This window comes from Brevibacillus massiliensis (assembly GCF_000311785.1).
GTDB lineage: Bacteria > Bacillota > Bacilli > Brevibacillales > Brevibacillaceae > Brevibacillus_C > Brevibacillus_C massiliensis.
Genome location: NZ_HE978539.1, coordinates 211,939 through 269,039 on the forward strand (window position 1 = coordinate 211,939; position 57,101 = coordinate 269,039).

Consider the following 57,101-nt stretch of genomic DNA (forward strand, 5'->3'; position numbering starts at 1 on the left):
CAGCCGATGATGATGACACCGCCGGCAGTTGTCACGACGAAAGACTTGGCCTATCTCAAGGACGCCATGTCCTGGACACTGCTGGCAATGAAGAAGTGCGCCCACTTTGCCAAAGAGTGCACCGATCCCCAGGTCAGACAGGCGATCGACAGGGCCGGGCAAATGCATATGCGTCACTACAACATGCTGCTGAAACACTGCAAGAACAACAATCTGCAGGCGATGGCCCGCGTGCCGCAGCCTGCCGGTTCCCAATAAGGAGGCGGTTGAATCGTGTTGATGCAAAACAATCAGATTCAAAACCCGAAACCGCCGAACGAACCGCAGGTAAAAGGGCCGGAAATGAACGACCGGGATCGCTTGAACGATATTTTGGCCACGGAGAAATACCTGACAGACAGCTTTAACACTGCGGTGCGAGAGGCGAGCCACAACCAGCTGTACCAGGATATGATGACGATCCTCACCGAAACACATCAATGCCAGCGAAATATCTTTGACTTGATGTTTCAAAAGGGCTGGTACAAGTTGGAGGCGGAAAACCAGCAAAAACTGGATCAAGCTTACCAGCAGTTCAGCGGTTACGCCACGCAATTCCCCTACCAGGCAGCGATGCAATAAACAGCCCCTGGTCTGTGATCAAGGGTGAAAGGAGGGCAGACATGGAAAAACCGATTCCGGAAATTCCCCAGGTAGATGTCCCTGACGAGTTCACCCAGGTAGACCTGCCAGAAATCGGGGAGACGACACCCCATCCGCAAACGCCCGATAATCCGCAAGCACATACCCCGATTTTGTAACGGGACAGCGGAACAGGGCAGCCGGCCGGACGAACCGGGCGGCTGCCTTTTTGCTTTTCAAAAAAGCGTCCCCCGAAAAAAGGAATAGACAATTCCCCTTGTTTCTGTAAAAGTTAAAGGTAAAAACAGAGGATCGTCGAGGAGGGTCACGGTGGCTCGGGTGCTAATTGTTGACGATGCAGCTTTTATGCGACATTTGCTTGCCAAAATGTTAGAAGGCGTTCATGAAGTGTGCGGAGAAGCGGCTAACGGCATGGAGGGAGTTGACCTGTATAAACGGTTATTACCGGATATTGTGACGATGGACATCAGCATGCCGGACATGGAGGGGATCGAGGCCCTGAGACGGATTCTTTCTTTTGATCCAAATGCGAAAATTCTGATATGTTCAGCGATAGGATACCGCCAAATGGTGCTGGAAGCAATCAAATGCGGAGCCAAAGACTTTATCACCAAGCCTTTTCAAAAAGAACGGCTGCTTGATGCCATCGCCCGTTGGGTGTAGAAACGCGAGGCGTTATAATAGGAAACGACTCCTTTTTTGCAAGAGTCCAAGTGAAGCTACTTAAAGAGGGCGTGAATCTCGAATGACCTCACAACCTAATTACTTTTTGCAATTTCAACATGCTGATATAGACGAGCTGGCCGATGCGATCGGCGAATTGCTGCAAAATCCCATCACGATTGAAGATGTGGACCACAAGCTGATCGCTTACAGCTCGCACGGCGACAGCACGGATCTGGCGCGGTCATCTACGATCCTGGGACGCCGCGTTCCGGAAAAGGTGCTGACCAGGCTGTGGAAGGACGGGGTGTTCCAGCAGCTTTTCACTCAAGATGACCCGGTTCACATTCCCGCAAAGGATGAAGTGGGCCTGGGAAAGCGGGTGGCCATAGCGATTCGCAAAGGGCCGGATATCCTCGGCTACATCTGGGCGCAGGAAGTGAATCGGGCGATTACCGCAGAAGACGATGAAGTGCTGCGGCAAGCGGCAAAAGCGGCTGTACCCCGCCTGCTCCAGCGGCAGGGGAAAGGGAAGGCGGAAGAACAGCGGCGAAAGGAATTTTTCTGGGAGCTGCTGCTCGGCAATCACGCAAGCGAGGCCGCGATCAAGCAGAAGGCAGACACTCTGCAGCTGCGGCTTCCCACACCCTTTCTGGTGTGCATCGTCGAATCGACGGTTCCGCAGATGGAACAGCTTCTCTATCCGTGGCTTAAACGGCATCAACTGCTGTGGGTGACAGACGGACAGCAGATCATCATGCTGCTAGGCCTGTCTCCTGTCGCCGAAGCGGAGGGCGTACCCCTGATCCAGTACGCCGAACAGTTTTTGACGGAGCTGCTTTCCCAGATCCGCGAGCGGTTTGGCAAAGAACACAAAGTGACCGAAGTTTACGGCTGCGCCCACAAGACGTATCGCGAGATCGAACACGGTTATCAGGAAGCGCTGCAGGTCCTGCAGATCAAGCGGTTGTTTCCGGTTGAGACCAAACAGGTACACGGCTTTCGCGATCTGGGAATTTACCGCTTTTTGCCCCAGCTGAAAAAATGGGCCGATGCGGAAGGGTATGAAAACGAACGTCTTTCGCTATTGCGCCAGTACGACCGCGAAAACATGACCAACTTGACGGAAACGCTGGAAATTTTTCTCGATGCTGCCGGCAAGGCCAGCGTCACGGCACAAAAGCTGCACATCCACATCAATACGCTGAGCTATCGCCTGCGGAGGATTGAAGAGATTACCGGCGTGGACCTGGAAGATCAAAATCAGCGCACCAGCCTCTACCTCGATCTGAAACTGGAGAAATTAAGGGAGTAGTCAGGTGCGACAGCCATTTGTGAAAATCCACAAATGAACAACCATATAATCAAGGGAATCACCAATGAGAAATCAAAAAAGTCGCAGTACAATAAAGATATGCAAGAATTTAGCGGACTTAAAAGGAGGCTTTTCTCATGATTGTCGGTGTTCCCAAAGAGATAAAAAACAATGAAAATCGCGTCGCTCTCACTCCCGCGGGGGTAACGGCTCTCGTCCAGAACGGACATCAGGTGCTGGTTGAAACAAACGCTGGTCTCGGAAGCGGTTTCAATGACAGCGACTACGCCGCCGAAGGAGCAAAAATCGTCCCAACGGCAGCAGATGCCTGGGCAGCGGATATGGTGATGAAGGTAAAAGAACCGATCGCGTCCGAATATCAGTATTTCCGTGAAGGACTGATTCTCTTTACCTATCTGCACCTCGCGCCGGAGCCGGAGCTGACCAAAGCGCTGATGGACAAGAAGGTCATCGCGATCGCGTATGAAACCATTCAGCTGGACAACGGTGCTCTGCCGCTGCTCACGCCGATGAGTGAGGTTGCAGGACGCATGTCCGTGCAGATCGGCGCGCAGTTCCTGGAAAAAATCTACGGCGGAAAAGGCGTTCTGTTGAGCGGCGTTCCAGGCGTGCCGAAAGGCGAAGTCGTGATTGTCGGAGGCGGAATCGTCGGCACCAACGCCGCCAAAATGGCTGCGGGACTGGGCGCCAACGTCACCATCCTCGACATCAGTGCAGATCGCTTGCGCCAGTTGGACGACCTGTTCCAGGGCAGGGTGCAAACCCTGATGTCCAACAGCTACAACATTGCCAATGCCGTAAGGAAAGCCGACCTGCTGATCGGCGCCGTGCTCATCCCTGGTGCCCGCGCACCGCGCCTCGTCACGGAAGAGATGGTCAAAACGATGTCCCCAGGTTCCGTCATCGTCGACGTGGCAATCGACCAAGGCGGCTGCATCGCTACCAGCGACCGGATTACTACGCATGACAACCCGACCTTCGAAAAACACGGCGTCATCCACTACTCCGTGGCCAATATGCCTGGAGCAGTCGCCCGTACGTCCACGCTGGCCCTGACCAACGCGACGATGGCCTACGCTCTCCAGTTGGCCAACAAAGGGTACCGCGACGCCGTCATCCAAAACCCCGCGCTGGCGAAGGGCGTAAACGTCATCGATGGCAAAGTCGTCTATAAGTCGGTGGCCGAAGCGCATGGATTGCCATACCATTCCATTCAAGATGTCTTACTGGTAAAAAATTAAGAACAGCTGCTGTATGACAGGCAGGATCCGCCCGGCTGCTCGGGCGCGGTCCTGTTTTTGTTTTCTAATAAAGTGGAATGTGGTATGCTCTAAGGCAGATAAAAAGCAACAGGGAGTGGGCTAAACTTGTACCAACTAATAAAGAAGTATCTGTTTAAGCTTGACCCGGAGGAAGCTCATGAAAAGACCATCGAGGCGCTGCACCTTGCTCAGAAGAATCCGGCGGTGACGACCTTGATGCGGCTGCTGTACGGGTTTGGCGATAAACGTTTGGCGACTGAGTTATGGGGTTTGAAGTTTCCCAACCCTGTCGGTCTGGCAGCGGGATACGACAAAAATGCAGAGGTGTACCTCGCTTTGGCGGCGCTGGGATTTGGATTCATCGAGACAGGGACGATTACGCCGATCGCACAGCCGGGAAACAACCGCCCGCGCCTGTTTCGTCTGGTAGATGACAAAGCGGTGATCAACCGCATGGGATTTAACAACAAGGGGGCGTATATCGCCTCGCAAAGCTTGATTGATTACGCGTTTGCCGACATACCGATCGGCGTAAACATTGGAAAGAACAAGACGACGCCGAACGAACTGGCGGCTGATGATTACGAAAAGTGCCTGGACATGTTGTACCGCTACGGCCACTACTTCGTGATCAACGTCAGTTCCCCCAACACGCCGAATCTGCGCGACCTGCAGCAGACAGAAAGCCTGCGGGAGCTGCTGCGCCGGGTCCGCGGCAAAGCGACGGAGCTGGAGAAGCGAGGGGTCAAAGCCAAGCCGATTTTGCTGAAAATAGCCCCTGACATGTCGGATGAACAGATGCACGATGTCATCCGCGTCGCGGTGGAAGAAAAAATGTCGGGGATTATCGCGACCAACACGACTTTATCTCGCGACGGTCTGTCTGAACGTGTCCACGCTGATGAAGTCGGCGGTCTGAGCGGCAAGCCGCTGACTGAGCGCTCGACGGCATGGATCAGGGACATTTACCAGGAAGTAGGAGGCGAATTGCCGATTATCGGTGTCGGCGGGATTTTTACCGGGGATGATGCCTACGATAAAATTCGCGCCGGGGCCAGCCTGGTGCAGGTCTATACCGGGATGATCTACGAAGGGCCGGGCATCGTCAAGCGAATCAACAAGCGGCTGCTGCAGCTGATGGAGCGGGACGGCTTTTCCACGATCAGCGAAGCGGTGGGCGCCGATCATAAATAGGAGGGATTCTGATGAAGGTACTCGTGCTGGGAGCCGGAGCGGTAGGCGGCTATTTTGGCGGACGCCTGGCTGAAAAGGGAGCGGACGTGACTTTTTTGGTCCGGGAGAAACGGAAGCAGCAGTTGACAGAGCGGGGGTTGCGGATCGAAAGTGTCCACGGCGATGCCCGGTTGGAGCCGAACGTGATCACCAGCGGTGAGGCGGTTAGGCCGTACGATCTCGTCATTTTGTCGACCAAGGCGTACAGCAGCGAACAACTGCTGGCAGCCGTGGAAAGCGTCGCCCCCTACGTGGGAGAGCACAGCGTGATTCTGCCGCTTTTAAACGGCATCGCCCACATGGAGCTTCTGCAGCAAAGGTTTGGCGAGGAACGCGTACTGGGCGGTCTTTGCTTTATCGAATCAACGCTAAACGAGCACGGGGACGTCATTCAGACAAGCCCTGTCCACCGGTTGCTGTACGGAGAGTGGAAGGGCGGCCGCTCATCCAGGGTTGAGGCGCTGGAGAAGCTGTTCGCCGGTGCGGGCGCCAGCTTCGTCTTAAGTGAAGATATCGTGCGGGAGATGTGGCACAAGTACATGTTCATCGCGACGATGTCGGGGATGACCACGCTTATGCAGGCCGCTGTCGGACCGATCCGGGATTCGCAGTACGGACCGGAGCTGACCCGCCAGTTGTTTGAGGAGACAGCCGCAGTGATCCGGGCGACTGGCGCTGCGATTGACAGCCAAATCGTCGAGAAACAAATGGATATGTTTGGAAAACAGGGATATAATATGAAATCGTCAATGCTGCGCGACATGGAAAAGGGACTGCCTGTCGAAGCGGATTACCTGCAGGGCTACTTGCTCCGTTTGGCTGAGCGGCACAACGTGAGCACACCGCTCCTGCAGATTGTTTACAATAATCTAAAAGTCTACGAAATCAAGCGCGCCGCCCTGGAAAAGGTATAATAAAGGGGAAGGAGGGCTGCCTGATGGAAGTGATTCGAATCTCGCCGCGCGGCTACTGTTACGGCGTGGTCGACGCGATGGTTTTGGCGCTGACGACGGCGAAAAATATTGATCTTCCGCGTCCGATCTACATTCTTGGCATGATCGTACACAATGCCCATGTGGTCGAGGCATTTCGCAAAGAGGGCATCATTACGCTGGATGGCGAGGACCGTCTGTCCTTGCTGGAGCAAATCGACAAAGGGACAGTCATTTTCACGGCGCATGGCGTATCGCCTGAAGTTCGCAAGCGGGCGAAGGAAAAAGGCTTGACGATCGTCGACGCCACCTGCCCGGACGTTACGAAAACACATGATTTGATCAGAGAAAAAGTGGCGGATGGCTACCATGTCATCTACATCGGCAAAAAAGGGCACCCGGAACCGGAGGGGGCTGTTGGCATCGCGCCTGACCGCGTCCACTTGGTTCAGACAGTGGATGAGATCGAGAGACTGCAGCTCCCCACGGAAAAGCTGATCGTCACCAATCAGACGACGATGAGCCAATGGGACGTAAAGCACCTGATGGATGCGATTGTACAGCGCTTTCCCCAGGTGGAGATTCACAATGAGATCTGTCTGGCTACACAGGTAAGGCAGGAAGCCGTAGCCACGCAGGCAGGGGAAGCAGACCTGTGCATTGTCGTGGGGGATCCGCGGAGCAACAACTCCAACCGGCTGGCGCAGGTAGCGGAAGAGATCTCCGGCGTTCCTGCCTACCGAATCGGCGACTTGTCCGAACTGGATCTGGAGTGGCTGCGCGGCAAGAAAAAAGTGGCCGTCACTTCCGGTGCCTCTACGCCGACGCCGCTGACCAAAGAGGTCATCAACTTCCTCGAACAGTATGACGAGGCTGATCCAGCGACATGGGAGAAAAAGCGGACAGTCAATATGGATAAACTGCTTCCAACCGTTAAGGGATAAGGAACGAAAGAGAGAGACACCGATGGGAAATGGAGAGACGAGACTGGCGAAGGCGGCGGGCGAAAATCCGGCGCACACCTACCTCGCCATCAGCGGGCTTTACTTGTTTGTCTACTACGGGTTAGGGGCGTTTAACCCGCTCATCTCCCTGTATTACGAGTCGATTCATTTGACCGGAACCCAGATCGGGACCATCAGTGCGATCCCGCCGATCGTCTCCATCGTCGCCCAGCCGCTATGGGGCATGCTCTGCGATCACTACCGCACCCGCCGTCCGTTCCTGGCGCTCATGCTCATCGCCTCGGCGGCGGCTGCGCTGGTGTTTTGCCTGCTGACCTCGTACGCCTGGGTCGTGCTGCTGTTCATCCTGCTTTCCCTGTTTCAAAGCGCGATTACCCCTGTTTCTGACAGTCTTGCGCTCTCGTACGCCTACAAACAAAACATGCAGTTTGGCAACCTGCGCCTGTGGGGAGCGATCGGCTTTGCCATCTCCGTCTTCTTTACCGGAAAGGCAGTGGAAGCCTGGGGGGTCAATGCGATTTTTTTCTGTTACGGCGGCGCATTTGTGCTGTCGACCCTGTTTTTGCGCAGGATACCTGACCAAGGCACAGAATTTGGCACCAATGTCTTTCAAGGCATGCGCCAGTTGATCAGGCTGCCGCGCTTTTTGCTGTTTCTCGTCAGCGCGTTTTTCATTTTTGGCGCAATCAACGCCCACAATATCTACTTCGCCTTGTATTATCAGCATATCGGCGGTACGGTGGCCGGAATCGGATTCGCGTTTTTGCTCTTCGCCGGCAGTGAAGCGCCATTTATGAAAGCGGCCGGATTTTTTGTACGGCGCTGGGGGCTGGAGATGACGATCCTGACAGCCGGATTGGTCTGTGCCATCCGCTGGCTGTGGTACGGCACGGCACCAAGTGCCGCGGCGGTGATCGCCCTTTTCTTTCTGCAGGGCATTTCCGTCGGTTTTTACGCCGCTTCGGCCGCCCAGTTCGTCCGCGAAAATACGCCCGCTTCTCTGCAGGTAACAGCGCTTGCCATCTTCGCTTCCTTCGGCCAGGGACTGGGCTCGATGACCTGCAATCTGTTTGGGGGCATCATCATGGATTATGCCGGGATTCTGGCTACCTATTATTTTTTCGGGGTGATCACCGTGTTGGGGCTGATCCCGCTGCTCTTGATCCGCTTCGGTCCGTTCCGCCGGACTCCCGCTATTCAATGACGAGTGTTCCCCGATAACCGGCCTCCGGGTAGCCCGGCGCGTCAGAGTAGAACGAGTAAGCGCCTTTCTTGGCGGCCGTGAAGGACAGCGTGGTCGCTTCCCCTTGTTTCAAGGGTGGCGACTCGATTTGCAGTGACTTGATGACGAGGTTATGCGGACGCTGGTCTGTATTGACGACCACGAGGGAAATCTTTTCTCCTTCGTGGTATTTTAATGTTTGAGGCAAAAAACCGGAGCTGGTAATCGTTACCGACTGCAGCTTGACCCCGGTGGACGCAGTGGAGATTTTATACGAAGAAAAGCTGTGAAGGGCCAGCAGGGAGAGGATCATCCCTAAGGCAAACAGGGGGTACCCTACCAGGTATAATCGCGGAAACCGGTTAGACATGACAGTCATCTCCTTATTCGCAGATAATCCTAGTATGGGAAGGAAACCCAGTTTTGTATGAGTGGAAAAAATAGGGGGTGGGCAGTTCAGGGAAAAGGCTCTCCATATATGCTTACAACAGGTTATAACGATTTTTGCGTAAGACTTGTCTCAATCCGTACAGATTGAATCGTAACGTCGATTGAAGCCGGAGCGATATTCAGGCAGTAGTCGAGTTCGTCGTACAAGGCCTGCTGCAGTTGGCGGATGATCGGACGGATGGCTGTGCCGAAGGGAACGGACAGCGTCAGGTTGACCGCGAGGCGGGGCAGGTCGTGAAACGTATAGGTCGACTTGTGTACCTGCGCCACTTCGGGAAAGCGCAGACAGGCCGCCTGGACGATTTTTTTCAGCACGTGCTCGTACACCTGAATGCGCCCGCCGGAAAAAGCAGGCTGCACGATCGTCGTCTCGCCGATCACTTCTTTGCGGTGGGAGAAGATCTGCTGCGCTGACGCGATTATTCGCTGGAAGAAGTCCTTTTCCACCTCGACCCGCGGAACGGGAATGACGTGTTTTCCCTGTGTTTCCCGGATGTACCTGGCCGCTCTGATCTCTTGCGCCGGTTTGATCGACTCGATGGAGATGAACTTGGCGGGAGCAGGCAGCCCAAGCGCTGTAACGATTCGCTCAATCATCCGCTTGGAGGTGCCGATGACGAGCAGCCGTGAAATCGGGAGCCGACCCATGATCCGCTTTACTTCCTCCGCATGGTCAGGGTAAAAGAAGATCGCCCGTTTTACCGCCTGGATTTTCGTCTTTTCGTACTTGGCCGAAGTCCCGGCCACCTTCCGCCCCTGGTAAATGAGGATGCCGTCGTCGATGATCGCCTCAATTTCCAGCCGGTGGGCCAGCCCCAGCGCACTCGAGCTTTTGCCTGTTCCGCTGGAGCCGTATAATGCGTACACTTCCATATGCCCTCTCCTCGCAAACCTACTTCGGATTCGCTGTTGATGTCTCTAGGATAACACAGATGCCGCGGATGCCAAGTTTATTCGAATTGGGCGCCCAGCTCGCGGGCACGTTCTGCTGCCCGCAGGATCGCGGAGCTGACCGCTTTTTGGAAGTCGTATTGGTTCAATATTTCCAGGCCTGCCTGGGTAGTACCGCCGGGACTGGTGATCTTTTGCCGCAGCACGGACGGTTCCGTCTTCGTCTGGAGCAGCATCTGGGCGGCTCCATGCAGGGTTTGCACCGTCATTTCCCGGGCCATTTCCGGGGACAGGCCGGCGGCTACTCCAGCTCCTTCCATCGCTTCCACGAGATAGTAGATAAAAGCAGGGCCGCTGGCTGCCAGGCCCGTGATGATGTCTATCTCCTCCTCTGGGACGGTATGGACGTAGCCGATGGAGGAGAACAGCAGGCGGGCCAACTGAAGGTGGGTGTCGTCGGCGTAGCGGCCTGGCGCTATTCCTGTGGTCGACAGTCCGACTGCCGAGGAGGTGCTTGGCATCGCCCGGACGATCGGACAGTCTGCTCCCAACCAGGTGCCGATCAAATCAGTCGATACACCCGCGACAACGGAGATAACCAATTGGTCAGGGCGGACAAGACCGCGCAGCTCTTGGCAGGCTTTCGCCGCATCGGCGGGCTTTATCCCCAGGATCAAGAGGTCGACAGAGCGGATCAGCTGTTCTTTGTCATATACGGCACACACGTTGTACTGGTCGTGCAGGTAGGATAAACGCTCCGCATTGGACCGGTTGGTCACCGATATCTGCTCTGCGGGCAGGAGTCCTTCTTTTAACATGCCGTCCATCATCGCTTCGACTATCGATCCGGCACCGAGGAAGCCGATGCGGAGCGTTTGAAGTTTGGCTTCATATGAGATGGTTTGCATCTGTATTCCTCCTTTAGCGTATTTGTCCTGTGCCCAAGATCTGATACTTGATCGAGGTCAGCGCCTCAAGCCCCATCGGACCGCGGGCGTGAATCTTTTGCGTGCTGATCCCGATCTCCGCCCCGAAGCCGAATTCGCCGCCATCGGTAAAACGGGTAGAAGCGTTGTGGTAGACGGCGGCGGCGTCTACCGCAGCGAGAAAGCGTTTGGCAGCCTGGTCGTTTTCGGTGACGATCGCTTCCGAATGCCCGGTTCCGTGCTTGGCGATATGGGCAATGGCTTCTTCCAGGCTTTCAACCGTCCGGACAGCGATGATCATGGCAAGGTACTCGCAGCCCCAGTCCTCGTCCTGGGCGGGCTTCAGGATTTCTTGCAGTTCGGGGAAATCCTCTCTGGTTTTGGCGCAGGCGCGGATCTCCACCCCGGCATGCCAGAGGGAGCGAAGCAGCCCCTCCCGCTGTTCACGCGGCCACTTCCGATGCAGCAGCAGGCTCTCTGCGGCATTGCAGACAGAAGGCCGGCTCGTCTTGGCATTGATGACAATCGCTTCGGCCATTTGGCGGTTGGCGGACTCGTCTACGAAGATGTGGCAGTTGCCCACCCCGGTTTCCAGCACCGGCACGGTCGATGTCTTCACGACGCGGTTGATCAGTGCCGCACCGCCGCGCGGAATGATGACGTCGATCAAGCCGTTCAAGGTGCACATCGCATCGACTGACTCATGCTGCTCGATGGCGACGTATTGCACAGCTTCTTCGGGCAAATCGAGAGAGCGCAGGGCCGTGTGGATGCTGGCGACCAGCGCCACGTTTGTCCGGGCGGCAGAGCGGCTGCCGCGGAGCAGAATCGCATTCCCCGTCTTCAGTGCGATCGCGGCGGAGTCAACCGTGACGTTGGGTCGAGCTTCGTATACCATCCCGATTACGCCGAGCGGCACCCGCACCGACTGGATGACGAGACCGTTGGGCCGCTCCCACTTGGCCGTTGTGCTGCCGATCGGATCGGGGAGTAGGGCCAGCTCCTCCAGACTTTGCACCAGGCCAAGGATCCGGTCGTGACTGAGCCGCAGCCGGTCCAGATAGCTCGCAGGTTGGCCGCTTGCCTCTGCCGCCTGCAGATCCTGTTCATTCGCTGCCAGAATGGCCGCTTCATTCGTGCGCAGCTGCTCGCCAATGGCCCTAAGCGCGGCGTTCTTCTGCTCGCCAGACAGCAATGCCCAGACCCGGGCCGCCTGCTTGGCCGCTTGTGCCTGCAGCGCGACAGCTTCGCGAATTTGTGCTTTTTCCATGTAAAACACTCCTCTCCGGTTGTTTCCTCATTTTTTTAACTGGATACCGCCAGCAGCGTTACCCAGTAATCTCGATTGATCACTTCGCCTTCCAGCCGGTTTCCTTCAGCCGGCGGCAGTGCTTCACGCAGCTCATCTGCCCCGTAGCGGCTGATCCCTCTGCCGATCAGCGTACCGTCGCAGAGTACTTCGACTACTTCCCCTGCCGCGAACGAGCCGTCGACGCTTTGAATACCGGCTGCCAGCAGGCTTTTGTTCTTGTTGAGCAGGGCATCGGCGGCTCCCTTGTCAACGTGCAGCCTGCCGTGGACGGCGGAGTGCAGGGCGATCCACTGCTTTCGCGTAGAGACGTTCCACTTTTTCGTCTGTTCCCGGGTCATGCCCACATACGTCCCGACGCCTTCGCCGGCCAGGATGGACAGCAAGCCGTCATCGCCGTTTGCCCGGCCGATGAAGCAGGGGATGCCCAGGGAATGGGCGGTTTTCGCCGCTTTCAGCTTGGAGGCCATGCCGCCCGTTCCCAATGCTCCGGCACTTCCCGCCAACGCTTCCGCTTCTGCCGTGACGGTCCGCAAAAAGGGAATCCGCCGGGCGTCGGGGTGTTTGCGCGGGTCTTTGTCGTACAAGCCGTCCGTATCCGTCAAGATCACGTAGAGATCGGCGTGGACCAGGCCGGCGACCAGTGCGCCCAGCATGTCGTTGTCGCCAAACGTCAATTCGGCGACAGAAACCGTGTCATTCTCGTTGATGATTGGCAGGATTCTGCGGGACAGCAGCAGGGAGATGGTCTGGAAGGCGTGGCGATATCGTTCCTGATCGGAAAAGTCCCCCCGCGTCAGCAGAATTTGCGCTACCGTACAGTTGTTTTGCCCAAACAGGGCGGCGTACTGCTGCATTAACATGCCTTGGCCGATCGCAGCGGCCGCCTGCTTGGCAGCCAATGTGCGGGGCCGCTGTTTATAGCCGAGCTGCGCGTACCCGCTGGCTACCGCCCCGGAAGAAACCAGTACGGTTTCATGTCCGTTCGCATGCAGCCGGGATATGTTGGAAACGATGGCGGAAAGTTTTGCAGGATCACATCCTCCCTGAGGGGAGGCGAGGGAACTGCTGCCCACCTTGACCACGATTCGCTTTTTCATTTGACGCTTCACCTTTCTGTTCCGGGTATACAAAAAACCCTTTCATCCACATAAGGACGAAAGGGTCTGCTTTCGCGGTACCACCTTATTTGACAGCCTGATAAAAAACAAGAGCTGTCCGGCTTTTCGCCGGGCCCATGCCGCAGCGCTTTCCTTGATAACAGGGGAAAGGGTCCTGTTCTAGGTCATCCCTAGCCGCTCCGGGGCGGGTTCAAACCACTTCTGGGCGAATCCTTTCAGCCGCCGAGATTCGCTCTCTATGCCAGACGCATCGGTTTTACTATTCCCCATCATCGCGTTCAATGATATCCATGTTATATAGACATCATTATGCCCCCAGGTGAATTATTATGTCAAGTCCCCGATAGCATTCATTTAGCGGAACCTGCTTTGGCCGTATTCGCCCGTCCGCTTGTCAATTTCGAAGCTGCCGGTTTTTTGATCGCGAACCAGGTGGTAGGTAATCGTCTGGTTTCCCGCAAAGTTGGCCGGCGCGGCCCCTTGAACCACCGCTGTAATGCCGGACGGGTCAACCTTTGCCGTCGTATTGCGCAAGGAGATGAGGACGGGATAATCGACCTGCGGGGCGGCGATGTACAATTTTCCGTTTTCCATCCGCGTCGTCAGGTTGTCGTACATTTTTACGGCCAGCGGGTGGCTCCAAAACGTGGAAAAATGCGCAATAACCTTTTCCTTGCTGTCGTACTCCGGCGGAAGCTGACGGTAGCGCAGGCCGTCTTCTGTAATCGTCTTGCCGGTTGGCAGCGACGCTGCGGCGTAGAGAACATCCTCGACGACGTGTTCAGCTTTATTCAAGAACAAGACGAGCTCGGACTTGTCCTTGTCCAGATTGGTGATCGCGGTTGTCTTCAGTTTTTTGTCCTCTTTCGCTGCGGGCTTCTGCTTGCCGGCGGTCTTCGTACCTTTGGTTTTGTTTTTTGTTTGCGTCGATTTCGTCTGATCTTTGGCCTTCTGTGTGCCTTGTTGTCCGCCGCAGCCTGACACGGCGACAGCCAAAGCGAGGATGAGCAGCCACTTTCTCATGTTTTCCACCTCACACCTGTCGGCTATTTTCTGTTTTTAGCATGTGAAGCGGCTGGCAAGATAACCATGTTAACTTTTTCCTGCGGCATGTGCCGGCCAAATAGGGAGGAGGGGCTTGTTTGTTTGGGGTTTTACCACTATGATGGATAAAGTGTGATCAATTTCGGCAATGAGGTGGTATTGATGTTCGGTATTGGCAAAAAAGCAAAAAAGCTGGATGGCATAGATATGTTGATCATCAAGACAGAGGAGTCGGCGAACCGCCATTTTTATCAGGTGGTATTTCCCAGCGCATACGCGAATGACATCGTCAGCATGCTGCGCAAACTGCAAAAATCGCCGATCAACAAGCGCGAGTACCTGGGGGAAATCGGCGGGTTTCACATCAGCACGCATCTGGAGGCGATGACCAGCTTTGAAGTGCTGGACGAAGCGGATCTGGAAGCGCATCCCGTGCAAATCCAGGATTTTGCCAACATCCTGCTGCGCCGTCTGGAGGCTCTTGAAGAAAGCGGAGAGGTGGGGGAGTCCGAAGAACTCGCCTTTATCATGGGAGAGCTGACCATGCTGCGGGATGGCACCTTTGTACCGCAGATGTAAATTCGCATTGCAACCGGATTTACATTGTTTTAGAATAAATCTGAACAGATGTTCATTTCCTCGCAACGCAGCGGAAACATTCCACGAATACGCAATCAGAGGGGCTTTTTCTCTAGACGGCAGTGGAGTGTTTTTTTTAGCCGAAAATGAATGAATATTCATTCAAAAAGCTGCGAGCACATGAGCTGCGGGAACAGAACATAGGCTTAGGGTGAGAGAAAGCAAACAAGGAGGGTACTTGATGGAACGCAAAATTCGCAAAGCCGCTGTGCTTGGTTCCGGGGTAATGGGAGCGGGAATTGCCGCCCACTTGGCAAATGCAGGGATTCCGACGTATTTATTGGATGTCGTCCCCGGCGAATTGACGGCGGAGGAAGCGAAAAAAGGGCTGACGCTGGAGCATCCTGCCGTGCGAAACCGCATTGCCCAATCGGGCAAAGACAGGCTGGTCAAGGCCAAGCCGGCCCCGCTTTACGACAGGGCCAATCTCGCCCTGATTACGGTTGGCAATATGGAAGATCACCTTTCTCTCCTGGCGGAGGCAGATTGGATCATCGAAGCAGTGGTAGAGAACCTGGAAGTGAAAAAGCAAGTTTTTGCCGCGGTCGAGGCATACCGCAAACCCGGCGCCATCGTCTCTTCCAATACTTCGGGCGTTTCCATCAACGAGATGTGCAAAGAGCGTTCCGCCGAGTTTCGCAAGCATTTTCTCGGCACCCACTTTTTTAATCCTCCCCGCTATCTGAAACTTCTGGAGATTATCCCCGGCAGCGAGACAGACCCGGACGTCGTCGGCTTCATGCAGCGGTTTGGCGAATTCGTCCTGGGAAAAGGGACGGTCCTCTGCAAAGATACGCCCAATTTTATCGCGAACCGCATCGGGACCTACGGCTTGCAAGTATCGATTCACGAAATGGTCCGGCTGGGACTTGCTGTAGATGAGGTAGACGCCTTGACCGGTCCTGTCATCGGGCGGCCGAAAAGCGCTACGTTTCGAACCCTGGATGTCGTCGGCCTGGACACGTATGTACACGTCGCCCGTAACGTACAGGAGAAAAGCGGCGATCCGGGAGAGCGAGCTGTTTTTGAAGTGCCCGAATTCGTCTTGCGGATGGTGGAAAAAGGCTGGATCGGGCAAAAAAGCGGGCAAGGCTTTTTTAAACAGGAACAGACAGCGGCAGGCAAAGAGATATGGGCCATCGACTACCAGACACTGGAATACCGTCCGCGAATCAAGGCGAGCTTCCCGTCGCTGGCAGCGGCCAAATCGTCCAAAGACTTGCCGCAGAAGCTTCGGACACTGGCCTGGGGCAGCGATAAAGGGAGCGAGTTTATTTGGAACCTGTTCAAAAAGGTACTGCTTTACTCAGCGGCCAAAGTGGGAGAGATCACGGACGACATCGTCGCCATCGACCGGGCGATGAAGTGGGGCTTCGGCTGGGAACTGGGGCCGTTTGAAACCTGGGATGCCCTCGGCGTCGAGAAGTCGGTCGCCCGGATGCGGGAGGAGGGGGAAGCGATCCCGCCTTTGGTCGAAGAACTGCTGGCAAGCGGGAAAACCAGCTTTTACGAGCGGACAGACGGCCGTATCGGAGCTTTTGCGATCGGCGGCAAATACGCCTTGATCGAGGAGAACAAGCAGAGAATCAACCTTGCAGCGTTAAAAGAGCAGGGGAAGCTGATCAGGAAGAACGCCGGGGCAGCGCTGATCGATTTGGGGGATGGCGTCGCCTGTCTGGAATTTACCTCCCCGCACAACGCTTTGGGCATGGACATCCTGCACATGGCGAATACGGCTGTCGAGGTCGTCAAGCAGGACTTCCTCGGGCTGGTCATCGGCAATCAAGGCAAGAACTTTTGCGTCGGCATGAACCTGGCGATGGCGCTGGTCGAGGCCCAGGACGAAAACTGGCCGGAGCTGGAGCTTTTGGTGAAAAAGTTTCATGCGGTAAAACAGGCATTCAGGCAAATGGGACGTCCTGTGGTCGCAGCCCCGTTCGGCATGACGCTCGGCGGAGGCGTGGAGGTATGCTATCTGGCGGATCGCGTCCAGGCATCTGCCGAGACTTATATGGGGCTGGTTGAGGCCGGGGTGGGACTAATCCCGGCTGGCGGCGGCACGTCGGAGATGCTGTTTCGCGCCATGGAGAACGTTCCGCAGGGAGGCACGTTTCCCGTTGATCCCTTCCCGTTCGTCGCCCGGGCCTTTGAAACGATTGCGCTGGCCAAAGTCTCGACGAGCGCCCACGAGGCCGTCCAGCTCGGCTACCTGCGTCCGACTGACGGCATCAGCATCCATCCCGATCACTTGCTCTACGACGCCAAGCAGGCTGTGCTGACCATGGACAAAGCGGGGTACAGGCCGCGCCAGCCGCGAAAAATTCGCGTGATCGGCGAGACCGGCTATGCCAACCTGCGGCAAAATCTCTATTCGATGCGGATCGGCGGGCTGATCAGCGAACATGACGAGCTGATCGCCGGCAAGCTGGCCTACGTCATGGCGGGGGGCAGTCTGCCAGCCGGGACGGAAGTGAGTGAAGCGTACATCCTGGAGCTGGAGAAACAGGCGTTCATGGAATTGATCAAGACGCAGAAGTCGCAGCAGCGGATGCAGCACATGCTGGCCAAGGGCAAGGCGCTGCGCAACTGATCCAGATTGCAAGGAGGAGAGAGCATGAGAGAAGCAGTCATCGTCGCCGGGGCGCGGACGGCGGTAGGCAAAGCAAAACGGGGCAGCCTGAAGGACGTGCACCCGGTCGATATGGGGGCGGCTGTAGTCGGCGACCTGCTGCGCCGGGTGCCCGCGCTTGATCCGGCCTTGATCGAAGATGTAATCATGGGGACAGCGGTTCCCGAGGCCGAGCAGGGCATGAATATGGCGCGCCTGATCGGGCTTCGCGCCGGATTGCCGACATCTGTGCCGGGCATCACGATTAACCGGTTTTGTTCTTCCGGATTGCAGACGATCGCCTACGCCGCACAGCAGATCGTCGCCGGCGGAGCGGACGTCATCGTCGCCGGCGGCGTGGAGAGCATGAGCCTGCTGCCGATGCTGGGCCATAAAGTCGCGCTCAATCCGACGCTGGTGGAGACGATGCCCGAAGCTTATATGGGCATGGGACATACGGCGGAAGAGGTGGCGCGGCGCTATCAGGTGAGCCGGGAAGACCAGGATGCCTTCGCGGCGGAAAGCCATCGCCGGGCAGCGGCGGCGATCAGGGAAGGAAAGTTTGCCGAGGAGATCGTGCCGCTGCAGGTCAAACAGCACCACGTTGACGACGACGGAGCGGTGCATGTAAAGGAATTTCAATTTGATACGGATGAAGGCGTTCGCTACGACACGACCGTCGAAGGATTAGCCAAGCTAAAGCCGGTATTTCATCCGCACGGCACGGTTACGGCGGGGAACGCCTCGCAGACGAGTGACGGAGCGGCAGCCGTCATGGTCATGTCCGCCGCCAAGGCAGCCGAGCTTGGGATTGCACCGCTTGCCCGCTTCCGCTCGTTTACGGTAGGGGGCGTCGATCCCGACGTCATGGGGATCGGTCCGGTCGTGGCGATTCCCAAAGCGCTCAAGCTGGCGGGATTGTCGGTTGCCGATGTCGACTTGTTTGAATTGAACGAGGCGTTCGCCTCGCAGTCGCTGGCGGTTATCCGCGAGCTGGATCTGGATCCGGCGAAGGTAAACGTAAACGGCGGAGCGATTGCCCTGGGTCATCCGCTCGGCTGTACAGGTGCCAAGCTGACCGTCTCTCTGCTCCAGGAGCTCCGGCGGCAGGGCGGGAGGTACGGGGTCGTGACCATGTGCATCGGCGGCGGCATGGGAGCCGCCGGCGTGTTTGAACTGCTGTGACAGTCTCTTGTAAAGGAGAGTGAGTGGAATGGCGGAAACGAATAACGTGATTCGAGGCGGCAGTTTTCTTATTGATACCGGGTCGTGTGATGAAGTGTTCACGCCGGAAGACATCCGTGAAGAGCATAAGATGATCGCCAGAACGACAGAGGATTTTATCACCCATGAGGTTCGCCCGCGTCTGGGCGAAATCGAAGCACAGCATTTTGATCTCTCGGTCCAATTGTTGAAGGACGCGGGAAAGCTGGGGCTGCTCGGCGCAGATGTGCCGGAGGCGTACGGGGGCCTGGGGCTGGACAAGGTAAGCTCGGCGTTGATCACGGAAAAGTTTGCACTCGCCCGCAGCTTTGCGATAAGCTACGGAGCACATGTGGGCATTGGTTCGCTGCCGATCGTCTACTTTGGCAGCGAGGAGCAAAAGCGCAGGTACCTGCCTGATCTGGCCTCCGGAGCCCGCTTGGCGGCCTACTGTCTGACCGAACCGGGCTCCGGGTCTGATGCGCTTGGCGCCAAGACGGTGGCCCGCCTCTCCGCAGACGGCAAACACTACATTCTCAACGGAGAAAAGCAGTGGATTACCAACGGCGGGTTCGCCGATGTGTTCATCGTCTACGCCAAGATCGACGGCGAACAGTTTACGGCGTTTATCGTCGAGCGGACGTATCCGGGCGTCTCCTTTGGGCAGGAAGAGAAAAAAATGGGGATCAAGGGCTCGTCGACGCGGACCGTCATCCTGCAGGACGTTCCCGTACCTGTGGAAAATCTGCTGGGCCAGCCGGGCAGGGGCCACGTGATCGCCTTTAACATCCTCAACATCGGCCGCTACAAGCTGGCATTGGGAACAGTCGGATCCGCCAAGCACGCCCTTCATCTGGCGGCGACATACGCAAAAGGACGGAGGCAATTCCAAACCGCGATCGCCAATTTTCCCCTGATCCAAAACAAGCTGGCCAACATGGCGATCAAGCTGTACGCAGCCGAAAGCTCCGTCTACCGAACTGTTGGCTTGTTTGACTCCGCGATGTCTGCGCTGGGGGAAAAGGCGGACATGGGCGGCGAAGCAGCAAAGGCGATTGCCGATTATGCGATTGAGTGCTCGATTAACAAGGTGTTCGGCTCGGAAATGCTGGATTACTGCGTAGACGAAGGCGTGCAGATTCACGGCAGCTACGGTTTCATGTCTGAGTATGAAATCGAGCATATGTATCGCGACTCCAGAATCAACCGCATTTTTGAAGGAACCAATGAAATCAATCGCCTGCTGATTCCCGACATGCTGGCCAAAAAGGCGATGAAGGGAGAGCTGCCGCTGCTCGCGGAGGCGGCCCGGCTGCAGGACGAACTGCTGCAGTACTATCCGGCGGAAGTGGAGGAGTCACCGCTGGCGGCAGAAAAACATCTGCTGTCGATGACCCGCAAAATCATTTTGATGGTGGCCGGATCGGCGATGATGAAATACCAGCAGGCCCTTGCCAAGGAACAGGAACTGCTGTCACTCATTGCCGATATGATTATCCAGCTTTATGCCATGGACAGCGTCGTGAAACGAACGGAGAAAGCCTTCTCGAAAAACGGCGTGGAAAAAGAACGGCACAAATGGGAGCTGACGACTGTCTTTGTACACGAAGCGTTTGACAAGGTGGAGGCGTGGGCGAAGGAAGCGCTGGCGGCGATGGAGGAAGGAGACGAACTGCGCCTGCGGCTGTCCATCTTGAGAAAGCTGACTCGCAGCAATCCGGTGAACGCGATTCACTTGAAGCGAGCGATTGCAGACCAGGTGATCAAAGCAGACGGATACGCGGTTTGACTGATGTATGTGAAGCTGGGGATTCATTCCCCAGCTTGTTCTTGTTCCTCGGCAAGTTGGGTAAATACGACCAACCGCAGTGAATGTTGCTGAGTCTTTTTGTTAAATTTGCCTGCGCATGTAATCAAATTCAGCCGGGGGGTGTCCGACTCTCCGAAAACTCGTTGCCGTGGAGCTTTGGCAGGTGGAAAAAACTCCACCGACTTTACGACAAAGTTCAATTTCCGACCGTTTTTATCCGAGACAATCACCTTGTCTTGCGGCTTCAGCTTCTTTAGGCCGTAAAACACGGCCGGCCCCGTATAGTGATCCAGATGGCCTGCAATAACCGCACTTCCGTTCTCTCCCGGTTTTGTCCAGGGCATGAGTATCCCGACGCGATCAAACGCTTTCGGTACGCCCATCTGCCCATTTTTCAATACTCCGACCGGCTCTACGGGAGCGTTTAGTTTGATGGAAGGTATTTGCAGACGGGCAGGGGTGATTCCGATCCGCTTCGGAGCCGGCTTTTGAGCAGGCGGTGTCGGAGCTGGCTGTGTTATTTCCATCGGGGGTGTTAGAGCCGGCTGTGCTGTATCCGGCGGTTCCGCTGCGCTGCCTGCTTCCGGCAGGCTCTGCTGATATTCAATCGGTGCCTGTTCAACCGCTGAAGGCGTAGGCGCTGAGGCGCAGCCCGGCAAAACCAAAAGGGCAAGCACCAGGATAAGACATATGTGTTTCAGCATTGTTCACGCTTCCCCCTAAAACGTAGGAAAAGAGGGAATATCCCTCTTTTAGTTGCTCGTTCCGCCCAAACCGGTGCTAGGCATCCCCGGAGCTTCTTTGATATGAAGCTTTTTGGTGGTTTTGGCTTTGGTATGAATTTTGTGGGTCTTGGTGTGAACCTTATGCTTGGCGGGATGGCCAGGGGGATGTGCGGCAAATGCCGAAGCCGAGGTGAACACGAAGCAAACAGCAAGGGCTATAGAAACAATCTTTTTCACTGTCGGTACCACCTTTCCATTGTTGATTTGTTGTCCTTGCAGCTATAGCTTTTCCCCGTTTTCGGCGTGTATGAAGGGACTTTTTGGCCATCCAGCAAGCGGAAAAAAACGCTGGAAGTGCACTGCTGCACGACTTCCAGCGTTGTTTCGGACTTATTGCACGGACGGTTCTTCGTAGATGGCCTGCCAGCCAGCCGGTGTGATGAACAGGCGGATTGCCTTGATCTTGCGGTCGTCCATCAGGGTAAAGTAATGGCGGTAGTAGGAAGGAACCGAGATCAAATCGCCGGCGGAGAGCTCGACGTCAAAATAGCGGCCATCTTTTCCTTTGATGGCGAAAATTCCGTGGCCGTCGACGCAAAAGCGAACCTCGTCGTCGGTGTGGTGGTGTTCAGCGATGAACACCTTCAACAACTCGTCTAAATTGGGCGTCTTGTCTGAAAGCATGATCAGGTCGGCGGTGGTGTATCCGCGACGGGCGCTGATGTCGTCAATCTCTTTGCGGAACGCTTCGACGATTTCGTTCTTTTCTTCATCGCTTAAATCGTAGTCATTGCGCTGGCGGTCATTCAGACGGTCAACGCCCCAGTATTCGTAGATGACCTCCTGCGAGGAGAGGAAGCTTTCGACAGCTTCTCTGCCCTCGATGTACTCATTGGTGTCGTGAAAACGGACTTTTGCCATTTTTACATCCTCCTTTAAAATTGGTTACACGCTTGCCTGTGCCGGGGCAACGGCGCTGCGCAGCTGGAGCAAACGCAGATGGTACTCAAACAAAAATTCAAACGACTCCAAATGGCGCTTTGCTTCAAAATCGTTTTTCCCCCAGGCGTAAATGCCGTGGTTGCGGATTAACACGCCGGGAACTTCCGGGGTAATCACTTTGTCAATCGCGGCCGCCAGCTTCGGGATATCAGCGTAATTTTCGACGATCGGCACCGTGATGGCCGCATTTTCTTCCCAGATGCCAAGGCCCTTGATCAACTCCTGGCCTTGAATCGAAAACGCCCGCTGGCCAAAGTACAGCTCGGAGATCAGGTTATTGCCGAGCGTATGGACGTGAAAGCAGGCTCCCGCTTCCGGGATCCGCTTGTAGACGACGGCGTGGATCAGGGTTTCCGCAGACGGCTTCAGGGAAGTGGGCTCGACGGGTACGGCGTCGCCGTCGACGATCAGGTAATCCTCTGCTGTCAGCTTGGTCTTGTCTTTGCCGCTCGCCGTGACTGCGAAGCGGAGCGGATCACCTGACAATCTGATGGAGAGATTGCCGCTGGTCCCGGGAAACCAGTCCCGTTTGGCAAAGTTCAGCTTCGCCTCGTCCAGACGCCGAAAAGCATCTGTACGCTGTTCAAGAGTAGTCGTGGTTGTCATGACAGTTTCACCTCCTCAGATACTTGCAAGTTTTGTAAAATGTGAATCACATCGTAAAACGTCGCGAACGGCTGATGAGCCAGGCCCAGCTCTTTGCATTTCTGTTCCAGGAGGGAGCGGGCGATGACGAAATCGGCGATTTTTGCACCCGCCAGGTCAGTAATGCTGTCTCCGATTACGATGCGGTGATAACGCTTGGGATCATAACCGCGGATGATCGTTGTTTTGCACATGCCGCAGTCGTTGGAACAGTGTTCCCCGCAGCGGTGCGGCCAGGTAATCGTGATCCGCTCCTGTGTAAAATCGCTGCCGTTGCAGTAAATTCGATTTTCCAGCTGAAATCCGGCGAGGATAGGGTAGACGAAAAAGTCGATGCCGCCGCTGGTGATCAAGAGTTCGATGCCCGCCTCGTCGCAAAAGCGGACGAACTGATCAAAACCTGGGCGAATCTTCGCGTCTCGGGCAATAAACCGAACGATCTCATCTTTTAACGCGGAAGGCAGCATGGCGAATAATTGGCCGACCCCTTCCCTGATGCTCATCTGTTGTGTCAGGATCTTTTGCATCAGGGGCTCTGCTTCCGGCGGGCCAAAACGGCGCATGATCGCGGCGATGTTGTCCTTTTCCGTTATCGTGCCGTCAAAGTCGCAGAACAAGACGATTTGCTTGCTCACTTGGCGCCACCCCATTTCGCGAGGGCGATCGCCAAAGGTTCGGAATGCTTGGCAGCTTCTTCAAGGGATATCCCGTTTGCAGCAGCATCGATGGCTGCGACGAACGCTCTTGCTCCGTCAGTGGCACCGCCGGGATGGCCGTGAATGCCGCCGCCTGCATTGACCACTTGATCGACGCCGAAATCGGCGTAGAGCTGGGGCACCAGACCGGGATGAATCCCTGCAGACGGCACAGGGAAGGGGCGCTTCAGCGTCTGATGCGGTTCCGTCAGGCTATCCGCCAGTTTGAGCGCGTCGGACTTATCCAGGGCGACATTGCCGTACGGCGACGGGAACAAGACCAGGTCAGCGCCGGCCAGCCGCATCAGTTTGCCCAGCAAAAGCGGCGTGGCGATACCGTAATCGGGTGACGGGTAATAGGCTCCCGCCAATGCCGGGTGGGACATGATCGGGATGGTTATGTCGGGATCTGCAGCCAGGCGGTGCAGCATGTCAAAGCCGTATGCCAACACGTTGAACAACAGGCAGGTGGCTCCCGCCTCGACCGCCCGCTTTGCCTTGTCCGGCAAAAGATGGCTCGGGCCGGTCAGATTGGCCGCATAGAGAACCGGTTTGCCGGTCTCCGCCTCGATTTCTTTGGCGATTTGCCCGAATGCGGCTATGCGTTCGAGGAACGGGGCGCGGTCGTCGGCAAAGAAGATTTCGTCGTCCTTGATCAGGTTGACGCCGCCTTGCGCCTGTGCGCGAAACTGTGTTTTCAAGTCGTCAAAAGGAAGGCCGAGGCACGATTTGAAAATGCTCATCAAGAGCGGCCGTCCGTGAACCTTGGTCAGCTCTCTCAGTCCATCAATCCCGAATTTGGGGCCAGGAAAGGCGGATGTAAAGGAAGGCGGAAGCTGGACGTCGATCAGCTTGATTTTTCCGTCCATCGACAGCTTTCCGAATATACCGGTCAAGAGCGAGGGAATGTCTTTGGTAAAGTTGCGAACCGGATAGCTTACGGTAATCAGGCCGCGGGTTTCGCTGTTTTCAAGCACGGACAGCGGCTCAGTGCCGGCCGGCTCGCCGAGATAAGGGCGAAGTTCCGCCTGTTTGGCCGCAGGCAGGTCGGTCCACGAGCCTACGGTCATCCCGACGGCAATGGCAGCAGCCTTTTTTTCCAGATCTTTTGCTTGCGTCAAGTAGGTGACCAGGATGCGTTCCTCGTTCACGTGTGCAGGCCTCCTTTCGGAATTCGGAAATGAGACATGAAAAAACCGCCTACGAGAGGAGGCGGCAGGGTTTCCAAGCGTTCTCCTCTCATCTCTCAGAAGCCGCACCACATGCGGTTCTGCAGGATTTAGCACCGTTTCGCACTTTATTGAAAGCAGCGCGCCGGTTGCCGGGCATCATCGGGCCAGTCCCTCAGCCATCTCGCGATAAGAGTTTATGGAAGTATGCGTTTGTCACTTTCGCTGTTGCTAAGTAAAATCATATGACGTTTAGCTGTGAGCGTCAAGCCTGAGTTTGAGTTTGCCGCTCTGACGCTTCCGGCTGAAATGAGTGCGGAAGAATCTTGACAGATGCTGCTCCACTGTGTAAGATTCAACTTACAATCACATACAACAAGGATGACCTTATCCAGAGACGGTGGAGGGACTGGCCCGATGAAACCCGGCAACCGACATTTCGACAGATGCTAACAGTCGCAATGCACGGTGCTAATTCCTGCAGAAACAAACCATTCTGGAAGATAAGGGGGAATAACGTTGACTATTGGACACAACGACCTCTTCTCTCCGGAGAAGAGGTCGTTTTTTGTTGAATTATGATTGATCATCAGCTGAAGGGAGCATGAAATGATATGGCTTATCGTCCGTTGTCTGAACAAGAAGCCGTTGAATACGTCAGGAAATTGCCTGACCTGTTTGATCGGGATGCCGCATTGACAAGCCGTGAGATTGGCGACGGCAACCTGAACCTGGTATTTCACATCCGCGATGAACGAGCGGATAAGAGTGTCATCGTCAAGCAAGCGCTGCCTTACGCACGGGTCGTCGGCGAATCCTGGCCGCTTACCCTCGATCGGTCCCGGATCGAGAGCGAAGCTTTGAGGATTCAGCAAAAGCTGGCACCCGGGCTGGTTCCGCTGGTCTATCACTACGACAGCGAGCTGGCGCTGACGGTGATGGAGGATTTGAGCGACCACGTGATCATGCGCCAGGGGCTGATCGCGGGCAACCGCTATCCGCTCTTTGCCAAGCACATCGGCCGCTTTATGGCCCATACGCTGTTTTTTACTTCCGATCTGGGCTGTGATCCGTTCGAGAAAAAAGCGCTGGTAGGGAAGTTTATCAATCCGGAATTGTGCAAAATCACAGAGGATTTGGTCTTCACCGATCCTTACGAAGACGCTCCGACCAACAACTTTAACCCGCTGATTCGCAGGGAAGTGGAAGCGATCTGGAACCATGCGGAACTAAAGCGGGAGATTGCCCATCTGAAGTACGGCTTTTTGACGAAGGCGGAGGCGCTGCTGCACGGCGATCTGCACACGGGCAGCATTTTCGTCACGGAAACGAGTACGAAGGTGATCGATCCGGAATTTGCCTACTACGGGCCGATCGGCTTTGACATCGGCGCCGTGATCGCCAATCTGCTGCTCAACTTCGCCGCCCAGTCCGGACTGCAAAGCGATCCGGACCAGCGCAAGGAGTACCGGAAATACCTCTTGGAGACAGTGGAAAACGTCTGGGAAGAATTCATCTCGCAATTTGTGCAGCTCTGGCATCGCCAGGCAAAAGAGCGCAGTGCCCATGTAGACGGATTCTGGCAGGAGTACGTGGTCAACCTCCTGGCTGACAGCGCAGGATACGCCGGCTGCAAGATGCTTCGCCGGGTGATCGGGTTGGCCGGGGTAGCCGACCTGAACAGCATTCAGGACGATGCGGCACGCGCCGATGCAGAGCGGTTGGCGCTGGCGATCGGGCAGGCTCTGATCCTGGAGCGCCGCTCGTTAAAAGGCAGCACTGACATCAGCGACCTCGCATGCCGGGTGACGGCAGAATTTGGACAGGAGGCAGTCTTATGAGCAGCGAAGCCAAACGTTTGGTGCCGTTGGAATGGGCGGGGGACCATCTCCGACTGCTTGATCAGACCCGTTTGCCGGTCGAAGAGGTCTATTTGCGGCAGACTACGGTACAGCAGGTTTGGGAGGCGATTCGCCACCTGCAGGTGCGCGGCGCGCCTGCCATTGGCATGGCTGCGGCTTACGGACTCTACCTTGGCGTCAGGGAGAGCACGGCCGGGAACTTTGCCGATTTTTGGCGGCATGTCGAAGAGCAAGCCGACTATCTGGCCTCCTCCCGGCCGACGGCGGTCAACCTGTTCTGGGCTTTAGACCGGGTAAAGGCACGGGTCAGGCAGGAGGAGGGCCAGCCGATCGAGGAGATAAAGCAGGCTGTCCTTGCGGAGGCGCTGGCGATTCAGGAAGAGGACGAGCGCGTCTGCCGCGCGATCGGTGAAAACTTGCTGACCTTGCTGCAGGACGGGACCGGGGTCCTGACCCACTGCAATGCCGGTTCGCTGGCGACAGCCGCCTACGGCACGGCGACGGCTCCGTTTTACCTGGCGAAGGAGCGGGGCTGGAATTTGCGGGTGTACGCGGACGAGACGCGTCCCGTCCTGCAGGGATCGCGCCTGACCGCCTACGAACTGCAGCGTGCGGGTATCGATGTGACGCTGATCTGCGACAACATGGCGGCAACCGTGATGGCCCAGGGAAGGGTGCAGGCGGTCGTCGTCGGAACGGACCGGGTGGCGGCCAACGGCGATGTCGCCAACAAGATCGGGACGTACGGCGTAGCGGTATTGGCCCATGCCCACGGCATTCCCTTTTACGTCGCGGCTCCGTTTTCTTCGATCGATCTGGATACGCCGACCGGTGCGGAAATCCCGATCGAGGAGCGGCCGGCCGAAGAGATTACCCACGGGCTTGGCAAGCAGGTGGCACCGGATGGGATCAAGGTGTACAATCCCTCCTTTGACGTCACCCCGGCCAGGCTGATCACGGCGATCGTGACCGAGACCGGGATCTACAAACCGGAAGAGTTGGCCGGCCTGCGAAAATAAAAAGCGAGCGCCCCATGTTCCGCGCTGCGGAGGACATGGGGCTTTTTCAAGTGAAACCGGCTTACTGTCCTCTCAGACTGGTTTTGAGGATCTTGCCGCTGACGGTTTTAGGCATCTGGTCGAGCACCTCAAGCATTCTGGGAAACTTGTAGGAAGCCAGCTTTCCCTCGCAGAATGAATGCAGCTCTTCCAAAGTGGGAGCGGGCTGATCCTGTTTTAGCGTGATGAACGCTTTTACCTCTTCGCCTCTGACCGGGTCGGGGATGCCGACCACCGCCACCTCCAACACGGACGGATGCTGGTAGATGACCTCTTCCAGCTCCCGCGGATAGATTTTGAAGCCGGCGCGGTTGATCATGTCTTTCTTGCGGTCGACGATGTAAAAGTAGCCGTCCTCGTCCATTCGGGCCATATCGCCCGTGTGGAGCCATCCTTCCCGCAGTGCCTTCGCGGACTCTTCCGGCTTGTTCCAGTATTCCTTCATGACGTTTGGGCCTTTTACGATGAGTTCGCCCACGCCGTCGGCATCGTCTTGCTCGCTTTCATAGCAGATCCGGACCTGGACGTCGCGGATGGGGGTGCCGATGCTGCCCGGCTTTTTTCGGCCGAAGGGCGGGTTGATCGTGACGACCGGGGAGGTTTCCGATAAACCGTACCCCTCGACGATTTCAAAACCAAGCAGCTCCTTCCATTTGGCAAACACCTCTACCGGCAAGGGGGCTGCACCGGTAAAGGCGAGGCGGAGGCTGAGATCGTATTCTTTGATCTGCGGATCCTGCAGCATGTACGTGTACATCGTCGGCGGCCCGAAGAAGAAGCTGATCTTTTCCTGCTCCATCGTCTGCAAGGTCTTCTGGCTTGATTCCCATCTCTCCAGCAGGTAATTGTAACCGCCGCTGTATACAGTCGCATTCAGACAGCAGGTTTGCGCCGCCGTGTGAAACACAGGCGCGACGATTAAGGTTTTTTCCTGAGCGCTCATCTCCAGCGCCTCGGCGAATGCCTGCGCATTGCTGTACAGATTCCCGTGCGTCAGCAGCGCTCCCTTGGGCAGCCCGGTGGTTCCCGAGGTGTAGATGATCGTCGACTCTTCGACGTCCGCAGGCAGTTGGAGGGGCCCGTCTTTACCGTCTGCTATAAACGCGGCAAAAGATTCGGGATCGTCCGCGTTGAGCAGAAGCGGAGCCTCCTTCCACTCTACCTGTTCCAGCTTTTCGAGAAAAGGATGGCTGGAGACGACAATCCTAGGTGCGCAATCGGAGAGGATCAGCTGCAATTCCCGGGCGGACAGCACAGGATTGACGGGGACAGAGATAGCTCCTGCCCGCATACAGGCGAAGTACGTCAGGACAAATTCCTCCCGGTTCATCAGGACAATGGCGATCCGGTCGCCGGGAGAGATGCCCCAGCCGACAAACGCTTGCGCCAGCCTGTCAAGCAGGTGATCCAATTTCCGATAGGTCCAGGTTCCGCGCTCGGTGCCCAGGGCCAGCTGTTCCGGGTTTTGGACAGCGTGCCTTCTGATCATCTGATCCAATCTCGCCGACATAAATTGACCCCCCATTCATTTTTCTTTCAAATTGTGATATTTTAATATTACAATATTCAGTTAATAACAACAATTCTGTCATTTATTGAACGGACGTGAATGGAGGGGAACAAAATGGCTTATGACTTCGTCCTGGATGAGCTTACGCAGATCATTCACTACTCTTTTGACGGGATCGTCATCTGTGACGCCGATGGAGTGATTCTCTTCCAGAACCCCGCTTACGAACAACTTACCGGTCTGCGGGCACAAGATTGTGTAGGGCGAAATCTGCAAGAACTGATCGACGAGGGGGTCATTGACAAATCAGTCACTTTTCGCGTCTTGCGTGAAAAGAAGCCGATGACGATCATTCAGAACTTCATCACCGGTAAAAAAGTACTCGTATCGGGCGTGCCGATCAGAGATGCAAGCGGGGAGATCAAAAAGGTCGTGTGCAATATTCGCGACCTGACGACACTTAATCAATTGGAAAAAGAAATTTTGGAGCTGGAAGAGCAAAATCAACGGGTGAACCGCGAACTGGAAGAATTAAAGGAAAAACAGGATGCGAGAAAGGCCATCGTCGCACACGATCCGAAGACAAAGGAAGTGATGGAGCGGGCGATGCGGGTGGCCCAGGTCAATTCCGTCGTGCTGATACAAGGGGAATCCGGGGTAGGAAAAGAGGGGATCGTCAACCTCATCCATCAGTACAGCAATCGCAGTGACAAGCCGCTCGTCAGGATCAACTGCGGGGCCATCCCGGAGCAGCTGCTGGAATCGGAGCTGTTCGGCTACGAATCGGGTTCCTTTACGGGAGCCAGCAAAACAGGGAAGCCGGGTCTGTTTGAGATCGCTTCCGCGGGGACGCTGTTTCTCGACGAAATAGGCGACATGCCCCAGCAGCTCCAGGTCAAGCTGCTTCGCGTCCTGCAGGAGTATGAAATTACGAGGGTAGGCGGGGTCAAGCCGGTCAAGATAGACGTGAGAATCATCGCCGCAACCAATCGGAATTTGGACGAGCTGGTTGCCCAGGGCAAGTTTCGCGAGGACCTGTATTACCGCCTGAACATTATCCCGATCGTCGTCCCGCCGCTCAGAGAGAGAAGGGACGATATCATTCCGCTCGTCTACCATTTTCTGCGCAATATCAAACATACCTACGGCGTCAACCGCATGTTTTCCCGCGACGCCCTGGAAAGCTTGCGGGAGTACGATTGGCCGGGCAATGTGCGGGAACTGCAAAACCTCGTGGAGCGAATCAGCTTGATGATCAACAAGCCCTTGATTAACCTGCAGGACATCGAAAGCGAAGTGAAAATCGGACCGGCCAGACGTTCCGCCAGTCACCGGCCGCCGCAAACCGTACAGCAGGGCCAGTCGTTAAAGGAGCAGCTGGAAGAGTGGGAGAGAGTCATCATCAGACAGTCCCTGAGCCAGTTTCCCAGCGTCCGCCAGGCAGCCAAAGCTTTGCAAATCGATCAATCAACCCTGATCCGCAAGATGCAGAAGTACCGGATGAAGCGAGAAGTGATGTAAAACTGCATACATGTTGTAAAAACACATCACAAAATGATGATGTTTTGCAATCCCCTTTGCTGCCTGACCGGAACATCCGGTCTTTTTCTTTTTGGCACGGCACTTGCTATACCTGCAAGTGAAGGAAAGGAGGCCAATCATGCAAGAAGAAATCTCGATGATACGGAGTTTTGTCCGTACATTATCCGAGGATCAATTTCTCCCTATGGCCCAGGAAATAGACAGGACCGAAGAGATGCCCAAGTCGCACGTGCGGTTGTTGGCCGAACACGGGTTGTTTGGGGTCAACGTCCCGGAGGTTTACGGCGGTTCCGGAGGTTCCTCGCTCAGTCACCTGATCACGATTGAAGAAGTGGCCCGCTCATGTGCGGCTACATCTGTCCTTTTGACCACACAAGCTCTGGCGATTGCTCCCTTGTTGATCGCGGGGACGGAGGAACAGAAGAAAAAGTACGTGATACCGCTGGCAAAGGGGGATTTCCTTGGGGCTTTCGGCATTACGGAAGCGGGGGCCGGTTCTGATACGGCTTCGATCTCAACCAGGGCGATCAGAGAAGGGGATTTCTACATCTTAAACGGCCGGAAAGTTTTTATCACGAACGGAGGAGAAGCAGGCGTCTACATCTTTGTGACAACCGTAGACACATCCAAAAAGAACTTGGGAATTACGCTGTTTATCGTCGATGAGGGAACGTCCGGTCTTTCTTTTGGGCGCAAGGAAGAAAAGATGGGCATCAGGGGCTCGGTCACCAGGGAAGTCATCCTCGACAACGTGCGCGTTCACCGCTCGCAGATGCTGGGAGCGGAAGGGGGCGGCTTTAAGGTCTTGATGAAGTCGCTGAATCACACCAGGCCGGGAGTGGCGGCCCAAGCGTTGGGCATCGCCCAAGGGGCGTTTGAAGTGGCGGTCCGGTATGCGAAAGGGCGGGTCCAGTTCAACAGGGAAATCGCCAGCTTCCAGGGCATCCGGTTTATGCTGGCCGATATGGCAACACAGATCGAAGCGGCCCGCAGACTCGTCTACTACACAGCCGAGCTGTTGGACAGCGGCTCCCGGGAAGTCGTCCAGGCAGCTTCCATGGCAAAACTGTTCGCTTCCGACATGGCGATGAAGGTGACGACTGACGCCGTCCAGATTTTGGGGGGGAATGGCTACATGCGGGACTACCCGGTGGAGCGGATGATGCGGGATGCCAAGATAACGCAAATCTACGAGGGAACCAATCAGATTCAGCGGTTGATCATAGCAAAGGAAATATTGGGCAGGTGAGACAGGTGAAATGCTTTGTGATCGGCGGCGGTCTGATGGGTTCGGGAATCGCTCAGACAGCCGCGCAGGCAGAAATGGAAGTGACAGTCGCAGACGTCAGCCAGGAGGCTTTGGCCAAAACGAGGGAGAAAATCAGCGATTCGCTGCATCGCCTTGAAAGGAAGGGAAAGCTGGCCGATGCGTCGGCGGTAAAGGAGCGGATCGGGTATCAGACTGACTGGGCCGGCATCTCGGAAGCGGACCTGATCATCGAAGCGGTTCCGGAAAACCTTGCGTTGAAACAGCGCGTGTTCAAACAGCTGGATGAATCGGCTGCGGCGGGAGCCCTGCTGGCCAGCAACACCTCCTGCCTGTCGATTACGGCGATCGGTGCCGTCACCAACCGGCCGGAGAATGTCGTAGGCATGCACTTTTTCAGTCCAGTCCCGATGATGCCGCTTCTGGAGGTAGTCAAAGGACGCAAGACGGCAAAGGCGACGGTTGAGAGGGCGGCGGCGATCGGAGAAAAGCTGGGGAAGCGGGTCATTATCGCCCAAAAAGATTACCCCGGATTTCTCATGAACCGGATATGGCTGCCGATGGTGAATGAGGCCTGCTACGCCCTGATGGAGGGAGTGGGGACGCCGGAGGATATCGATCAGGGTTTTGTCAATGGGTATGGCCACAAAATGGGACCTTTGAGGACGCTCGACATGGCCGGGCTGGATGTGGCATTGGCGGCCATGGAGGCCCTGTACGAGGGATTTGGCGATCCCAAATACCGCCCGTGCCCCCTGCTCAGGAACATGGTCGAAGCCGGGGAGTTGGGCGTGAAAACGGGCAAAGGCTTTTACTCTTATGCAGACGACGGAGGGGATTGAGATGCATGTAGGAGATGCGTTGGTACAGATGTTGCTGCAGATGAAGGCTGACACCGTGTTCGGGGTGCCGGGAGGGCAGACGCTCCCGCTTTACGACGGCATCCACAACACCAAGGGAAAGGTTCGCCACATCGTGATGCGGGCGGAAAAAAACGCTGCGTATGCCGCAGTCGCGTATGCCAGATTGACCAACCGGGTCGGGGTCTGCGATGCGACAGTCGGACCCGGAGCGGCCGAGTTTACCGCCGGGCTGGGAGAAGCCTTCAATTCCTCGACGCCGGTTTTTGCCCTGTTCAGCGATCTGCCGTTGGAGTGGGAGCACCTTCGGGACCGCGGAAACGCCTCGCAGGGCTTTTACCAGCTTGAGATGGTAAAGCCTTTTACCAAATGGACAGGGAGAATCACCAGCCAAAAGGCACTGCCGGACATGATCCGGAATGCCTTTATCAAAGCGGTATCGGGACGGCCGGGTCCGGTGGCGCTGTCGATTCACGAGGACGTGTTTAAAGAAGCGTGGAGCGGGGACGTGCCGGATATGCCGGACAATCTCGCCGTTTTTTCCTCGGCATCGACCATCGGCGGAGGACGCCCAAATCGAGCTGGCACTGTCTGTTCTGACAGCAGCCGAGAAGCCGGTGATGATTGTCGGCGGAGGGGCGATGCTGTCCCGGGCGGAAGCGGAAGTTACGGCTCTGGCCGAAGCCTTGACAATCCCGGTTTTGCAAACGTTTACAGGCAGAGGGGTGATCCCCGACGACCATCCCCTGGGGATCGGCATGGCCGGCGGGATCGGCACCTTGTCCGCCAAGCAGCTGGCGGAAGAAGCGGATGTCGTCTTCCTCGTCGGGTTCAAGTCGGGCCAGAACACGACCTTTACCTGGCAGATCCCGACCTCCCAGCAAACCGTGATTCACCTGGACATTGACGAGGCGGAAATCGGCAGGGTGTTCCAGGCCGATGTAGGGCTTGTCGGCGATGCCAAAGCGACACTGGCCAAAATGCTGCAGTTGGCCGCTGAAAAGCCCTTGCATCGCGAGTATCCGGAGCGGCAGGAATGGATCGCCGCAGCCAAAAAGAACTGGGAAGAGTACGTGCAGGCCGAGATATCGGCCGAATCGGAGTGGCTAAAGCCGCAGCAGGTGCTGGACGCGCTCAACCAGATAGCCCAGCCGGACGACATTCTGGTATGTGACGCGAGTTTCTCCAGCGGTTGGGGCGCCGTCTACTTCAAGCACAAAGCGGCGGGCAGGAGGCTGCTTACGCCGCGGGGGCTTGCCGGTCTGGGCTTTGGACTGCCGGCGGCGATCGGCGCCGCTGCGGCCGGCACGCGCGGTGAGGTGTACCTGCTTGCCGGCGACGGAGGCTTTGCCTACACCGTCGGAGAATTGGCGACGCTGCAGGCGTACGGTCTAAAAGTCAATATCCTCGTTCTCGACAACCGGAATTGGGGCTGGATGGAATGGCTGAACAAGTTGAACTACGACAAGGAGTACTTCGATTTGCCGGCAGTCGATTTCGCCAAGGTAAGTGCGGGCTTCGGCCTGCGGGGCTTTCGGGTGAAGGGCAAAAAGCAGCTGGCCGAAGCATTGGCGGAAGCGAGGAAAGCGACGGTGTCCACAGTCATCCATGTGGATACAACTCTCTGGGAGACGCCGGTCCTGGGGTTCCGCGAGGCGATCGGGCGAAGACAAAACGCGCCGGTAAAGTACATGTAGGAGGCTGGTGACGATGCAATTTCCCCTTTCCAGTTTTAAAAATCCGACGGAGATCATCTACGGCTTTGAAGCGGCCGGGCAGCTGCGGCCGATCCTGGACCGGCAAGGGTTTAAGCGGATCCTGGTGATTACCGACCCGGGGATTGTCGCAGCCGGTCTGCTGCGGGATGTGGAGCGGCAGTTGGAGGGGCTTGTGTACGCCGTATATGCCGAAGTGGAGCCGAATCCTTCAGTGGTTACCTGTGAGCGGGCACTGGCCGCGCTGCAGGAGGTAAAAGCGGAAGTCCTGGTGGCGATCGGCGGCGGCAGCGCCATCGACGTCGCCAAGGCCGTAGGCTTGCTGGCTGTCAACGGGGGCAGCATTGTCGATTACGAAGGCATCGACACGTTCGCCCAACCGATCCTTCCGCTGATTGCCATCCCCACTACGGCCGGGACGGCAAGCGAGGTAACCATTTTTACCGTCATTACCGACGTCGACAGGCAGTACAAGCTGACTGTCGGCGGGTATAAATTGGCGCCGCGCTGGGCGCTGGTCGATCCGCTCATGACGGTATCGATGCCGAAGCAGATCACCGCTTCGACGGGATTGGACGCCTTGGTCCACGCCATCGAATCCTACACCTCAAAAATGGCCTATCCGCTGTCCAAGGCGCTGGCCCGGGAAGCGATCCGGCTGATCAGCGGCCATTTGCGCCAGGCGGTGTACAGCGGCGATCAGCTGGCGGCCCGGGATAAAATGCTGATGGGCAGCTTGCTGGCGGGACTCGCCTTCAGCAACACCCGCTTAGGCGTATGCCACGCGATGAGTCACCCGGTCAGCGCGATGTTCGGGGTGCCGCACGGTGTAGCCAACTCCATCTTGATCCCCCACGTGATGGAGTACAACGCGCTTGCCGTTCCGGAGCTGTTTGCCGATATCGCCGAAGACATGGGGGAGAACACGGCGGGTCTCACCTTGATGGAAAAGGCCGGAAAAGCTGTCGAGGCGGTGCGAAAACTGTCCAGGGACATCGGGATTCCCGCTCGGTTTTCCGATTTTCAACTGGACCGCGGCAGAATTCGGGACATGGCGCGGGATGCGATGAAAAGCGGGAATATTCCGATCAATCCCCGCAAGGTGTCGCAGGACGATCTGATTTTGCTTTACGAACAAGCATTGTGAGGGATGGGGCATGAGACTGTTTGATTTATCGGGGAAGACGGCGTTGGTGACAGGGGGCGGCAGAGGCTTGGGCAGGGGCATCGCCCTCGCCTTGGCCGAAGCCGGAGCGGACGTGGCCGTCGTCAGCCGGACCGGCGGCGAGCTCGCGGAAGTCTGCCAAAGAATCGCGGAGTTTTCCCGCAAGCCGTTTTGCCAGGCGTTGGACTTGCGTGACAGTGAAGCGCTAAGGCAGTTTGTGGACCGGCTGGTCAGGGAACAGGGGAAGCTGGACATCTTGGTGAATGCCGCCGGAGTCAACGTCCGCAAACCTTTTTTGGAGATATCCGGGGATGATTGGGAGTATGTCATGGACGTCAATTTGCGGAGCGTGCTGGCGGCCAGCCAGATCGTCATTCCCTACATGCAGAGGGTGCAGCAAGGACGGATTATCAACATCGCCTCGCTGACGAGTGAAATCGGTTTGCGGGATATGGCGGCTTACGGTGCCAGCAAGGGGGGAGTTTCCCAGCTAACGAAAGCTATGGCAGTTGAATTCGCCAGGGACGGCATTCGGGTAAATGCGATCGGCCCGGGCTATTTCAAAACGCGGCTGACTGAGCCGGTGTTTCGCGACGAGCAGAGAAGAGACTGGATCCTCTCGAGAATTCCCTTGGGGAGAACGGGAGAAGATCGCGATCTGGCGGGAGCGGCGATCTTTTTGGCGTCGGCTGCATCCGACTACATAACGGGACAGACCATTTATGTGGACGGCGGATGGCTCAGCGCCTAAACAGCTCGGCTCGTACCTGCCTTCAAGAAATACTATACGAGGAGGGATCATTGGTGAAAAGATGGCTGTCGTTCTTGCTTACAGGTTTGATCGCCTTGACAACTGCTTGTTCAGGCAGTCCCGCTGCAGGTGGCGGCGGGGAGAAGGAAGTCCTGCAAATTGGCGCTCTTTACCCGTTGACCGGTTCCTCGGCCCTGCTTGGCGACGAAAGCTACCGCGGAGCCGAGCTGGCCGTCAAGCTTCGCAACCAGAACGGCGGTGTAGCCGGGGGGAAAACAGTGGAGTTGGTCAAAACGGATGCGCCTGACGCGAATGCGGCGCAGGCCGAAGCGGACCGGCTCATCACCCAAAAAGGCGTCAAACTGATCCTGGGGTCCTACTCAAGCTCGATCTCGTTCGCCGCCAGCGAAGTGACGGAGCGAAACGGCGTGCTTTACTGGGAACTGGGGGCTGTCTCCGACCAGGTGACCGAGAGGGGATACAAGTACGTCATTCGGACAAATCCGCCCGCCTCCCACTTCTCCAAGATCGAAATTGATTACATCAAAGATGTTGTAGCCGAGAAGCTGGGGAAGAATCCATCCGATCTGCGGATCGGGATCGTGCATGAAGACTCCCTGTACGGTACGACAGTGGCCGAATTTGTCAAAAAGTACGCCGAGGAAGCCAACTTGAAGCTGGCCACCATCCAGCCGTACAATTTGAAGTCGGTCGATCTGTCTTCTGTCGTTCTCAACGTCAAAGAGGCGAAGCCGGACGTATTGATCGGCGTGTCCTACCTCAATGACGCCATCCTGTTCTGGCGGCAGGCCAAAGAGCTGGGCCTGGATGTTCCCGTCTTCATTGGAACGGGCGGCGGACATACGATGAGCGACTTCCAGAAAGCGCTGGGCAAGGATGTCGACGGCATCTTAAACGTGGACTTTCCGCAGTACGAGATCAACAAGGAGTACACGCCCGGACTGGACGACTTTGTCAAGCTGTACAAGGACACCTATGGGGAAGAGCCTCGCTCCGGCCACTCGCTGGCCAACTTCATGGGGACCAATGTGCTCCTGGACGTGATTGACCAGGTGGGCGATATCGATCCGGACAAGCTTCGCGAGGCTGCGATGAATTACAAGCTGGAGCCGGGAAAATCGGCGACCGGCTGGGGCATCCAGTTTGACGAGAAGGGCCAAAACAAGCTGGGGCAGCCGTACGTCCACCAGTGGATCGACGGGAAGCTGGTCGTCGTCTGGCCGAAGGGAGCGGCGCTGAAAGATGTGACGCTGCCGATGCCGAAATGGAGCGAAAGACAATAAGACAAGGATGCAAGGGAGGGGGTTTGGATTGACACAGTTTGCGCAGGTCGTCATCTCCGGGATTCTGGTTGGGGGGATCTACGCCTTGATCAGCATGGGGCTGAACTTGATCTTGGGGGTTGTCAGAATCATCAATTTTGCGCATGGGGAATTCTTGATGATCGCGATGTACATCAGCTTTTTGCTTTACAGTACGTGGGGGCTGGACCCTTACGTCTCTGCGCCGATTGTGGCACTGGCTTTGTTTGTCTTCGGCTGGCTGGTGCACCGGGTGATCATCCAGCCCATACTGGACACTTCGGCAACGGTGAAGATTTTTGCCACTCTGGGCCTTTCCATTACCCTGCAAAACTTTGCCTTGATGATGTGGAACGCCGACTACCGCACGGTCCAAACAGCTTATCAGACCACCGTAATCCGCATGGGGGAAGTCGCTGTCAGCGTTCCGCGGCTGATCGCTTTTCTCGTCGCAGTGCTGATCTCGCTCGGCCTGTTCCTGTTCCTCAAATACACCCTGACGGGGAAAGCCATCCGGGCCGTCGCCATGGAAAAAAGGGCAGCAGCGCTGGCGGGGATTCCCGTAAAGCGAATCTACCTTTTGGCCTTTGGCATCGGGTCGGGGCTGGTCGGGCTGGCCGGCTCGCTGCTGATGCCGATCTACTACGTATTTCCCACCGTGGGCACCTTGTTTGTGCTGACAGCTTTTGTCGTGGTCGTGCTCGGCGGGATGGGAAGCATGTTTGGGGCTTTTCTCGGCGGCCTGCTGATCGGCCTGGTCGAAGCGCTGGCCGGGGTGTGGATCTCGCCCGGCTTAAAAGAGGCAGTCTATTTCGCTATCTTCATCCTGGTGCTGCTGTTTCGCCCTTCCGGCCTGTTCAGCCTGGGCAAAGGTTCTGAGGAGGTGGGGCTGAAATGAAACGGGCGGTAACCAAATCAACGCTGCTCTGGCTCTTGGTCCTGCTCATCGCGCTGCTGATTCCTGTGGTCGTCGAGAACAAGTTCTACATGCACACCCTGATCTTGATCCTGTTTTACGCGGCCGTCAGCGGTTCGTGGAATATTTTGGCGGGGTACGCCGGGCAGCTCTCCCTGGGACATGCCATCTTCTTCGGCCTCGGCGCCTACACGTCCACCCTACTGTTCATGAACGGGGGAGTATCGCCGTGGATAGGCATGTGTGCCGCCCTCGCGTTGTGCATGCTGGTGGGAGCCTGTATCGGCTACCCGTGCTTCCGCCTGAAGGGGCCGTTCTTTACCCTCGCCACCCTCGCCTTCTCAGAGGTAATCCGATTGGTCGCCTCCTTCTGGAAGGAGCTGACGAACGGCGCGGTCGGCCTCAACATTCCGTTCCAGGCCGGCTTTTCAAACCTGATGTTCCGGGGCAAAGAACCGTATTACTACATCGCCTTGGGCGTCTTATGCCTGGTGATCGCCGTTACCTACTGGATTGACCGGTCAAAAATGGGCGCCTATCTGATCGCGATCCGCGAGAATGAAGAAGCGGCTGACGCGCTGGGAATCCCGATTACAAGATACAAGCTGTACGCCGTGCTGATCAGCTCCGGTCTGGCGGGCATCACCGGGGTATTTTACGCCCAATACATTTTGTTTATCGAACCGGAGGCCATGTTTAACGTCAACTTTTCCGTTCAGGTAGCCCTGATCTCGATTATCGGCGGCATGGGCACGGTAGCGGGACCGGTCCTTGGCGCGGTGTTGATGATTCCCTTAAACGAGCTTCTGCGTTCGGCCTTTTCCGGATTAAACGGGTTGAACTTCTTCCTCTACGGCATCGTCTTGATCCTCGTCGTCTCTTTTATCCCCAATGGCATCCTGCCGACGCTTCGGGGCTGGCTGAGTAAAAAGCGGGCGAATCGCCATTCGCAGCTGACACAGGCGATTCCCGGCACGCAAAAAGGGGGTGGGCAAGTTGATTCTGCAAATTGATCAGGTTGTCAAGCAGTTTGGCGGGATTGCGGCTGTGAACGGAGTGAGTTTTAAGGTTGGCAAACAGGAAATCGTCGGAATTATCGGACCGAATGGGGCGGGCAAGACCACACTGTTCAACCTGATCTCGGGGGCACTTCCTGTCACTTCCGGCTCCATCCGCTTTAAAGGAGAAGAGATCACCAATCAAAAGGCCCATCTCATCTGCCAAAAGGGAATCGGCAGGACATTTCAGGTGGTAAAGCCGTTCGGCAATATCAGCGTGCTGGAAAATGTCAAAATCGGCGCCTTTAACCGGATACAAAAGTCCAGAGAGGCGACAGAGTACGCCGAGTACGTCCTGGAAAAAGTGGCTCTGATCCACCGGAGAGACTCTGTTGCCAAAAGTTTGACGATCGCCGACAAGAAGCGGCTGGAAGTCGCCAAAGCGCTGGCCACCCAACCGGAACTGCTGCTGCTCGACGAAGTAATGGCAGGCTTGAATCCCGGCGAGATTCACGAGATTATCCCGCTGATCGGCAGTTTGGCGAAGGATGGCCTGACCCTGGTGATCATCGAACACATCATGGAGGTCATCATGCAGCTGTCCCAGCGGATTGTCGTGATTCATCACGGTGAAAAAATCGCCGAGGGCAGTCCAACCGAGGTGACAAGCAATCCCAAAGTGATCGAGGCATACCTGGGGGAGGCGGTGTCGTTTGCTTAAAGTAGAGAAGGCAAATCTGTTTTACGGAGACGTACAGGCGCTCTGGGATGTCAGCCTGCAGATTGGCGAGGGGGAAATTGTCGCCCTGCTGGGCGCCAATGCCGCGGGAAAATCGACGACGATCAATGCGATTTCCGGTCTGGAAAAACTCTCGTCAGGGAAAATCCTCTACCGCAATGAAGAGATTCAGGGCAGGGACCCGCACGACATCGTCGAGCTGGGGATCGTCCAGGTTCCGGAGGGACGAAAGCTGTTTTCGTTCATGTCGGTCGAAGAAAACCTGGAACTGGGCGCCTACACCAAGCGGGCAAGAGGGGATTTCAAAAAAAATCTGGAGATGGTCTACACGTTTTTTCCAATCCTGCGGGAGCGAAAAAAGCAGTTGGCGGCGTCGATGAGCGGCGGTGAACAGCAGATGTGTGCGATCGCTCGGGGCTTGATGGGCAGCCCCAAGCTGCTGATGATCGATGAGCTGTCCCTGGGGTTGGCGCCGATCATGGTGCAGAGATTGTTTGCGGTGTTGAAAAAAATCAGGGACGCCGGCATTACGATCCTGTTGGTGGAACAAAATGTGGGGTACTCGCTGGCGCTGTCGAATACGGGATTTGTGCTGGAAAATGGGCGGGTCGCCCTGGCGGGAAGCGCTTCCGAACTGCTGGGTAACCCCTATCTAAAGCGAGCTTACTTGGGAATGTAGGTGAGATGATGTTGGCCGCAGTGAAGACCAGGCAAAAAGGCGAAGTGGTGGTAAAGAGCGTCGAACAGCCGCGGCTGTCCGCCGATGAGGTGCTGATTCGCGTGGATTATTGCGGAGTTTGCGGCAGCGATTTGCACGCGTATAACCACGCTCCCGGGTATGAATTCGTCCAGGGGCCGAGAATACTCGGGCACGAGCTGTCAGGGGAGGTCGTGGAGGGATTCGGCGGCGCGGGCCGCCCCCTCCTGCACAAGCGTGTGACGGTGGAATCGATTCAATACTGCGGGGAGTGTCCGACTTGCCGCAGCGGGCGAACCCATATATGTGAGCGGCTGCGGGTCATCGGACTGCATTTTGACGGCGGCATGGCCCAGTACGTCAAGTGCGACTCCCGCTTTGTCCGGGAGGTCCCCGGCCCGCTGTCCAACCTGGCGGCCAGTCTGGCAGAACCGATGTCGATTGCCGTCCACGCCGTCGAAGCGATTGGCAAAGTCGGAGCGGGAGAGCGGGTCCTCGTTCAAGGGGCAGGCATCATCGGCTTTTTCACCGGAATCGTCTGCCGCTCGCTCGGGGCTGAAGTGATCATCGCCGGATTGCCGAAGGATCGCGAGACGCGTCTGGTCCACGCCGCAACCTTCGGAATGGTCCCCCATGTCGTGGGCGAATCCGGCTGGATCAGGGACAAAGCAGACGTCGTCTTTGAGTGTTCCGGCTCTCCCCAGGGCGTACTGGCGAGTCTGGAAATGCTGAAAAAAGGGGGGCGGGCGGTGTTTGTCGCCTTGTACGAAGCGAGCGTCGAGCTGTTCTTGACCAGGGCTGTCCGCAATGAATGGCAGCTTTTGACCAGCTACGGGTGCCGCCCCGACGATTATACCCGGGCCTTTGGAATATTGCAGCAGTATGATCCCCAGCTGCAGCAGATGGTTTCGGTCTATCCGCTTGCGCAAGCAGGTCAAGCGTTCGCGGATGCTTTGCAGCAAAAGGTGTTGAAGCCTGTTTTGGATGCGAGGGGCTGAAGAAGAGTGGGGAGAGGCAGGTGAGAAGGAATGCAAAGAAAAGGGCTATCGGAGACGATCAAGGTGATGCAGAATCACCGTTCCGTTCGCAAGTATACGACAGATCCAATTCCGCGCTCCGACTTGCACGAGATTATCAAGGCGGCGCAGGGAGCAGCTTCATCCAATTTTGTTCAGGCGTATTCGATCATCCTCGTGACGGATCGGGACAAAAGACAGCAGATCGCCAGGCTCGCCAACAATCAGGGACATGTCAATGACTGTCCGGTCTTTCTGCTGTTTTGCGTCGATTGGAAGCGGCTGGAATACGCCACGGACAAACAGGGCGTCCGGATTCAGTACGACACCGTGGAAAATTTTATCGTCGGCGTGGTAGATACGGCTCTCATGGCGCAAAATGCTCTGACTGCTGCCGAATCACTCGGGTACGGCGGCTGCTACATCGGGGGTGTCCGCAACAATCCGGGCGCGATCAGCGAGATTGTCAGACTGCCCGACAAGGTGTTTCCGCTGTTCGGGATGTGCCTGGGCGTGCCGGCAGAGACACATCAGGTAAAACCACGGCTGCCTGTTGAAGCGATCCTGCATGAGAATGGATACAGGGAAGAGCACAGATGCAGGCATATTATTCATCGAGGACCAGTAACAACAAGGAGAGCAGCTGGTCGCAGACGATGGCCCGGTTTTTGGCGGAAAAGCGGAGAGTGCACATGAGGGAGTTTCTTGCGAAGCAAGGGTTTCATCTGAGGTAAATGAACAGGTCGAGGTGAATGAATGAACAATCGGGTCGCGATTGTGACAGGCGGAGGCAGGGGTATCGGCAAGGGGATCGCCAAAGGGCTGGCGTCTCTGGGAATTCACGTCGTCATCAATGACATAGACGAGGGCTTGGCCGCTCAGGCGGCCCGTGAGATCGGGCCCAACGCTTCTGTGCAGGTATGCGACATAGCGGATTACCATGCGGTGTCAGAGTTTGTCTCCCGGACGGCAGACAGGTTGGGGAGCGTCGACATCCTGGTGAATAACGCAGGCATCTCGCCCAAAAGGGCAGGGAGCAAAGTCCCGGTGTACGAGGTGGATCCCCGCGAGTGGCAGCGCGTCGTCGAGGTGAATTTAAACGGAGCTTTTCACCTGACCAGGGCAGTGTCCCCTTACATGATCGGGCAGAATTTTGGGCGGATTGTCAATATTTCGTCGATCGCGGCGAAAAGTTACATTTCGGTCGCGGGCTCGCACTATGCCGCCACAAAGGCGGGATTGATCGGATTGACCAAGGCCTCCGCAGGGGAACTGGCTCCCTATGGAATCACGGTAAATGCGATTGCCCCGGGACGGATTGAAACGGAAATGATGGCGGCGGCAGGAACGGGAGCCAACGATGCGATCCTGTCGCAAATTGCCAGCCGAAGGTTTGGGACTCCGGCGGACGTCGCCGGGGCAGTGGAGTTTTTGATCAGCGATAAGGCTTCCTACATTACAGGCGCCGTGCTTAACGTTGACGGCGGCTGGGTTATGGCCTGATCGCGAAAAAATAACGAGGTGATCGATGTGAAGAATTATCAATTGTTTATCGGCGGAAAATGGGTGTCCTCTCTGTCAGGGGATTCGTATGAGGTAATCAACCCGGCTACGCGAGAAGTGGTCTGCCGTGTCGCGTATGGCGACGATCGCGATGCCGAATTGGCTGTAGAAGCGGCTGCCGACGCCTTTCCCAAGTGGTCGCAAACTCCCGCCAAGGAGCGCGCCGCCATCTTGATGAAGATGTATCAGCTCATGCTGGAGCGAAAAGAAGAACTGGCCCGGACGATTACGCTGGAGATGGGTAAGCCGATCCGCGAAGCGAGGGGCGAGGTCCAAAGTGCGGCGGATTACGTCCAGTGGAATGCGGAAGAGGCGAAAAGAACGTACGGCGAGACGATCCCGTCGTCATTTGCCAACAAGCGGCTGCTTACCATCCGGCAGCCCGTTGGTCCGGTCGCCGCGATTACGCCGTGGAACTTTCCGCTGGCGATGGTCACCCGCAAACTTGCGCCGGCTCTTGCCGCCGGCTGCACGGCGGTGCTCAAGCCGGCTACCCAAACGCCGGGCTGTGCCGCCATGCTCTTTGAAATTGCCCAGGAAGCGGGATTGCCGGACGGCGTGGCTAACCTCGTTGCGGGCAGCTCGGGCAAGATCGGCAAAGCGCTTTTAGGCAGCCACAAAATCCGCAAGATTACGTTCACCGGCTCGACAGAGGTAGGCAAACTGCTCTTGAGGGACGCCGCTGATCAGGTGAAGCGGGTATCGATGGAACTGGGCGGCCATGCCCCGTTCATCGTATTTGCCGACGCTGATCTGGAAAAGGCGGTCGAAGGAGCGATTGCCAGCAAGTTTCGCAACACCGGGCAAACCTGTATCTGCGCCAACCGCATCTATGTGCAGTCGCCGGTAGTGGAGGCATTCACCGCCCTGTTCAAGGAGAAGGTGGAAAAAATGGTCGTCGGCAATGGTTTGGATGAGACGACGGATATCGGGCCGGTCATCGATGAGCAGGGGCTGCTCAAGGTGCATGAACATGTAGAGGACGCCCTCTCAAAAGGGGCCAGGTTGATCAGCGGCGGGGAGAAGTGCCAGCCTGGCGCGGGCACGTTCTACAAGCCGACCATCCTGGCAAACGTGTCGGAGGAGATGATGATCTCCACGGAAGAGACTTTTGGACCGGTTGCTCCCATCTATTCGTTTGATACGGAAGAAGAGGTCATCGCCAAGGCGAACCAGACAAACTACGGCTTGGCGGCCTATTTTTACACTCGTGATCTCGGGCGGGCCATCCGGGTTTACGAAGCGCTGGAGTACGGAATGGTAGGTTGCAACGATCCGGTTCCGACGACGGTCCAGGGGCCGTTTGGCGGCTGGAAGGAGAGCGGAATGGGCCGGGAAGGCGGTCCGCACGGGCTGGACGATTTCCTGGAGACGAAGTTTGTTTCGATTCAAATCTGAAGGACGGATGACTTGGGCGGGCGACGGCTCAAGTCTTTTTTTTGCCAAACTTTTGACACCGTGCTTAGAAAAGCGGTTAGCGGAAGGAATCACCTTGTTCTCGTCGAAGTGTCAGGGTTATGATGGCAATGCTGGCACTCGCCAGTATCCGGATACTTTGGATTTCGCTTCATACCAGCTCGGAGCAGCCTCTTGCCGTCAAGGGAGAATTAGATTTGCGGGACTGGGATTTTACGCAGAATCGCGTCCTGTCATCGAATGGGGAGTGGGAGTTCTATCCAGGCAAACTTCTGATGCAAAGCCCTGGCAACCTTAATGAAACTGAGGGGAGCATCGCACAGACCGTCCTGGACCGCGGAAAAGAGTCGTTGGGCGAAAAGAACGCGAAAAATCTGGAGCTGTTGATGCGGGGAATCCATGACAGACGTTCGGAAAAAGGGGCGGGAATTGGCCTGCTCATTTTCGCGCCGATACCGTGCATTTTTGGGGGATTCTTGTTCAGAAATCGTTCAGTTGAACATGGTGAAATTGGTAGGGTTGTATGCGGAGGACAAAAGCATCGTACAACAAGGGTTGGGGGACCTTCATGAGATTGTCTGGCTTCTTGATTTTTCTGCTGGTAATCATCGCGTTTTTTTCAGTTATATGTGCCGTTCCATCCTCGAAAAGCCATAGAGGGATGGAACAGGCGGATATGGGATACATGCTGCCTGGAGAACAGTTTATCCGCAATCATATGGTTAATCGGGATGGAACGCTGAAAACCAATCTGAAAGCGCGGGTTGAATCCGCTGCTGATCGTGCACAAGGGGAGGATACGCTGTCCGAATCGCTGGGCTTATGGCTGCAGTACGCGGTGGAAAAAGGCGAGCAAGTCCAAAGAAATTGTTTCGATTCCCTTGGAGCAGGTGCCGCGCTTGCCTCAAACTGCAGAGGCAGGCGTCGATCAAAAGACCAGTTATCCGGTCTGGCTGATTGCGCTGGTGCCGATCCTGTTTGCTGCCCTGTTGGCTATTTTTATCCGCATGTGGCGAAAACAAAAACAGGACCGCCAAGGAGATAAGTAGCGGCAAAACATGAGATGAAGACGTGTGCTGCAAATTTCGCACGTTTTTTTGCAGACTGCCAAGGAAAGAGTGGAATGGAGTCGAATTGTATCACGTCGAAACTGAACAGGACATAAAGGTTCGACTGGAAACACATAACCAAGTTGTTGAAGGGAAGTAGCCCATGATCCTGCTTGAAGGGTATTACAATAAATGGATCGTTTTGTTGTCGTTTGTCATCGCGGCGGTGGCTTCGTACTCGGCGCTAAATCTGGCGAGCAAGATTTCCGGGCGCAGGGGCGATAGCCCGTGCGATTATTGCGATGGCCACTCAATTGGAGTTGGAACTGGTCGCCGAAGGTGTAGAGAGAGAAGACCAGATTCAGTCTTGCGCACCTCGGGCTGCAACATCATGCAAGGATTTTACTAGGGAAAACCGATGGAGCCTTCGGAGATCGGCACGTAGCTGGTCCGTCAGGTGGTATAAAAAAGTCCCGTCCCTCACAGGGAGGAACGGGAGGCAGGAGAGGGCTTCCTCTCCAGCAAAATCGTCAAGCTGATCAACGTAACCAGGATCGTCGCGCCCATGTCGGACAGAATGGCGATCCAGAGCGTCAGCAGCCCGGGGATGGTCAAGAGCAGCGCAATGATCTTTAATCCCAAGGCAATCGCGATGTTGCCTTTGATGATCCGGTTCACCCGTTTGGCGATGGAGACGGCTTCCGGCAGCTTGCCGAGATGGTCCTGCATCAGCACGATGTCGGCCGTCTCGATGGCGCTGTCCGTCCCTTTGCCCATGGCAATCCCGAGCTGGGCGGAAGCAAGCGCCGGTGCGTCGTTGATGCCGTCCCCGACCATTGCCACATTTCCCTGGCTGGCCAGGGCCTTGATTTTTTCGACTTTTTCATCCGGCAGCAGGCTGCTGTAATACTGCGAGATTCCTACGGCCTTGGCGGTTTTGGCCGCTGTTTTTTGGTGATCGCCGGTGAGCATGACCGTATGGCGGACACCCAGCCGGTGGAGGGCGGCGACGACTTCCCTGCTCTCGTCGCGAATCTCGTCGGCGATCCCGAAGAGTCCCAGGACAGCTTGGCTGTCAGCGACCAGGACCAGGGTCAGTCCCTCTTCTTTTAACCGGTCGATGTCCTGCTGGATCTCTTCCGGTATGGGAATGTGAGAGATGCTTTTTTCATTGCCGGCCCAGAAGACTTCCCCGTTGATCCTGGCCCGGATCCCTCTGCCTGAAACCGTCTCGACCTCGTCAGGGTCGACGGCGGTGATTCCTCTTTGCTCGATCTCGCGCATGATCGCCTTTGCCAGCGGGTGAGAGGAGGATTTCTCGATGGCGGCGGCGGTCTCGTAGAAGCGCTGCTCGTCGTAGACGAGCGTTTTTTCGACGTGGGGCTCCCCTTTGGTCAAGGTACCGGTCTTGTCAAAGGCGATGGTGTCGATCCGGCCCAATTGCTCCAGGAAGACGCCGCCTTTGATCAGAATGCCGTTACGGGCGTTCCGGGTAATCCCGGAGACGATCGCGATCGGGGAGGAGAGGATCAGCGCGCAAGGACACCCGACGATCAGTACGGCCAGCCCCTGATAAAGCCATTCATGCCATGCCCCCTGCAAGAACAGCGGCGGAATGAAAACGACCAGGATTGCCACGAGAATGATCAAGGGAGTGTAGTACTTGGCGAACCGGTTGATAAACGATTCAAGCGGTGTCTTCGTCTCCTGGGCTTCTTCCACCAGGTGGAGGATTTTGGCCAGGGATGAATCCTCGTACGCTTTTTCAATCCGGACTTTAAGCACTCCCTCGTTATTCAGGCTGCCGCCAAAGACGGGCTCGCCGGCTGCCTTCTCGATTGGCAGTGATTCGCCGGTTATGGCCGCCTCGTTAACCGAGCTTTTCCCCTCGATGACAATGCCGTCTGATGGGATCTTTTCCCCCGATCGCACGAGGACGACGTCGCCCGCTGCCAGTGAAGCGATCGGAACCACCGTCTCTGTGCCGTTTTGAATCAGAGTCGCTTCCTTTGGGGCAATCTGCAGCAGGCTTTCCATGGAACGGCGGGCCTTTTCCATCCCGTATCCTTCCAACAGCTCGTTAAGTCCGAACAAGATAGCGACGAGCGTTGCCTCCTTCCATTCTCCGATTCCAACCGCGCCGACGAGGGCGATCGTCATTAAGGTATCGATCGTAAATTGGAAGCGGAAAAGGTTTTTTACCCCTTTGATGAAGGTCGTATACCCGCTGATCGCCATGGCAAACAGGTACATGCCGATGACGGCGATGTCGCTGGCCCGATCCTGAAGCAGCAGCGCCAGAAGGTAGACGGCCGCCGATACGGCCAACAGGTACTTCCATTTTGTACTTCCGTTGGCATGGTCAAGGTGATGTTCCGCTTCGGAGTGGTCATGGCCCGCTTTTTCGATATAGGCGCCTTCTGTCCGCAGGATTTTTTCGACCTGGTCCAGCTCGACCTTGTCATCTACCGTCAATTTTCCGGTGTTGTAGCTTAATTTGGCGCTTTGCCCGTGTTTCAGCTTCCGGATTTGTTCTTCGAGACCCTGGGTGCAATGCGCACACGAGAGTCCCTTGACGCGGTATTCTGCCATTGCTGCTGTCTCCTCTCCTAATCGTGGCAGGCGTGGTGAATCGCCTGCGCCAACAGATCCATTACGTGTTGGTCGTCCTGGGAGTAATACAGCGTAGTGCCGGCCCGGCGAAACTTGACCAGACGGAGGTTCTTCAAAAAGCGCAGCTGGTGGGATACCGTCGACTGCAGCAGCGACAATTCTTCGGCAATCTCGTTGACCGAACACTCCCTCTGGGATAAAAGGTGCAAGATTCGAATGCGGGTCGTATCCGACAAGGCTTTAAATGTTTGGGAAACCATAAAAAGTGTTTCTTCGTCCAGTTCCTCACATGGCAGGTTTGGTTGATTTTCTCTATGTTCCATAAGAACCTCCAAATTGCAAATATGTTCATATGTTCATATATTAAAACAAAAAAAGAAAAGATACAAGGGGGACTGCCTAGAAACAGTCCCATTTCCATTTATCTCATACCCAACCGAATGCCCGAACCGTCTGCGCTACCGCAAAGGTGACGGCGATCGCGATGGCAAGAGGGATCACGCCGGAGAGAACGGTCCATTTTACGCTCTTCGTTTCTTTGTAAATATTGATCAGCGTTGTGCCGCACGGGTAATGGAGCAAGGAGAACAGCATCGTATTCAAGGCGGTCAGCCAGGTCCAGCCGTGATCGAGAAAGATCTGCTTGATATTATCCAGCCCGTCGGCATCTACCATCGCGCCGGTGGACATGTATCCCATCAGCAGGATCGGCAGAACGATTTCGTTTGCCGGCAGTCCGAGGATAAAGGCCATCAGGATAAAGCCATCCAGGCCAATCGCGCGGGCAAACGGATCGAAAAAGGCTGCCATGTGGTTGAGTACACTGGTTCCGCCAACGTCGACATTGCCCAAAATCCATGTGATGACGCCGGCCGGGGCAGCGACGAGGACGGCCCGTTTCAGGACATTCCACGATTTATCTCTCGAGGAGATGAGGATCGTCTTGATAAATTGCGGCTTGCGATAAGGCGGCAATTCCAGTGTGTAGTGAGTCGGAATGCCGCGCAGCGCTGTTTTCGATAAAACCCAGGAGACAGCCAGCGTCACTGCTACGCCGATCAGCACCATCCCCATGACGATGAACGCAGTTACCATCGTCTGGTACTGGCTGCTTACACCAACGGCCATGAACAGGGAAGCGAGCAGGATCAGGATAGGCCATCTGCCGTTGCAGGGTACGAAGTTGTTGGTCAAAATCGCCAGGATTCTCTCGCGCGGAGATTCGATGATCCGAGTGGACAGGATGGCCGCCGCGTTGCAGCCAAAACCCATCGACATGGTCAGAGCCTGCTTGCCGTGGCCGCCCGATTTTTTAAACAACCGGTCCATGTTGAAGGCAACCCGCGGCAGGAATCCGAAATTCTCCAAGAGTGCGAATACGGGGAAGAAGATGGCCATCGGCGGCAGCATGACGCTGATCACCCATGACGTCCCCCGGTAAAAGCCCAGCACGAGAACCCCGTGTATCCATTCCGGCACATGCAAGGCCTGAAAGCCGGCAGTCAGGTACCCTTCTATCCATGTAAACATGCTGGCCAGCATTTCCGACGGGACGTTCGCGCCGGCGATGGTAATCCAGAAGACGACACCCAGTATCGCAAGCATGATCGGGAAGCCCCAGATCGGCGATGTGACGATCTTATCCAGCCGGTAAGTCGTCTCCAGTTTTTTTCTGTCCTCATACCTGACGGACTCGCGGCAGATTTCATGGGTCGTCTTGTAGATGTCGCTGACGATGCCGTCCCTGATGCTGTTTCCTTCTGCCAGCTTGGCGGCGGCGGCAAAGAGCGAATCCAATGAATTGGAAGAATTAGTGGCATACGGTTTGGCCATAGTTTACCACCTCCTTTACGGGTGCGCTTTCGCCGGCGTGTTCCTTCAGCGCTGCGAGCAAGGACCCATCGCCGTCCAATAAGCGCAAGGCGACCCATCTGGCCGGGAAGAGGTCACCCAGCGTCTGGCGAATAAAGGGCTCCAGTTTTTGGATGCTCTGTTCAATTTCCTCGCTGTACGTGACCCGAATGGGGACAGGTACGATCCGGCCTGAAGCCACCTTTTCCACCAGATCCAGCAGCGCTTCTATTCCGGTCTTGCTGCGGGCTGATATGGCTGCAACGGGCACGCCCAACCGTTCGCTGATTCTGTCAAGGTTGATGCGGATCCCCAGTTTGGCCGCTTCATCCATCAAATTGATGCAGACGACCACGCGATTGGTCATCTCCAGCACCTGCAGCGCCAGATTCAGGTTCCGTTCCAGGGAAGTGGCGTCGAGAACGACGATCGTCACGTCCGGTTTTTCAAAGATGATGTAGTTCCGGGCCACCTCTTCATCGGCTGAATTGGAGTACAGCGAGTACGTTCCCGGCAAATCGATCACGCGAAATGTCTTTCCGTTATGGGTAAATTCACCCTCGGCCCTCTCCACTGTTTTGCCTGCCCAGTTACCCGTATGCTGGCGCAGTCCGGTCAGCGCGTTGAAAAGGGTGCTTTTTCCGGTATTGGGGTTGCCGGCGAGAGCGATTCGGTACGTTGTCATGAGCGGTCACCTCCAATAAGTTCCCCGAAGATAAGCGAGCTTTCTTCCTGCCTGAGCGCAATGGTCGTATTGTTCACGCGAAACGCAATCGGATCACCCAGCGGACTTTTTTGCAAGACCTCTACCACATTTCCCGGGACAAACCCGAGATCAAGCAACCTTCTCCGCAAGACTCCCTGTACGTCAATCCGGACCAGTCGAACCCGGTTGCCGGTCTTGGTATCGGAGAGCCGGACACTGGTTGTTGGCATATGTTTTCACCGTCCCATAATGTATGAAGCTAAGCCAAAGTGTTTACCTGAAGCAACTTTTGGTGCAAAAATTTTTGGATAGTACGAAATTTGCATATGCTATAATCTATGCCGCTTCTTGAAAAAGTTGTGTTAGAAATAAAAATTTTCACGAGGGCAACTTTTTAGCACTAAGCCATCCTTTAATCGAATTATATCCAAAATGTTTGCCCCGACGCAACACTTTTTTGCAGCATGGGAAGGGATCGCATTCATCGAAGCTTTTCCCATAGGGAGCCGGTTCGCTTCGGCTTTGTTTTAAAATGGAGAACCTTTGGTCATAACTGTAATGATCAGCTATTTCATGTCAGGAGGATATAGAAGGATGAAAAAAATCTGGACACTTGCTGCAGCAGCCCTGCTCGTCGGCATTGGGGCTTGGATGGTTGTCGGAAAGACGCAACCTGTCATTCGCGAGATGCCTGAAGTGCAAATCGTCAGTGCCAAGGGAGAAAAAATCGGCACGGCAACGCTGACGGAAGAGGGTGGCGGAGTGAAGCTTCGGATCAAGGCCAGCCAGCTCCCCCCGGGAAAACACGGCTTCCACATTCACGAGTCGTCATTTCAAGGACAGGATTTCAAGGCGGCCGGCGCCCATTTCAACCCGTACGGCAAAAAGCATGGTTTCGACAACCCGGAGGGGCATCATCTGGGGGACATGCCCAACTTGACCGTCAAGCCGGATGGAACCGTCGATACGGAGGTCATGCTGAACAACGCCACCTTGAAAAAAGGGGAGAAGAACTCGCTGTTAGGCAAGTCGATCATCATTCATTCCGGTGAAGACGATGGCAAAACGGATCCGGCCGGAAACTCCGGAGACAGGATTGCCGGCGGTGTCATCGCTGAATAAAAAGAACCTGATTGACAAGAAAAATTTCATAAACTACGATGGGAAGTGACTACGGAAGGGTGTGCGATGCGCAACCCTTTTCTTATTTTGAAAGGATGGGTCGGTTGTGGACACTTTGCGCCAGTTGGGTTGGTTTTTCCGCAAGTACTGGAAACGATACAGCTTTGGCATTCTCATCTTGTTCACGATCGATCTTTTGATGCTGTGGCCGCCGCGGTTGATCGGCGAGACCGTGGACCGCATGCGGACTTCCGCACTGGATTCGCATTCCCTGGGAATGGCCGTCGCCACCCTTGCAGGACTTGGCGTGTTGATGTACGGCCTGCGCTTCTTGTGGCGCTACCTGCTGTACGGCGGATCGCTTGCGCTGGGAGTGACCTTGCGCAGAAGGCTGTTTGGCCACCTGACCAGGATGACGCCTTCGTTTTACCAGCGGCGCCGGACGGGCGACTTGATGGCGGTCGCTACCAATGACATTCCGGCGATTGAAATGACGGCAGGCGATGGCGTACTGACGCTGGCTGACTCGCTTTTCATGACGATTCTTACTTTTTCTACCATGCTGATTGCGATTGATTGGAAGCTGACCTTGGCTGCGCTGCTGCCGATGCCGTTTTTGGCCTGGGCTACGGCCTTTTACGGCAAACTGCTGCATGAACGGTTTTACGCTGCCCAGGAGGCGTTCGGCAGGATGAACGATTACGTGCAGGAATCAGTCAGCGGAGTCAGGGTGCTGCGTTCCTTCGTTCAGGAGAGGCACGATGTCGAGGCTTTCCGCAGGGTGAGCGAAGAAACGCTGCAGCGCAATGTGGGCGTCGCCCGGATAGACGCATTGTTCGAACCGACGATTACGGTCATTATCGGGTTCAGCTTTTTAATCGGGTTGGGGTATGGCTCGCTGCTGGTGTTTCACAGCCAGATTTCTTTGGGAGATTTGGTCGCGTTCAACATGTACCTGGGGTTGTTGATCTGGCCGATGTTTGCGTTTGGCTGGATGATCAACATCATTCAGCGCGGGGGCGCTTCCCTCAAGCGTCTGCAGGAGCTGTTTGCCGAACAGCCAGAGGTGACGGATTCCGCCGATGCAGACGGCGACCTGGCTGCGGGAGGCATCCGGGCGGAGAAGCTGACTTTTGTCTACCCGGGGGCAGAGAGGCCCGCCCTGCAGGACGTATCCTTTTCCCTGCGCCGGGGGGAAACGCTTGGCGTGGTAGGGAGGACCGGCAGCGGCAAGTCCACGCTTTGCCGCCTGCTGCTGCACCAGTATCCGCTGGAGCAAAACCGCTTGTTTTTTACGGAGAAGCCGATAGAGAGCATCAAACTTGCCGCGCTGCGAGGTTTGCTTGCCTACGTCCCGCAGGAGCATCTGCTCTTCTCGCGCTCGATCCGGGAGAACGTCGCTTTCGGCAAACCGGATGCGACAGATGAGGAAGTCTGGCAGGCTTTGCGCCAAGCGGAGCTGGCGAGCGACATCGCCTACCTGCCCGACGGGATTCAGACGCTCGTCGGGGAAAAAGGCGTGATGATCTCCGGCGGACAAAAGCAGCGCATCTCAATTGCCCGGGCGCTGCTGCTGAACCCGGAGATTTTGATCATGGACGATTCCCTCTCTGCGGTGGACGCCCGAACGGAGGAGCGGATCCTTGGGCATCTGCGCGAGACGCGGGCAGGCAAGACGACCATCATCACCGCCCATCGCCTGTCAGCCGTGGAGCACGCCGACCAGATCATCGTCCTCGACGAAGGAAGGATCGTGGAGCGCGGTACCCATGATGATTTAATGAGGCTGGGAGGCTGGTATGCGCAGCAGTACCGGCGCCAGCAGATGGAAGATCAAGTGAGCGAATGGAAGAGGGGCGTCGGCGGATGAACGGGCAGAGAGTCTGGCGAAGGCTTGTCGGATATGCCAAACCGTTTCAGCGGCGGATATGGTTGGCCTTGCTGCTGCTGATCCTCAGCACCGGCGCGGAACTGGCCGGCCCGTTTCTGGCCAAGGCGGCGATTGACAACCACATTCTCGGCATTCAAAGACGGTGGTATCACTATGATTCACTGCCGCCATCCGCGCTTGAACAAGGAATCAATCACGTCCAAATCAATGACTTTTACCTGATTCGGGAAGACTGGCTGCCGCAGGATCAACGGCAAGGGCTGGCAGCTCTCGGCAGGGAAAATCGAATCCTGCCGCAGGGGACGACTTACTATCTGGTGGACGGGACGATCGCTTCCAATCAGGAATATACAGTGGCTTCACCCGCAGGGGACGCGGACGGAAGGAATGCCGTTTTGGTGACCGGGCGCGGAGGGGAAGAGGAGCGGCTTGCGGCCGTCAGGTTGAGCCGCCGGGAAGTCATGCAGCTGTATGCTTATGACGTGGCTCCGCTGTTGTGGATATCGGGCGGCTATGCAGCCCTTATCTTTCTGTCGGCGGCGCTTCAGTACTTCCAGCTGCTCTCCCTGCAGACGACGGCACAGCGGATTATTCAAAGCATGCGAATGGAGATTTTTACTCACCTTCAAAAGCTGCCGATCGCTTTTTTTGACCGGACGCCGGTGGGCCAGCTCGTCTCCCGCGTCAGCAACGACACGGAGGCGGTGCGTGAGCTGTATGTCAGCGTCCTGGCCACGTTCGTGCAAAACGGGGTCTTCCTCTTCGGCATCCTGATCGCGCTGTTTTTGCTGCAGCCTGCCTTGGCGCTCGGTTTTTGTCTCATCCTGCCGTTCATTATCGCGCTGGTCGTCCTGTATCGCCGCTACAGCTCGCGCGCCTTTGCCGTCATCCGCAGCAGACTGGCCGAGATGAACACGACCGTCAATGAAATGATTCAAAACATGGCGATTGTTCAAGCGTTTCGGCGGGAAGAGAGCGCAGCGGAAGAGTTTGCCCGGCACAATCAAGGCTACTTCCAGGGACGGATGCGGGAAAACGTGCTGGAAGCGTACTTCCTGCGTCCGGCGGTTGACGTGCTGTACTACCTTGCCCTGACGCTGGTGATCTGGTATTTTGGCGCCGCTTCGCTGCGGGGCTCTGTCTCGTTTGGGGTGTTGTACGCATTTATCCTGTATATAGAGCGGTTTTTTGAGCCGATCAACATGATCATGTCCCGGCTATCGCAATTGCAGCAGGCGGCCGCCTCTGCCGAACGGGTGTTTGAGGTGCTGGATACGCCGGCAGTGGAGGAGACAGGCAAACTTCCTGTGCCAAGGCCGCAGGGCAGGGTGGTTTTTGAAAATGTCTGGTTCGCTTACCACGAGGAGCAGTACGTGCTGAAGAACGTCTCCTTTGCCGCAGAGCCGGGCCAAACCGTGGCGCTCGTCGGCCACACCGGTTCCGGCAAAAGCTCGATCATGAATCTGCTGCTTGGCTTTTACGGGCCCAATCGCGGCCGCATAACCGTCGATGGCACGGACATCCAGAGCATGGCACCGGGTGAACTACGCAAGCACATCGGACTCGTCTTGCAGGATCCGTATCTGTTCTCGGGCGATGTCTCGTTCAACATTCGCCTTTACAACGAGGCGATAAGCGACGAAGCGGTAAGGCGGGCGGCAGAGGCAGTCAAGGCTGACGAGTTTATCCGCCGGCTGCCGGGCGGATACAGCCACGTCATCGCAGAGCGCGGTTCGACGCTTTCTTCCGGACAGCGCCAGCTTCTTTCTTTCGCCCGGGCGCTTGCCGCCGATCCGGCGATCCTGATTCTCGACGAGGCGACGGCCAGCATCGACAGCGAGACGGAATCGGCGATACGGGAGGCGCTGCATGTGCTCTCACAGGGACGGACGACCTTCATGATCGCCCACCGCCTGTCGACGATTCAGCATGCCGATCTAATCGTCGTGCTGTCGCGGGGCGAGATCGTGGAGCGGGGGACGCATGAAGAATTGATGAAGCAAGGCGGGTTGTATCAGAAAATGTACCAGCTTCAGCAAGGGCAGCAGGCTGGTGGGGTAGATGTATCGTGACATCCTCTCATCATGATTTTCTTTCCTAAAGAACGGCGCAGGGAACGAAAGCGGCGACGCATATAGCCGACATGCTTGCCTGAAAAAAGGAAGCGGGTTCGCTTACCACAGCAAGCTGATGAAGACCGAGGTCAACCCCAATTGGGGTTTTGGCCGGATCGGAAACGCTTTTCATCTCGCAAGAAGTTTCCACAGGAATAGCCACGTACCAATTGGGTCCTTTCCGCAACAATTGAACCGTACCGCGATATTCCCGATTTAGATCCACCTTATGTTTTTGAAAGTAAGGGAAGTGGGTATGAACGATTTTGGTTTCAATAACCGGCAAGTAGAACTTTCCTGCATTTGTAGTAAAACCGATTGTGCGCTGGCGGGCGGGACGGCATTTGCACTGTTTCCGCTGGCAGGCAAGGCAGTCTGGCTGATGACTGCCCTGCTTGCGGTCGCCGGGGCCGCAGTTGGCTCCTTCTATTCACTGGGCCTGGCGTTTGCCGCCGACCTGCTGCCGCGCGGCATGGTTCCGACGGCCGGGATGATTGCGGGAATGAATTTCGCTCTGGCCAGCATGTTGGCGCCTAATTTGAACGGGTACCTGCTCGATTTTACGGGCCCGGGGACGATGTTCCTGGTCATGGGCGGATTATTGGGGGTGTTTGCGCTGCTGGGACTCTTTTTTCGCGAGCGCCGGGCGGAAGTGCACGAAAAAGGAATGGCCACGCAACCGGCAGACTGATGGCGGGCAAGCGGGGGAACGCCGGCGCCGGGGTTCCCCCGCAAGCGCATGCCTGTCCAGCCCAAAAGCGCAAGCCCGTCAAAAGTCGATCCGGACAAAATTCCGATTAGTGGGAAAAGTTGTGCATTTCCCCTGGCATTGCGCTAAAATAATGGGTAATAGAGCGTAAGTCAGG

55 protein-coding genes, 2 pseudogenes, 2 riboswitches and 1 other annotated feature (1 of these 60 running past the window's edge) are annotated in these 57,101 nt (G+C 56.2%); of the genes and pseudogenes, 39 read left to right on the forward strand and 18 right to left on the reverse strand.

Translation table 11 applies throughout. The features are described from left to right. The 10 genes from HGBM_RS11865 to HGBM_RS11910 all read left to right on the forward strand — a co-directional run. Nucleotides 1–258, forward strand: the 3' portion of a protein-coding gene (locus HGBM_RS11865; RefSeq protein ID WP_019121323.1) for a hypothetical protein. 36 nt of this gene lie to the left of the window's left edge; only the last 258 of its 294 coding nucleotides appear in the window; the start codon falls outside the window, past its left edge; it ends in the stop codon at nt 256–258. A gap of 18 nt (nt 259–276) precedes the next feature. Beyond that, complete coding sequence (locus HGBM_RS11870; RefSeq protein ID WP_085963069.1) at nt 277–621, forward strand: spore coat protein; 345 nt, start codon at nt 277–279, stop codon at nt 619–621. Nucleotides 622–662: 41 nt separating this feature from the next. Next, nucleotides 663–800 (forward strand): hypothetical protein, encoded by a 138-nt coding sequence (locus tag HGBM_RS31080; RefSeq protein ID WP_019121325.1) that lies wholly within the window; start codon nt 663–665, stop codon nt 798–800. Nucleotides 801–951: 151 nt separating this feature from the next. Next, a complete protein-coding gene (locus tag HGBM_RS11880; RefSeq protein WP_019121326.1) occupies nt 952–1,305 on the forward strand; it encodes a response regulator in 354 nt (117 codons plus the stop codon). 82 nt (nt 1,306–1,387) lie between these two features. Beyond that, entirely contained in the window at nt 1,388–2,620 is a 1,233-nt protein-coding gene (locus tag HGBM_RS11885) for a PucR family transcriptional regulator (protein WP_019121327.1), read from the forward strand. A 137-nt stretch (nt 2,621–2,757) separates the two neighbouring features. Beyond that, nucleotides 2,758–3,882 carry an alanine dehydrogenase gene (ald, locus tag HGBM_RS11890; protein WP_019121328.1) on the forward strand — a complete coding sequence of 375 codons (1,125 nt, stop codon included), beginning with the start codon at nt 2,758–2,760 and terminating at the stop codon, nt 3,880–3,882. 126 nt (nt 3,883–4,008) lie between these two features. Next, a complete protein-coding gene (locus HGBM_RS11895; protein ID WP_019121329.1) occupies nt 4,009–5,097 on the forward strand; it encodes a quinone-dependent dihydroorotate dehydrogenase in 1,089 nt (362 codons plus the stop codon). An 11-nt stretch (nt 5,098–5,108) separates the two neighbouring features. Then, nucleotides 5,109–6,050, forward strand: a complete 942-nt coding sequence (gene panE / locus HGBM_RS11900; RefSeq protein WP_019121330.1) for a 2-dehydropantoate 2-reductase — start codon at nt 5,109–5,111, stop codon at nt 6,048–6,050. 23 nt (nt 6,051–6,073) lie between these two features. Then, entirely contained in the window at nt 6,074–7,012 is a 939-nt protein-coding gene (locus HGBM_RS11905) for a 4-hydroxy-3-methylbut-2-enyl diphosphate reductase (RefSeq protein WP_019121331.1), read from the forward strand. Between the two features lie 22 nt (nt 7,013–7,034). After that, the gene (locus HGBM_RS11910) at nt 7,035–8,237 is read left to right on the forward strand and encodes an MFS transporter (protein ID WP_019121332.1); all 1,203 of its coding nucleotides are present in this window, start codon (nt 7,035–7,037) and stop codon (nt 8,235–8,237) included. Here the strand turns inward: HGBM_RS11910 and HGBM_RS11915 are convergent. The 6 genes from HGBM_RS11915 to HGBM_RS11940 all read right to left on the reverse strand — a co-directional run bounded on the left by HGBM_RS11915 (nt 8,227) and on the right by HGBM_RS11940 (nt 13,975). Further along, on the reverse strand, nt 8,227–8,625 hold the full coding sequence (locus HGBM_RS11915) for a cupredoxin domain-containing protein (protein ID WP_019121333.1): 399 nt from the start codon (nt 8,623–8,625) through the stop codon (nt 8,227–8,229). The two genes, HGBM_RS11910 and HGBM_RS11915, sit on opposite strands and share 11 nt — an antisense overlap. A 122-nt stretch (nt 8,626–8,747) precedes the next feature. Beyond that, on the reverse strand, nt 8,748–9,578 hold the full coding sequence (locus tag HGBM_RS11920) for a hypothetical protein (RefSeq protein ID WP_019121334.1): 831 nt from the start codon (nt 9,576–9,578) through the stop codon (nt 8,748–8,750). A gap of 77 nt (nt 9,579–9,655) precedes the next feature. Further along, the gene (gene proC, locus HGBM_RS11925) at nt 9,656–10,504 is read right to left on the reverse strand and encodes a pyrroline-5-carboxylate reductase (RefSeq protein WP_019121335.1); all 849 of its coding nucleotides are present in this window, start codon (nt 10,502–10,504) and stop codon (nt 9,656–9,658) included. A gap of 13 nt (nt 10,505–10,517) precedes the next feature. Beyond that, nucleotides 10,518–11,792 carry a glutamate-5-semialdehyde dehydrogenase gene (locus tag HGBM_RS11930; RefSeq protein ID WP_019121336.1) on the reverse strand — a complete coding sequence of 425 codons (1,275 nt, stop codon included), beginning with the start codon at nt 11,790–11,792 and terminating at the stop codon, nt 10,518–10,520. 35 nt (nt 11,793–11,827) lie between these two features. After that, nucleotides 11,828–12,931 carry a glutamate 5-kinase gene (gene proB, locus HGBM_RS11935; protein WP_019121337.1) on the reverse strand — a complete coding sequence of 368 codons (1,104 nt, stop codon included), beginning with the start codon at nt 12,929–12,931 and terminating at the stop codon, nt 11,828–11,830. 49 nt (nt 12,932–12,980) lie between these two features. Continuing rightward, nucleotides 12,981–13,234, reverse strand: a binding site (T-box leader). A gap of 72 nt (nt 13,235–13,306) precedes the next feature. After that, nucleotides 13,307–13,975 (reverse strand): hypothetical protein, encoded by a 669-nt coding sequence (locus HGBM_RS11940; RefSeq protein ID WP_019121338.1) that lies wholly within the window; start codon nt 13,973–13,975, stop codon nt 13,307–13,309. 183 nt (nt 13,976–14,158) lie between these two features. Here HGBM_RS11940 and HGBM_RS11945 point away from each other — a divergent pair, with 183 nt between their 5' ends. From HGBM_RS11945 to HGBM_RS11960, 4 genes are all read left to right on the forward strand, one after another. Continuing rightward, complete coding sequence (locus tag HGBM_RS11945; RefSeq protein ID WP_019121339.1) at nt 14,159–14,575, forward strand: hypothetical protein; 417 nt, start codon at nt 14,159–14,161, stop codon at nt 14,573–14,575. A gap of 241 nt (nt 14,576–14,816) precedes the next feature. Continuing rightward, nucleotides 14,817–17,225 carry a 3-hydroxyacyl-CoA dehydrogenase/enoyl-CoA hydratase family protein gene (locus tag HGBM_RS11950; RefSeq protein ID WP_019121340.1) on the forward strand — a complete coding sequence of 803 codons (2,409 nt, stop codon included), beginning with the start codon at nt 14,817–14,819 and terminating at the stop codon, nt 17,223–17,225. 24 nt (nt 17,226–17,249) lie between these two features. Beyond that, the gene (locus HGBM_RS11955; protein ID WP_019121341.1) at nt 17,250–18,428 is read left to right on the forward strand and encodes an acetyl-CoA C-acetyltransferase; all 1,179 of its coding nucleotides are present in this window, start codon (nt 17,250–17,252) and stop codon (nt 18,426–18,428) included. A 28-nt stretch (nt 18,429–18,456) separates the two neighbouring features. Then, on the forward strand, nt 18,457–20,235 hold the full coding sequence (locus HGBM_RS11960; protein ID WP_019121342.1) for an acyl-CoA dehydrogenase family protein: 1,779 nt from the start codon (nt 18,457–18,459) through the stop codon (nt 20,233–20,235). 23 nt (nt 20,236–20,258) lie between these two features. Here HGBM_RS11960 and HGBM_RS11965 read toward each other — a convergent pair whose 3' ends face one another. The 6 genes from HGBM_RS11965 to HGBM_RS11990 all read right to left on the reverse strand — a co-directional run bounded on the left by HGBM_RS11965 (nt 20,259) and on the right by HGBM_RS11990 (nt 24,474). Further along, nucleotides 20,259–20,960, reverse strand: a complete 702-nt coding sequence (locus tag HGBM_RS11965; RefSeq protein ID WP_019121343.1) for a class F sortase — start codon at nt 20,958–20,960, stop codon at nt 20,259–20,261. A gap of 48 nt (nt 20,961–21,008) precedes the next feature. Continuing rightward, complete coding sequence (locus HGBM_RS11970; protein ID WP_019121344.1) at nt 21,009–21,218, reverse strand: hypothetical protein; 210 nt, start codon at nt 21,216–21,218, stop codon at nt 21,009–21,011. A 153-nt stretch (nt 21,219–21,371) separates the two neighbouring features. Next, nucleotides 21,372–21,902, reverse strand: coding sequence for a cupin domain-containing protein (locus HGBM_RS11975; RefSeq protein ID WP_019121345.1), 531 nt, complete (start codon nt 21,900–21,902; stop codon nt 21,372–21,374). Between the two features lie 24 nt (nt 21,903–21,926). Next, nucleotides 21,927–22,589, reverse strand: coding sequence for a methylthioribulose 1-phosphate dehydratase (locus HGBM_RS11980; protein WP_019121346.1), 663 nt, complete (start codon nt 22,587–22,589; stop codon nt 21,927–21,929). Continuing rightward, entirely contained in the window at nt 22,586–23,263 is a 678-nt protein-coding gene (locus HGBM_RS11985) for a 2-hydroxy-3-keto-5-methylthiopentenyl-1-phosphate phosphatase (RefSeq protein ID WP_019121347.1), read from the reverse strand. Before HGBM_RS11985 ends, HGBM_RS11980 begins: the two co-directional genes overlap by 4 nt. Next, nucleotides 23,260–24,474: a 2,3-diketo-5-methylthiopentyl-1-phosphate enolase gene (locus HGBM_RS11990; RefSeq protein WP_019121348.1), complete on the reverse strand. Its 1,215-nt coding sequence runs from the start codon at nt 24,472–24,474 to the stop codon at nt 23,260–23,262. Before HGBM_RS11990 ends, HGBM_RS11985 begins: the two co-directional genes overlap by 4 nt. 85 nt (nt 24,475–24,559) lie before the next feature. Then, nucleotides 24,560–24,688: riboswitch (SAM riboswitch) on the reverse strand. Between the two features lie 188 nt (nt 24,689–24,876). After that, a riboswitch (SAM riboswitch) is annotated at nt 24,877–25,002 on the forward strand. Nucleotides 25,003–25,106: 104 nt separating this feature from the next. On the opposite strand from HGBM_RS11990, the gene mtnK reads away from it, so the two are divergent. Beyond that, complete coding sequence (mtnK, locus tag HGBM_RS11995; RefSeq protein WP_019121349.1) at nt 25,107–26,333, forward strand: S-methyl-5-thioribose kinase; 1,227 nt, start codon at nt 25,107–25,109, stop codon at nt 26,331–26,333. Continuing rightward, nucleotides 26,330–27,373 (forward strand): S-methyl-5-thioribose-1-phosphate isomerase, encoded by a 1,044-nt coding sequence (mtnA, locus tag HGBM_RS12000; protein WP_019121350.1) that lies wholly within the window; start codon nt 26,330–26,332, stop codon nt 27,371–27,373. The genes mtnK and mtnA overlap by 4 nt, the downstream gene beginning before the upstream one ends. 61 nt (nt 27,374–27,434) lie before the next feature. On the opposite strand, the gene HGBM_RS12005 is transcribed toward mtnA, so the two are convergent. Then, entirely contained in the window at nt 27,435–28,922 is a 1,488-nt protein-coding gene (locus HGBM_RS12005) for a long-chain-fatty-acid--CoA ligase (RefSeq protein ID WP_019121351.1), read from the reverse strand. 114 nt (nt 28,923–29,036) lie between these two features. On the opposite strand from HGBM_RS12005, the gene HGBM_RS12010 reads away from it, so the two are divergent. The 19 genes and pseudogenes from HGBM_RS12010 to HGBM_RS32255 all read left to right on the forward strand — a co-directional run bounded on the left by HGBM_RS12010 (nt 29,037) and on the right by HGBM_RS32255 (nt 46,347). Beyond that, nucleotides 29,037–30,443: a sigma-54 interaction domain-containing protein gene (locus tag HGBM_RS12010; protein WP_019121352.1), complete on the forward strand. Its 1,407-nt coding sequence runs from the start codon at nt 29,037–29,039 to the stop codon at nt 30,441–30,443. A 139-nt stretch (nt 30,444–30,582) separates the two neighbouring features. Beyond that, complete coding sequence (locus HGBM_RS12015; RefSeq protein WP_019121353.1) at nt 30,583–31,713, forward strand: acyl-CoA dehydrogenase family protein; 1,131 nt, start codon at nt 30,583–30,585, stop codon at nt 31,711–31,713. A 5-nt stretch (nt 31,714–31,718) separates the two neighbouring features. Beyond that, a complete protein-coding gene (locus tag HGBM_RS12020) occupies nt 31,719–32,573 on the forward strand; it encodes a 3-hydroxyacyl-CoA dehydrogenase family protein (protein WP_245552953.1) in 855 nt (284 codons plus the stop codon). A gap of 1 nt (nt 32,574) precedes the next feature. Beyond that, nucleotides 32,575–32,898: pseudogene (locus tag HGBM_RS32250) on the forward strand (thiamine pyrophosphate-binding protein); the annotation flags it as partial. A 313-nt stretch (nt 32,899–33,211) separates the two neighbouring features. Then, on the forward strand, nt 33,212–34,288 hold the full coding sequence (locus HGBM_RS29565; RefSeq protein WP_245552955.1) for a thiamine pyrophosphate-binding protein: 1,077 nt from the start codon (nt 33,212–33,214) through the stop codon (nt 34,286–34,288). A gap of 13 nt (nt 34,289–34,301) precedes the next feature. Then, entirely contained in the window at nt 34,302–35,453 is a 1,152-nt protein-coding gene (locus HGBM_RS12035) for an iron-containing alcohol dehydrogenase (RefSeq protein ID WP_019121356.1), read from the forward strand. A gap of 10 nt (nt 35,454–35,463) precedes the next feature. Continuing rightward, the gene (locus HGBM_RS12040; protein ID WP_019121357.1) at nt 35,464–36,222 is read left to right on the forward strand and encodes an SDR family NAD(P)-dependent oxidoreductase; all 759 of its coding nucleotides are present in this window, start codon (nt 35,464–35,466) and stop codon (nt 36,220–36,222) included. A gap of 53 nt (nt 36,223–36,275) precedes the next feature. Next, nucleotides 36,276–37,526, forward strand: coding sequence for an ABC transporter substrate-binding protein (locus HGBM_RS12045; protein ID WP_019121358.1), 1,251 nt, complete (start codon nt 36,276–36,278; stop codon nt 37,524–37,526). A 28-nt stretch (nt 37,527–37,554) separates the two neighbouring features. Continuing rightward, entirely contained in the window at nt 37,555–38,442 is an 888-nt protein-coding gene (locus HGBM_RS12050; RefSeq protein WP_019121359.1) for a branched-chain amino acid ABC transporter permease, read from the forward strand. Next, nucleotides 38,439–39,473: a branched-chain amino acid ABC transporter permease gene (locus HGBM_RS27315; protein WP_019121360.1), complete on the forward strand. Its 1,035-nt coding sequence runs from the start codon at nt 38,439–38,441 to the stop codon at nt 39,471–39,473. Before HGBM_RS12050 ends, HGBM_RS27315 begins: the two co-directional genes overlap by 4 nt. Further along, the gene (locus HGBM_RS12060) at nt 39,448–40,179 is read left to right on the forward strand and encodes an ABC transporter ATP-binding protein (protein WP_026074361.1); all 732 of its coding nucleotides are present in this window, start codon (nt 39,448–39,450) and stop codon (nt 40,177–40,179) included. The genes HGBM_RS27315 and HGBM_RS12060 overlap by 26 nt, the downstream gene beginning before the upstream one ends. Further along, nucleotides 40,172–40,876 (forward strand): ABC transporter ATP-binding protein, encoded by a 705-nt coding sequence (locus tag HGBM_RS12065; RefSeq protein ID WP_019121362.1) that lies wholly within the window; start codon nt 40,172–40,174, stop codon nt 40,874–40,876. Before HGBM_RS12060 ends, HGBM_RS12065 begins: the two co-directional genes overlap by 8 nt. Before the next feature lie 20 nt (nt 40,877–40,896). Beyond that, nucleotides 40,897–41,892: a zinc-dependent alcohol dehydrogenase gene (locus HGBM_RS28910; RefSeq protein ID WP_245552969.1), complete on the forward strand. Its 996-nt coding sequence runs from the start codon at nt 40,897–40,899 to the stop codon at nt 41,890–41,892. A gap of 30 nt (nt 41,893–41,922) precedes the next feature. Continuing rightward, nucleotides 41,923–42,644: pseudogene (gene nfsA / locus HGBM_RS27325) on the forward strand (oxygen-insensitive NADPH nitroreductase). 22 nt (nt 42,645–42,666) lie between these two features. After that, nucleotides 42,667–43,413 carry an SDR family oxidoreductase gene (locus HGBM_RS12080; protein ID WP_019121364.1) on the forward strand — a complete coding sequence of 249 codons (747 nt, stop codon included), beginning with the start codon at nt 42,667–42,669 and terminating at the stop codon, nt 43,411–43,413. 27 nt (nt 43,414–43,440) lie between these two features. Next, entirely contained in the window at nt 43,441–44,871 is a 1,431-nt protein-coding gene (locus HGBM_RS12085) for an NAD-dependent succinate-semialdehyde dehydrogenase (RefSeq protein ID WP_019121365.1), read from the forward strand. A gap of 119 nt (nt 44,872–44,990) precedes the next feature. Further along, nucleotides 44,991–45,461 (forward strand): hypothetical protein, encoded by a 471-nt coding sequence (locus HGBM_RS12090; RefSeq protein WP_019121366.1) that lies wholly within the window; start codon nt 44,991–44,993, stop codon nt 45,459–45,461. A gap of 192 nt (nt 45,462–45,653) precedes the next feature. Next, nucleotides 45,654–45,938 carry a hypothetical protein gene (locus HGBM_RS12095; RefSeq protein ID WP_019121367.1) on the forward strand — a complete coding sequence of 95 codons (285 nt, stop codon included), beginning with the start codon at nt 45,654–45,656 and terminating at the stop codon, nt 45,936–45,938. A gap of 163 nt (nt 45,939–46,101) precedes the next feature. After that, a complete protein-coding gene (locus tag HGBM_RS32255; protein WP_342626540.1) occupies nt 46,102–46,347 on the forward strand; it encodes an MHYT domain-containing protein in 246 nt (81 codons plus the stop codon). Nucleotides 46,348–46,418: 71 nt separating this feature from the next. On the opposite strand, the gene HGBM_RS12100 is transcribed toward HGBM_RS32255, so the two are convergent. From HGBM_RS12100 to HGBM_RS12120, 5 genes are all read right to left on the reverse strand, one after another. Continuing rightward, nucleotides 46,419–48,530, reverse strand: coding sequence for a heavy metal translocating P-type ATPase (locus HGBM_RS12100; protein ID WP_019121368.1), 2,112 nt, complete (start codon nt 48,528–48,530; stop codon nt 46,419–46,421). 17 nt (nt 48,531–48,547) lie between these two features. Next, nucleotides 48,548–48,874 (reverse strand): ArsR/SmtB family transcription factor, encoded by a 327-nt coding sequence (locus HGBM_RS12105; protein WP_019121369.1) that lies wholly within the window; start codon nt 48,872–48,874, stop codon nt 48,548–48,550. Nucleotides 48,875–48,977: 103 nt separating this feature from the next. After that, nucleotides 48,978–50,384, reverse strand: a complete 1,407-nt coding sequence (locus HGBM_RS12110; protein WP_019121370.1) for a nucleoside recognition domain-containing protein — start codon at nt 50,382–50,384, stop codon at nt 48,978–48,980. Further along, nucleotides 50,362–51,087, reverse strand: a complete 726-nt coding sequence (locus HGBM_RS12115) for a FeoB small GTPase domain-containing protein (protein ID WP_019121371.1) — start codon at nt 51,085–51,087, stop codon at nt 50,362–50,364. Before HGBM_RS12115 ends, HGBM_RS12110 begins: the two co-directional genes overlap by 23 nt. Beyond that, nucleotides 51,084–51,338 carry a FeoA family protein gene (locus HGBM_RS12120; RefSeq protein WP_019121372.1) on the reverse strand — a complete coding sequence of 85 codons (255 nt, stop codon included), beginning with the start codon at nt 51,336–51,338 and terminating at the stop codon, nt 51,084–51,086. The genes HGBM_RS12115 and HGBM_RS12120 overlap by 4 nt, the downstream gene beginning before the upstream one ends. A gap of 364 nt (nt 51,339–51,702) precedes the next feature. On the opposite strand from HGBM_RS12120, the gene HGBM_RS12125 reads away from it, so the two are divergent. From HGBM_RS12125 to HGBM_RS12140, 4 genes are all read left to right on the forward strand, one after another. Next, on the forward strand, nt 51,703–52,230 hold the full coding sequence (locus tag HGBM_RS12125; RefSeq protein ID WP_019121373.1) for a superoxide dismutase family protein: 528 nt from the start codon (nt 51,703–51,705) through the stop codon (nt 52,228–52,230). A gap of 106 nt (nt 52,231–52,336) precedes the next feature. Continuing rightward, a complete protein-coding gene (locus HGBM_RS12130; protein WP_019121374.1) occupies nt 52,337–54,100 on the forward strand; it encodes an ABC transporter ATP-binding protein in 1,764 nt (587 codons plus the stop codon). Beyond that, entirely contained in the window at nt 54,097–56,193 is a 2,097-nt protein-coding gene (locus HGBM_RS12135; RefSeq protein WP_019121375.1) for an ABC transporter ATP-binding protein, read from the forward strand. Before HGBM_RS12130 ends, HGBM_RS12135 begins: the two co-directional genes overlap by 4 nt. Nucleotides 56,194–56,491: 298 nt before the next feature. After that, the gene (locus HGBM_RS12140; protein WP_019121376.1) at nt 56,492–56,926 is read left to right on the forward strand and encodes an MFS transporter; all 435 of its coding nucleotides are present in this window, start codon (nt 56,492–56,494) and stop codon (nt 56,924–56,926) included. Nucleotides 56,927–57,101: the final 175 nt, after the last annotated feature.

Excerpts from the sequence above, each read along its gene's own strand:
- HGBM_RS32255 (WP_342626540.1), top strand. The coding sequence starts at position 46,102 with ATGATCCTGCTTGAAGGGTATTACAATAAATGGATCGTTTTGTTGTCG.
- HGBM_RS11905 (WP_019121331.1), top strand. The coding sequence starts at position 6,074 with ATGGAAGTGATTCGAATCTCGCCGCGCGGCTACTGTTACGGCGTGGTC.
- HGBM_RS12105 (WP_019121369.1), bottom strand. The coding sequence starts at position 48,874 with ATGGAACATAGAGAAAATCAACCAAACCTGCCATGTGAGGAACTGGAC.
- HGBM_RS12010 (WP_019121352.1), top strand. The coding sequence starts at position 29,037 with ATGGCTTATGACTTCGTCCTGGATGAGCTTACGCAGATCATTCACTAC.
- ald (WP_019121328.1), top strand. The coding sequence starts at position 2,758 with ATGATTGTCGGTGTTCCCAAAGAGATAAAAAACAATGAAAATCGCGTC.
- HGBM_RS12115 (WP_019121371.1), bottom strand. The coding sequence starts at position 51,087 with ATGACAACGTACCGAATCGCTCTCGCCGGCAACCCCAATACCGGAAAA.
- mtnA (WP_019121350.1), top strand. The coding sequence starts at position 26,330 with ATGAGCAGCGAAGCCAAACGTTTGGTGCCGTTGGAATGGGCGGGGGAC.
- HGBM_RS11930 (WP_019121336.1), bottom strand. The coding sequence starts at position 11,792 with ATGGAAAAAGCACAAATTCGCGAAGCTGTCGCGCTGCAGGCACAAGCG.
- HGBM_RS31080 (WP_019121325.1), top strand. The coding sequence starts at position 663 with ATGGAAAAACCGATTCCGGAAATTCCCCAGGTAGATGTCCCTGACGAG.
- HGBM_RS11975 (WP_019121345.1), bottom strand. The coding sequence starts at position 21,902 with ATGGCAAAAGTCCGTTTTCACGACACCAATGAGTACATCGAGGGCAGA.
- proC (WP_019121335.1), bottom strand. The coding sequence starts at position 10,504 with ATGCAAACCATCTCATATGAAGCCAAACTTCAAACGCTCCGCATCGGC.
- HGBM_RS11960 (WP_019121342.1), top strand. The coding sequence starts at position 18,457 with ATGGCGGAAACGAATAACGTGATTCGAGGCGGCAGTTTTCTTATTGAT.
- HGBM_RS27315 (WP_019121360.1), top strand. The coding sequence starts at position 38,439 with ATGAAACGGGCGGTAACCAAATCAACGCTGCTCTGGCTCTTGGTCCTG.
- HGBM_RS12090 (WP_019121366.1), top strand. The coding sequence starts at position 44,991 with ATGATGGCAATGCTGGCACTCGCCAGTATCCGGATACTTTGGATTTCG.
- HGBM_RS11950 (WP_019121340.1), top strand. The coding sequence starts at position 14,817 with ATGGAACGCAAAATTCGCAAAGCCGCTGTGCTTGGTTCCGGGGTAATG.
- HGBM_RS11980 (WP_019121346.1), bottom strand. The coding sequence starts at position 22,589 with ATGACAACCACGACTACTCTTGAACAGCGTACAGATGCTTTTCGGCGT.
- HGBM_RS11965 (WP_019121343.1), bottom strand. The coding sequence starts at position 20,960 with ATGCTGAAACACATATGTCTTATCCTGGTGCTTGCCCTTTTGGTTTTG.
- HGBM_RS11955 (WP_019121341.1), top strand. The coding sequence starts at position 17,250 with ATGAGAGAAGCAGTCATCGTCGCCGGGGCGCGGACGGCGGTAGGCAAA.
- HGBM_RS12110 (WP_019121370.1), bottom strand. The coding sequence starts at position 50,384 with ATGGCCAAACCGTATGCCACTAATTCTTCCAATTCATTGGATTCGCTC.
- HGBM_RS12040 (WP_019121357.1), top strand. The coding sequence starts at position 35,464 with ATGAGACTGTTTGATTTATCGGGGAAGACGGCGTTGGTGACAGGGGGC.
- HGBM_RS29565 (WP_245552955.1), top strand. The coding sequence starts at position 33,212 with ATGATTGTCGGCGGAGGGGCGATGCTGTCCCGGGCGGAAGCGGAAGTT.
- HGBM_RS12140 (WP_019121376.1), top strand. The coding sequence starts at position 56,492 with ATGAACGATTTTGGTTTCAATAACCGGCAAGTAGAACTTTCCTGCATT.
- HGBM_RS11945 (WP_019121339.1), top strand. The coding sequence starts at position 14,159 with ATGTTCGGTATTGGCAAAAAAGCAAAAAAGCTGGATGGCATAGATATG.
- mtnK (WP_019121349.1), top strand. The coding sequence starts at position 25,107 with ATGGCTTATCGTCCGTTGTCTGAACAAGAAGCCGTTGAATACGTCAGG.
- HGBM_RS11910 (WP_019121332.1), top strand. The coding sequence starts at position 7,035 with ATGGGAAATGGAGAGACGAGACTGGCGAAGGCGGCGGGCGAAAATCCG.
- panE (WP_019121330.1), top strand. The coding sequence starts at position 5,109 with ATGAAGGTACTCGTGCTGGGAGCCGGAGCGGTAGGCGGCTATTTTGGC.
- HGBM_RS11940 (WP_019121338.1), bottom strand. The coding sequence starts at position 13,975 with ATGAGAAAGTGGCTGCTCATCCTCGCTTTGGCTGTCGCCGTGTCAGGC.
- HGBM_RS11915 (WP_019121333.1), bottom strand. The coding sequence starts at position 8,625 with ATGTCTAACCGGTTTCCGCGATTATACCTGGTAGGGTACCCCCTGTTT.
- HGBM_RS12100 (WP_019121368.1), bottom strand. The coding sequence starts at position 48,530 with ATGGCAGAATACCGCGTCAAGGGACTCTCGTGTGCGCATTGCACCCAG.
- HGBM_RS11920 (WP_019121334.1), bottom strand. The coding sequence starts at position 9,578 with ATGGAAGTGTACGCATTATACGGCTCCAGCGGAACAGGCAAAAGCTCG.
- HGBM_RS12120 (WP_019121372.1), bottom strand. The coding sequence starts at position 51,338 with ATGCCAACAACCAGTGTCCGGCTCTCCGATACCAAGACCGGCAACCGG.
- HGBM_RS12135 (WP_019121375.1), top strand. The coding sequence starts at position 54,097 with ATGAACGGGCAGAGAGTCTGGCGAAGGCTTGTCGGATATGCCAAACCG.
- proB (WP_019121337.1), bottom strand. The coding sequence starts at position 12,931 with ATGAAAAAGCGAATCGTGGTCAAGGTGGGCAGCAGTTCCCTCGCCTCC.
- HGBM_RS12035 (WP_019121356.1), top strand. The coding sequence starts at position 34,302 with ATGCAATTTCCCCTTTCCAGTTTTAAAAATCCGACGGAGATCATCTAC.
- HGBM_RS12015 (WP_019121353.1), top strand. The coding sequence starts at position 30,583 with ATGCAAGAAGAAATCTCGATGATACGGAGTTTTGTCCGTACATTATCC.
- HGBM_RS11885 (WP_019121327.1), top strand. The coding sequence starts at position 1,388 with ATGACCTCACAACCTAATTACTTTTTGCAATTTCAACATGCTGATATA.
- HGBM_RS12005 (WP_019121351.1), bottom strand. The coding sequence starts at position 28,922 with ATGTCGGCGAGATTGGATCAGATGATCAGAAGGCACGCTGTCCAAAAC.
- HGBM_RS12080 (WP_019121364.1), top strand. The coding sequence starts at position 42,667 with ATGAACAATCGGGTCGCGATTGTGACAGGCGGAGGCAGGGGTATCGGC.
- HGBM_RS12125 (WP_019121373.1), top strand. The coding sequence starts at position 51,703 with ATGAAAAAAATCTGGACACTTGCTGCAGCAGCCCTGCTCGTCGGCATT.